The sequence below is a fragment of the Nocardia sp. NPDC127606 genome, from assembly GCF_042671725.1.
GTDB lineage: Bacteria > Actinomycetota > Actinomycetes > Mycobacteriales > Mycobacteriaceae > Nocardia.
This window is the reverse complement of sequence record NZ_JBHXWQ010000004.1, coordinates 285039-342709: the sequence shown is the minus strand read 5'-3', so window position 1 is coordinate 342709 and position 57671 is coordinate 285039. Positions and strand designations below refer to the sequence as shown.

At 67.9% G+C, this 57671-nt stretch carries 48 protein-coding genes and 1 pseudogene (1 of these 49 only partly in view); 24 read left to right on the top strand and 25 right to left on the bottom strand.

Annotated elements, in window-relative coordinates; translation table 11 throughout:
- Positions 1–2242 carry the 5' portion of a lysylphosphatidylglycerol synthase domain-containing protein gene (locus tag ACFVJ5_RS21230; protein WP_379222396.1) on the bottom strand. The gene continues 131 nt to the left of window position 1, outside the view, so the window shows 2242 of its 2373 coding nt (coding positions 1–2242); the start codon lies at positions 2240–2242; its stop codon lies off the left edge, out of view.
- Positions 2243–2404: 162 nt separating this feature from the next.
- Here ACFVJ5_RS21230 and ACFVJ5_RS21225 point away from each other — a divergent pair, with 162 nt between their 5' ends.
- On the top strand, positions 2405–3331 hold the full coding sequence (locus ACFVJ5_RS21225) for an NAD-dependent epimerase/dehydratase family protein (protein ID WP_379222394.1): 927 nt from the start codon (positions 2405–2407) through the stop codon (positions 3329–3331).
- 15 nt (positions 3332–3346) lie between these two features.
- Here ACFVJ5_RS21225 and ACFVJ5_RS21220 read toward each other — a convergent pair whose 3' ends face one another.
- The 4 genes from ACFVJ5_RS21220 to ACFVJ5_RS21205 all read right to left on the bottom strand — a co-directional run bounded on the left by ACFVJ5_RS21220 (position 3347) and on the right by ACFVJ5_RS21205 (position 5933).
- Positions 3347–4288 carry an MBL fold metallo-hydrolase gene (locus ACFVJ5_RS21220; RefSeq protein WP_379222392.1) on the bottom strand — a complete coding sequence of 314 codons (942 nt, stop codon included), beginning with the start codon at positions 4286–4288 and terminating at the stop codon, positions 3347–3349.
- Positions 4289–4379: 91 nt separating this feature from the next.
- Positions 4380–4766: an RNA-binding S4 domain-containing protein gene (locus ACFVJ5_RS21215; RefSeq protein ID WP_378989287.1), complete on the bottom strand. Its 387-nt coding sequence runs from the start codon at positions 4764–4766 to the stop codon at positions 4380–4382.
- Between the two features lie 3 nt (positions 4767–4769).
- Complete coding sequence (locus ACFVJ5_RS21210; RefSeq protein WP_379222685.1) at positions 4770–5330, bottom strand: C40 family peptidase; 561 nt, start codon at positions 5328–5330, stop codon at positions 4770–4772.
- 330 nt (positions 5331–5660) lie between these two features.
- Entirely contained in the window at positions 5661–5933 is a 273-nt protein-coding gene (locus ACFVJ5_RS21205) for a hypothetical protein (RefSeq protein ID WP_378634819.1), read from the bottom strand.
- A gap of 107 nt (positions 5934–6040) precedes the next feature.
- On the opposite strand from ACFVJ5_RS21205, the gene ACFVJ5_RS21200 reads away from it, so the two are divergent.
- The 3 genes from ACFVJ5_RS21200 to ACFVJ5_RS21190 all read left to right on the top strand — a co-directional run bounded on the left by ACFVJ5_RS21200 (position 6041) and on the right by ACFVJ5_RS21190 (position 8917).
- A complete protein-coding gene (locus ACFVJ5_RS21200) occupies positions 6041–7222 on the top strand; it encodes an AAA family ATPase (RefSeq protein WP_379222390.1) in 1182 nt (393 codons plus the stop codon).
- A 263-nt stretch (positions 7223–7485) separates the two neighbouring features.
- Positions 7486–8436, top strand: coding sequence for an alpha/beta fold hydrolase (locus ACFVJ5_RS21195; RefSeq protein WP_379222388.1), 951 nt, complete (start codon positions 7486–7488; stop codon positions 8434–8436).
- Between the two features lie 190 nt (positions 8437–8626).
- Positions 8627–8917 (top strand): hypothetical protein, encoded by a 291-nt coding sequence (locus ACFVJ5_RS21190; protein WP_056824003.1) that lies wholly within the window; start codon positions 8627–8629, stop codon positions 8915–8917.
- Positions 8918–9034: 117 nt separating this feature from the next.
- On the opposite strand, the gene ACFVJ5_RS21185 is transcribed toward ACFVJ5_RS21190, so the two are convergent.
- Positions 9035–10213, bottom strand: coding sequence for an acetyl-CoA acetyltransferase (locus tag ACFVJ5_RS21185; RefSeq protein ID WP_379222386.1), 1179 nt, complete (start codon positions 10211–10213; stop codon positions 9035–9037).
- 247 nt (positions 10214–10460) lie between these two features.
- Here ACFVJ5_RS21185 and ACFVJ5_RS21180 point away from each other — a divergent pair, with 247 nt between their 5' ends.
- The 3 genes from ACFVJ5_RS21180 to ACFVJ5_RS21170 are packed head-to-tail and all read left to right on the top strand — an operon-like array spanning position 10461 to position 14002.
- Positions 10461–11300, top strand: a complete 840-nt coding sequence (locus ACFVJ5_RS21180) for a hypothetical protein (protein WP_378634809.1) — start codon at positions 10461–10463, stop codon at positions 11298–11300.
- Between the two features lie 30 nt (positions 11301–11330).
- Entirely contained in the window at positions 11331–13253 is a 1923-nt protein-coding gene (locus ACFVJ5_RS21175; protein ID WP_379222384.1) for a fumarate reductase/succinate dehydrogenase flavoprotein subunit, read from the top strand.
- A gap of 2 nt (positions 13254–13255) precedes the next feature.
- A complete protein-coding gene (locus tag ACFVJ5_RS21170) occupies positions 13256–14002 on the top strand; it encodes a succinate dehydrogenase/fumarate reductase iron-sulfur subunit (protein ID WP_378634804.1) in 747 nt (248 codons plus the stop codon).
- Positions 14003–14323: 321 nt separating this feature from the next.
- Here the strand turns inward: ACFVJ5_RS21170 and ACFVJ5_RS21165 are convergent, their stop codons facing one another.
- From ACFVJ5_RS21165 to ACFVJ5_RS21155, 3 genes are read right to left on the bottom strand one after another with little or no spacing between them, the layout of a single operon-like run.
- On the bottom strand, positions 14324–14533 hold the full coding sequence (locus ACFVJ5_RS21165) for a DUF397 domain-containing protein (protein ID WP_379222382.1): 210 nt from the start codon (positions 14531–14533) through the stop codon (positions 14324–14326).
- Positions 14530–14730 carry a DUF397 domain-containing protein gene (locus ACFVJ5_RS21160; protein WP_378634799.1) on the bottom strand — a complete coding sequence of 67 codons (201 nt, stop codon included), beginning with the start codon at positions 14728–14730 and terminating at the stop codon, positions 14530–14532. Before ACFVJ5_RS21160 ends, ACFVJ5_RS21165 begins: the two co-directional genes overlap by 4 nt.
- Positions 14727–15641, bottom strand: a complete 915-nt coding sequence (locus ACFVJ5_RS21155; RefSeq protein ID WP_379222380.1) for a helix-turn-helix domain-containing protein — start codon at positions 15639–15641, stop codon at positions 14727–14729. Before ACFVJ5_RS21155 ends, ACFVJ5_RS21160 begins: the two co-directional genes overlap by 4 nt.
- A 179-nt stretch (positions 15642–15820) precedes the next feature.
- On the opposite strand from ACFVJ5_RS21155, the gene ACFVJ5_RS21150 reads away from it, so the two are divergent.
- The gene (locus ACFVJ5_RS21150; protein ID WP_101465132.1) at positions 15821–16027 is read left to right on the top strand and encodes a hypothetical protein; all 207 of its coding nucleotides are present in this window, start codon (positions 15821–15823) and stop codon (positions 16025–16027) included.
- Here ACFVJ5_RS21150 and ACFVJ5_RS21145 read toward each other — a convergent pair.
- Complete coding sequence (locus tag ACFVJ5_RS21145; protein ID WP_379222378.1) at positions 16024–16971, bottom strand: DNA-3-methyladenine glycosylase family protein; 948 nt, start codon at positions 16969–16971, stop codon at positions 16024–16026. The genes ACFVJ5_RS21150 and ACFVJ5_RS21145 overlap by 4 nt on opposite strands.
- A 27-nt stretch (positions 16972–16998) precedes the next feature.
- A complete protein-coding gene (locus tag ACFVJ5_RS21140) occupies positions 16999–19812 on the bottom strand; it encodes an FAD-binding and (Fe-S)-binding domain-containing protein (protein ID WP_379222376.1) in 2814 nt (937 codons plus the stop codon).
- A gap of 158 nt (positions 19813–19970) precedes the next feature.
- Between ACFVJ5_RS21140 and ACFVJ5_RS21135 the strand changes: the two genes are divergently transcribed.
- Positions 19971–21854, top strand: coding sequence for an ABC transporter ATP-binding protein (locus ACFVJ5_RS21135; RefSeq protein WP_379222374.1), 1884 nt, complete (start codon positions 19971–19973; stop codon positions 21852–21854).
- A gap of 65 nt (positions 21855–21919) precedes the next feature.
- Here the strand turns inward: ACFVJ5_RS21135 and ACFVJ5_RS21130 are convergent, their stop codons facing one another.
- Complete coding sequence (locus ACFVJ5_RS21130) at positions 21920–22633, bottom strand: GntR family transcriptional regulator (protein ID WP_379222372.1); 714 nt, start codon at positions 22631–22633, stop codon at positions 21920–21922.
- A gap of 286 nt (positions 22634–22919) precedes the next feature.
- Here ACFVJ5_RS21130 and ACFVJ5_RS21125 point away from each other — a divergent pair, with 286 nt between their 5' ends.
- From ACFVJ5_RS21125 to ACFVJ5_RS21095, 7 genes are read left to right on the top strand one after another with little or no spacing between them, the layout of a single operon-like run.
- Positions 22920–23840, top strand: coding sequence for an ABC transporter permease (locus ACFVJ5_RS21125; RefSeq protein WP_379222371.1), 921 nt, complete (start codon positions 22920–22922; stop codon positions 23838–23840).
- Positions 23837–24709 carry an ABC transporter permease gene (locus ACFVJ5_RS21120; RefSeq protein ID WP_379222370.1) on the top strand — a complete coding sequence of 291 codons (873 nt, stop codon included), beginning with the start codon at positions 23837–23839 and terminating at the stop codon, positions 24707–24709. Before ACFVJ5_RS21125 ends, ACFVJ5_RS21120 begins: the two co-directional genes overlap by 4 nt.
- On the top strand, positions 24706–25704 hold the full coding sequence (locus ACFVJ5_RS21115; RefSeq protein ID WP_379222369.1) for an ABC transporter ATP-binding protein: 999 nt from the start codon (positions 24706–24708) through the stop codon (positions 25702–25704). Before ACFVJ5_RS21120 ends, ACFVJ5_RS21115 begins: the two co-directional genes overlap by 4 nt.
- On the top strand, positions 25701–26693 hold the full coding sequence (locus ACFVJ5_RS21110) for an ABC transporter ATP-binding protein (RefSeq protein ID WP_379222367.1): 993 nt from the start codon (positions 25701–25703) through the stop codon (positions 26691–26693). The genes ACFVJ5_RS21115 and ACFVJ5_RS21110 overlap by 4 nt, the downstream gene beginning before the upstream one ends.
- A 7-nt stretch (positions 26694–26700) precedes the next feature.
- Positions 26701–28230, top strand: coding sequence for an ABC transporter substrate-binding protein (locus tag ACFVJ5_RS21105; RefSeq protein WP_379222365.1), 1530 nt, complete (start codon positions 26701–26703; stop codon positions 28228–28230).
- Between the two features lie 4 nt (positions 28231–28234).
- Positions 28235–29488, top strand: a complete 1254-nt coding sequence (locus tag ACFVJ5_RS21100) for an amidohydrolase family protein (RefSeq protein ID WP_379222363.1) — start codon at positions 28235–28237, stop codon at positions 29486–29488.
- Position 29489: 1 nt separating this feature from the next.
- Positions 29490–30992 carry a chlorohydrolase family protein gene (locus ACFVJ5_RS21095; protein ID WP_379222362.1) on the top strand — a complete coding sequence of 501 codons (1503 nt, stop codon included), beginning with the start codon at positions 29490–29492 and terminating at the stop codon, positions 30990–30992.
- A gap of 29 nt (positions 30993–31021) precedes the next feature.
- Here ACFVJ5_RS21095 and ACFVJ5_RS21090 read toward each other — a convergent pair whose 3' ends face one another.
- The 3 genes from ACFVJ5_RS21090 to ACFVJ5_RS21080 form a co-directional block, all read right to left on the bottom strand.
- Complete coding sequence (locus ACFVJ5_RS21090) at positions 31022–32464, bottom strand: amidase (RefSeq protein ID WP_379222360.1); 1443 nt, start codon at positions 32462–32464, stop codon at positions 31022–31024.
- 58 nt (positions 32465–32522) lie between these two features.
- On the bottom strand, positions 32523–33503 hold the full coding sequence (locus ACFVJ5_RS21085; protein ID WP_379222683.1) for an acryloyl-CoA reductase: 981 nt from the start codon (positions 33501–33503) through the stop codon (positions 32523–32525).
- Between the two features lie 171 nt (positions 33504–33674).
- A complete protein-coding gene (locus ACFVJ5_RS21080; protein WP_379222358.1) occupies positions 33675–34742 on the bottom strand; it encodes a DNA polymerase IV in 1068 nt (355 codons plus the stop codon).
- Between the two features lie 72 nt (positions 34743–34814).
- Between ACFVJ5_RS21080 and ACFVJ5_RS21075 the strand changes: the two genes are divergently transcribed.
- Both ACFVJ5_RS21075 and ACFVJ5_RS21070 read left to right on the top strand, forming a co-directional pair.
- Positions 34815–35378 (top strand): TetR/AcrR family transcriptional regulator, encoded by a 564-nt coding sequence (locus tag ACFVJ5_RS21075; protein WP_379222356.1) that lies wholly within the window; start codon positions 34815–34817, stop codon positions 35376–35378.
- 41 nt (positions 35379–35419) lie between these two features.
- Positions 35420–35827: pseudogene (locus ACFVJ5_RS21070) on the top strand (PaaI family thioesterase); the annotation flags it as partial.
- A 232-nt stretch (positions 35828–36059) separates the two neighbouring features.
- On the opposite strand, the gene lon reads toward ACFVJ5_RS21070, so the two are convergent.
- Complete coding sequence (gene lon / locus ACFVJ5_RS21065; RefSeq protein WP_379222354.1) at positions 36060–38546, bottom strand: endopeptidase La; 2487 nt, start codon at positions 38544–38546, stop codon at positions 36060–36062.
- A gap of 188 nt (positions 38547–38734) precedes the next feature.
- Here lon and ACFVJ5_RS21060 point away from each other — a divergent pair, with 188 nt between their 5' ends.
- The 3 genes from ACFVJ5_RS21060 (at position 38735) to ACFVJ5_RS21050 (ending at position 41402) form a co-directional block, all read left to right on the top strand.
- Positions 38735–39142, top strand: coding sequence for a YciI family protein (locus ACFVJ5_RS21060; protein WP_379222352.1), 408 nt, complete (start codon positions 38735–38737; stop codon positions 39140–39142).
- Complete coding sequence (locus ACFVJ5_RS21055) at positions 39139–40281, top strand: RNA polymerase sigma factor (RefSeq protein WP_379222351.1); 1143 nt, start codon at positions 39139–39141, stop codon at positions 40279–40281. The genes ACFVJ5_RS21060 and ACFVJ5_RS21055 overlap by 4 nt, the downstream gene beginning before the upstream one ends.
- A gap of 233 nt (positions 40282–40514) precedes the next feature.
- On the top strand, positions 40515–41402 hold the full coding sequence (locus tag ACFVJ5_RS21050; RefSeq protein WP_379222349.1) for a DUF3800 domain-containing protein: 888 nt from the start codon (positions 40515–40517) through the stop codon (positions 41400–41402).
- Positions 41403–41498: 96 nt separating this feature from the next.
- On the opposite strand, the gene ACFVJ5_RS21045 is transcribed toward ACFVJ5_RS21050, so the two are convergent.
- The 3 genes from ACFVJ5_RS21045 to ACFVJ5_RS21035 are packed head-to-tail and all read right to left on the bottom strand — an operon-like array spanning position 41499 to position 43549.
- Entirely contained in the window at positions 41499–42572 is a 1074-nt protein-coding gene (locus tag ACFVJ5_RS21045; RefSeq protein WP_379222347.1) for a DUF3068 domain-containing protein, read from the bottom strand.
- On the bottom strand, positions 42569–42739 hold the full coding sequence (locus ACFVJ5_RS21040; protein ID WP_082844323.1) for a DUF2613 domain-containing protein: 171 nt from the start codon (positions 42737–42739) through the stop codon (positions 42569–42571). Before ACFVJ5_RS21040 ends, ACFVJ5_RS21045 begins: the two co-directional genes overlap by 4 nt.
- Positions 42740–42769: 30 nt before the next feature.
- The gene (locus ACFVJ5_RS21035; protein WP_378634746.1) at positions 42770–43549 is read right to left on the bottom strand and encodes a hypothetical protein; all 780 of its coding nucleotides are present in this window, start codon (positions 43547–43549) and stop codon (positions 42770–42772) included.
- Positions 43550–43632: 83 nt separating this feature from the next.
- Here ACFVJ5_RS21035 and ACFVJ5_RS21030 point away from each other — a divergent pair, with 83 nt between their 5' ends.
- Positions 43633–44250: a TetR/AcrR family transcriptional regulator gene (locus ACFVJ5_RS21030; protein WP_379222345.1), complete on the top strand. Its 618-nt coding sequence runs from the start codon at positions 43633–43635 to the stop codon at positions 44248–44250.
- Positions 44251–44567: 317 nt separating this feature from the next.
- Here the strand turns inward: ACFVJ5_RS21030 and ACFVJ5_RS21025 are convergent, their stop codons facing one another.
- The 4 genes from ACFVJ5_RS21025 to ACFVJ5_RS21010 form a co-directional block, all read right to left on the bottom strand.
- The gene (locus ACFVJ5_RS21025) at positions 44568–46217 is read right to left on the bottom strand and encodes a serine/threonine-protein kinase (RefSeq protein ID WP_379222343.1); all 1650 of its coding nucleotides are present in this window, start codon (positions 46215–46217) and stop codon (positions 44568–44570) included.
- A gap of 30 nt (positions 46218–46247) precedes the next feature.
- A complete protein-coding gene (locus ACFVJ5_RS21020) occupies positions 46248–49079 on the bottom strand; it encodes a hypothetical protein (protein ID WP_379222341.1) in 2832 nt (943 codons plus the stop codon).
- Entirely contained in the window at positions 49079–50902 is a 1824-nt protein-coding gene (locus ACFVJ5_RS21015) for an HSP90 family protein (RefSeq protein WP_379222339.1), read from the bottom strand. The genes ACFVJ5_RS21020 and ACFVJ5_RS21015 overlap by 1 nt, the downstream gene beginning before the upstream one ends.
- Positions 50903–50991: 89 nt before the next feature.
- Entirely contained in the window at positions 50992–53787 is a 2796-nt protein-coding gene (locus tag ACFVJ5_RS21010) for an ATP-binding protein (protein WP_379222338.1), read from the bottom strand.
- 122 nt (positions 53788–53909) lie between these two features.
- On the opposite strand from ACFVJ5_RS21010, the gene ACFVJ5_RS21005 reads away from it, so the two are divergent.
- On the top strand, positions 53910–54245 hold the full coding sequence (locus ACFVJ5_RS21005) for a hypothetical protein (RefSeq protein WP_379222336.1): 336 nt from the start codon (positions 53910–53912) through the stop codon (positions 54243–54245).
- Between the two features lie 106 nt (positions 54246–54351).
- Here ACFVJ5_RS21005 and ACFVJ5_RS21000 read toward each other — a convergent pair whose 3' ends face one another.
- Both ACFVJ5_RS21000 and ACFVJ5_RS20995 read right to left on the bottom strand, forming a co-directional pair.
- A complete protein-coding gene (locus ACFVJ5_RS21000; RefSeq protein WP_379222334.1) occupies positions 54352–55209 on the bottom strand; it encodes a hypothetical protein in 858 nt (285 codons plus the stop codon).
- 43 nt (positions 55210–55252) lie between these two features.
- Complete coding sequence (locus tag ACFVJ5_RS20995; protein ID WP_379222332.1) at positions 55253–56128, bottom strand: 3-hydroxyacyl-CoA dehydrogenase family protein; 876 nt, start codon at positions 56126–56128, stop codon at positions 55253–55255.
- A 168-nt stretch (positions 56129–56296) separates the two neighbouring features.
- Here ACFVJ5_RS20995 and ACFVJ5_RS20990 point away from each other — a divergent pair, with 168 nt between their 5' ends.
- Complete coding sequence (locus ACFVJ5_RS20990) at positions 56297–57652, top strand: hypothetical protein (RefSeq protein ID WP_378653593.1); 1356 nt, start codon at positions 56297–56299, stop codon at positions 57650–57652.
- Positions 57653–57671: the final 19 nt, after the last annotated feature.

Sequence of the window (57671 nt, the reverse complement as noted above, 5' to 3'; positions counted from 1 at the left end):
GACCACCGATCAGCGCCGCCTCGACCGCGCCGACGCCACCGGGTGTCGGCGCGGCCGAGGCCAGGGTGCCACCGATCATGGTGACGATGGTGACGGCCACGAAATCCGTGCCGCCGCCGAAGGCTTCGACGCTCGTCCACAGGGCCAGCGCCTGGCCGAGCGTGATCGCGCCGCAGCCGCCGACGATGACCACGAATCGCTTCGGGTCCTTGGCGAGGTCGGCGAGTTCCCCCAGCACTTCCGTGACCTGCGGACGCACCGAGTGATTGACCCAGCGCCGCAGCGTCGGCACGAACATGAACGCGCCGATCAGCCCCACGCCGACGCCCGCGATCAGATACAGCACGGTCGCGTCGGGCACGATGTGGGCCAGGTTGGTCGAGGTGCCCGCCACCACGCTGAACACCACGAGCAGCACCAGGTGGGTGAGCACCTGCATCGACTGCTGCATCGCCACCGCGGCGGTCGCGCGCAGGGTCGTCATGCCCGCCTTCTGCAGGAACCGCACGCTCAGCGCCAACCCGCCGACACCGGCGGGGGTGGTCGTCGCCACGAAGGTGTTGGCCAGCTGCTCCACGAGCAGATAACGCATCTTGATCAGGCCGTCCGCGCAGGCGCCGAGCGCGGCGGCGGCGCCGACGTAGGTCAACCCCGAGACGGCCAGACCCGCGAGCGCCCACCACCAGTTGAGCGTACGCAGCTGACTGAAGAACGTCGGCACCTGGCTGAAGAACGGATATGCCACATAGACCAACGCGACCAGCAGGACGAGCTGGATGAGCTGGTTGCGCGAGAAGCGGGTGATCTGTTCGGACTGGATGCGATCGTGGCCCGTCTGCCTTCGCACTTCCTCGCGGGCGGTGGCCATCACCTTGGTCCACTGCGGCACCGACTTTCGGATGCCGATCGACATGGCCGATTTCGTCAGGCGCCGGGCCGCGTAGGCGACTTTGTCCTCGCCGAGTGCCTCGATCGCCGCCGAGACCGCCTCGTGTTTGCCGTAGAGCGAGGTGGTGGTCACCAGCAGCTGGGCGATGTCGGTCTGGCGTTGTGCCTCGGCCGAACCGAATTCGGCGGCGGCGAAACCGCCGAACAGGGTGTCGCCCTGGCTGACTCGCACGAGGTCGGGTTGCAGATCGCCGAGGCTGATCTGGTTGTCGTGCAGGCGAAGCAGCGAACGCCACACCCCGGGCAGCACCTGCGCCGACAGGGTCGCGATCGGCGTACCGCGAGGCATGGTGTGCGCGTACAGCATCCAGCCGCGACTCAGTCCCGCCACCACGACCTGATGACTGTCGGCCATCCCGAGGTCACCGATCGCGATGCCGAGCAGCGCCCGATGTTCCACCGCTCGGTGCATCGATCCGTGCAGCGGTGCGGTCTCGCTGGAGCGGAAGGTGATCCAGCGCCACACCTGCCGGATCGCGCCGAAGCTGCGCTGGTTCTTGCCGTACAGCTCGACGATGATCTCGTCTTCGGGCCCGTCGACCTCGGTGGCGAGCAGCAACGGTCCGCGACCGGCCGGCCGGTCGACCCGGAAGGCCTGCACGGTGTATCCCCGGCCGGCGAGCACCCGAACCGCGGCGTCGAGGGGCACCTCGAGTGCGGGCGTGCCGACCAGCCAGACGATCACCGCGCCGACCAGCCAGCCCACCACCAGACCGAGCATCGCCCGCGCGGGCACCACCGAGCTGACGACCAGGTGGATCGGCGCGAACATCAACAGCAGAAACCACATCCAGCGCCGCGGCCGCACCGGCAGCCACGGGCTCGACACGGTGAGCATGGCCGCGAGCATCGCGATCCAGCGTGGATCGTCGAGGAATTGGGAAAGGAAGGTGTCGAAGCGGTCCGGGACCGGCATGTGCCATTTCGGCGTGGAGATGCCCGCGCCGGTGATCGACAGGGCGAGCGCCGCGAGCAGGCCCGCCGCCCCGTACCCGAACAGCAGCTTCCACTGCCTGCGCAGCACGAGTTCGATGAAGATGGCGAACGGCAGTGCCAGGATGAGCATTCCGTAGATCAGGTAGACCATGGTCGCCTGGTCCTGGCTGAGGAAGTCCACGATCTTGGCGACCGAGCGTTCCAGCGCCAGCCACTCGGGCCGGGTGATCAGCGAGCCCGCGATCACCACGGCAACGCCTATCCCCGCCAGCACCACCCGGACGATGTCACTGGTACGCCGGATCAGCGGTTGCAGGAGTTTCCCCGTGACCGGGATCTCCCGACCGTCGACTCGCATGAGCCGCACGATACACACCGACACGCCGCGGACCCGCCGTGACATCGCGCAACCAGCACGGTCGTTCCCGCGTGCCGTGAAGCCGATCACAGGCCGTCACAAACACTGGCGTTACCCCGTCCAGGAAGTAGGGAAACACCCACTCAGCCGGAAGGAACGATCATGCAGGTTCTGCTCGCGGGCGCCACCGGCGCCATCGGCCGCCCTCTGATCCGCGCGTTGACCGCGAACGGGCATACGGTGTCGGCGCTCGTCCGAAATCCGGGTGCGTACCCGCTGGTGCGCGAGCTCGGCGCCACACCGGTCACCACCGATGTGCTCGACCGTGACGGCCTGTTGCGCGCCGTCGAGGGCCTGCGCGCCGATGCCGTCATCCATCAGGCCACCGCCCTGCGCGATGCGAAGGTGCAGCGCCGGATTCCGGCCGACGATCCGACCGGGCTGCTGCGCACGGTCGGCACCGCGAACCTGCTCGATGCCGCCGCGGTGGTGGGCGCCGGTCGGTTCGTCGCCCAGTCGCTGATCCTCGGCTACGGGTACCACGACCACGGTGACCGGCTGATCACCGAGCGCGATCAGTTCGGGGTGTGCGACGGTGGGGTGGCCGACGAGGTGGTCCGCGCGTGCGTGGCCGGCGAGAGTCAGGTCTTCGACGCGCCCGGTGTCGACGCGATCGCGTTGCGATACGGGCTCTTCTACGGTCCCGGTGCGTTCAGTGATCTGTTCGCGGACACGATGCGCAAGCACCGCCCGGTGGGCCCGCTCGGTTCCGGCGGGGTCAACACCTGGGTCCATGTCCACGACGCGGCCGCCGCGACTGTCGCCGCACTCGAGCGCGGCACACCCGGTCGCGCCTACAACATCGCCGATGACCATCCGATCACCTGGCGGGAGTTCTTCGCGGAGGTCTCCCGGACTCAGCGGACCCCACGCCCGATCCGGCTGCCCGCCTGGATGATCCGGTTGGCCGTCCCCTATATCGGCGCGCTCATGTCCGACACCTCGATGCGGATCTCGAGTCGGCTCGCCCATGATGAATTGGGTTGGCGTCCGAGGTACGCCGATGTCGCCGCCGGTCTCGCGGGCTGACCTTCCGGTCGGCGATCAGCGTGCGGTTCGGGCGGTGACGGCGGCGCGGTCGTGGCCGGGGATCACTTCGATCTCGGCGGGAAGCGCGTGCAGACGGTGGATGGTCTCGAACGCCCGGTTGCGGTCGGCGTCGAGGAGTTCACCGAGGAGCGGCGCCTTTTCGCGCAGGCGGTCGATCTGCAGGGTGCTCCAGACCGCGTCGCCCGCGAGCAGGACGCGGGAGCCGTCGTCGACCGCGAGCAGGATGCCGACGCTGCCGGGGGTGTGCCCCGCCAGGTCGACGATCAGCACGGATCCGTCGCCGAACAGGTCGTGACTGCGGGCGAAGGTCAGCACCGGCGGGCCGTCGAGTTCGTAGAGGTCGAACGCGCGACCGCGCAGGGGCCCGCGGGCGACGCCGAGCGGGGCGTGCGAACCGGTCATGGCCCAGCTGTATTCGGCGGTCGGTACCCGGATCGGGACCAGCCCGGGTAGTTCGTACAGCCCGGCGACGTGGTCCCAGTGCAGATGTGTCGGCAGCACGAAGTCGATGTCGTTGCCGGTGAGGTCGTGGGCGGCCAGTACCTCGCTCAGTCCGCGTACCGGGCTGTCGGGGCCGACCAGCAGCGGCACCGGGAAGGGCAGCTCGGGCAGCACCCGCTGGTGTACGCCCGCGCAGATCGCCGGGTCGACCAGGAAGGTGGCTTCCGGGTGACGGATCAGGAACGTCGACATGGTCAGCTGCGTCGACCGCAGGGTCCGCACGCCCTCGGCGACGATCGTCGTCGGCGCGGACAGCTCCGCCTGCGTGAGCGCGGTCAGGCCGACGGTGGTGTGCGCGGGGGGAACAGGAGCGCACTCCAGCCCGTCGAGAAAGGCGGTATCGGCGCCGCGCGGCCAGAGCAGCCGCGGCCCCGTGGTGGCGACAGCGATACAGCAGGCGAGAACAGTCGATAACATCGTCGTGCGCTCACCCATACGTGCCACCGTAGGCGATCGCCCACACCGCGACCACCAGACCCGGTCGAGCCGCCGCTGTTCATCGCCAACGCCCGATTACATCCAGCGCCTAGTCGGTGCGACCCATGAGCCGATCTGTTTCGCGCCGTTCACGTTTCGTAGGCCGGCCGGCACCACGCTCACGCTGGGGCAGCGTGGCGAGGACTTCCTTCGGGGGCGGCGGGGGGCTGCGATCGATCAGGCACTGGGCGGCGACGGGCGGGCCGACTCGCTTGTGGATGATCCGCTCGACCACGACGATGCGCTCGAGGCCCGCGTGGCGGATCCTGATCTCGTCACCGGGGCGGACGGTCAGCGCCGGTTTCGCGGTAACCCCGTTAACGCGCACATGCCCGGCGCGACAGGCTTCTGCCGCGGCCGAGCGTGTTTTGAACAGGCGCACCGACCAGGTCCACGCGTCGACGCGGGCCTGGCTATCGGAGTGCTGGGGGGTCACCCCTTAGACGATACGGCGAGCCGTGACGACGTCGTCTGCGCTGAGGTGGGTGTAGGACACCGGGGTGCCCGACTGCACGGCGTTGAGGAGCTGACCGTTGCCCGCGTAGATACCGACGTGGCCACCACCGTTGGTGATGACGATGTCACCGGCCTGCAGGTTGTCGAACGACACGGGAGCGCCGACGTGCGACTGCTCGAAGCTGGTGCGCGGCAGTTCGACACCGGCCTGGCGGTATGCCCACTGCACGAGGCCGGAGCAGTCGAAGCTCTGCGGGCCTGCGGCACCCCAGTTGTACTGGGCGCCCAGCTTGCCACGGGCGGCGTCGAGGGCGATGTTGCCCGCCGTCTGCTGCTGCTGGAACGGGTTGTCGAAGTTCACGCTCGGGAGCTGCGGTGCGGCCTGGCCCTGAGGGGCGACCATCGCCTGCAGCTGCTTCTCGACCTGCTGTGCCGGCTGCTCGAGCTCTGGCGGCAGATCGAAGTTACCGAGACCGGGAATGTTGATCGTGGCGGCCTGCGAAATCGCGGGCATCGCACCGGTTGTAGCGGCCACCGCGCCCATGACGAGGGCACCCTTGACGGAATTCGGCAGTCGAGAATCCCGCTGCAAGCTGTGTTTACCCACCGAGACGAGTCTCCGATCTTGCTACTCTCCCGCCGCTCGGTCGCGAATCGCTTGGCGACTACGACTTTTCGGCGGTGACCCAGTGGCGCCGCTTCTCTGACGAACCGACAGACTCCACTAAGTCACGAGAAGATTACGGCCTGTGATGAGCGCTGTCCAGCGAAGCACGCAAGTTGTTTTCCTACGACCGGAAAAGCCCAGAACACGGGCTACGGCACCGGCGTGTCGGCGCGGGTAACGATTTCATCGTCCGCGCCGCGCGACGCGTTACCCAGTGCGCCGCTCCCGCAAGGCGCGCTCGAGTTCGTCGATGCGCGTTCGGGCGTCGGCCAGGTCGACCTCGAGCCTGCCGAGCATGATCATCATCGGTCCGAGCGCCAGGTGGGCGAGCGACTCCGGCGGTAGTTCGCCGTAGCCCCCCTCCAGCGTCGCCTCGAGCGTCGCCAATAGGTTGCGGCGTACCGCGTCGGCCAGGTGCGCTTCCGGCGGCAGCGGCCATGCGGCGACCATTTCGGCGGCGGACACAGGTTGCTCGGACATCACCCTCCCTCTCGGACCACGGACAGTCTCGTGTTCGCTAGCAGTATCTAGGACACAGCCCAGAGTTACCGAGATTCTCCCGTGCACACGCGCTACGGTTATCCGGCATGGACCCCGTGCGCAATCCGTATGCACCCGGCGCCGGCCAGCGTCCGCCCGAATTGGCCGGGCGCGACAAACAACTCGCGGCGTTCGACATCGTGCTCGAGCGCATCGCCCGCGGTCGGCCCGAACGCAGCGTGATGCTCACCGGCCTGCGCGGCGTCGGGAAGACCGTGCTGCTCAACCAGCTTCGCTCGGCCGCCGTCTCGCGCGGCTGGGGCACCGGCAAGATCGAAGCGAGACCCGACCAGGATCTGCGCAGACCGCTGTCCTCGGCGCTGCACATGGCGGTGCGCGCGATCGCGATGTCGGCCCGCAATGCCGAACAGGTCGACGATTTCCTCGGCATTCTCAAGGCCTTCGCGTTGCGCGCCACCGCGGACAAGGGCATGCGCGAACGGTGGCAGCCCGGTATCGACGTGCCCGCGGTGACCGGCCGCGCCGACTCGGGCGATATCGAGATCGATCTGATCGAACTGTTCAAAGAGGCCGCGGCCCTTGCCTCCGATATCGGCGTCGGCATTGCCATCTTCATCGACGAGATGCAAGACCTCGGCCCCGCCGACGTGTCCGCGATCTGCGGCGCCTGCCACGAACTGAGTCAGGACGGCGCCCCGCTGATCGTCGTCGGCGCGGGCCTACCGCACCTGCCCGCGGTGCTCTCGGCCTCGAAAAGCTACTCGGAGCGACTGTTCAGCTACCACCGCATCGATCGGCTCGACCGCGAATCGGCCGACCTCGCGCTCATCGCGCCCGCCGAACGCGAAGAGGTGAAGTTCACCGAAACCGCGCTAGATTCGCTCTACCAAAGAGCTGACGGCTACCCGTATTTCGTGCAGGCCTACGGCAAGGCCGCATGGGACCAGGCGCCCGAGAGCCCGATCACCGCCGAAGACGTCGCGGTGGCTTCCCCCGCCGCCGAGGAGGAACTCGCGGTCGGCTTCTTCGGCTCCCGCTACGAACGCGCGACCCCCGCCGAACGCGAGTACATGCGCGCGATGGCCGACCTGGCGGGCGACGACGCCCCGGTCGCCACCTCGGCGGTGGCCGCCGAGCTCGGCCGCAAACCCGCCTCGGTGTCCCCCGCGCGGGACGGCCTGATCAAGAAGGGCCTCATCTACTCGGCCGAACGCGGCACCATCGGTTTCACCGTCCCCCACTTCGGCCGCTACCTCCGGAGCGTATGAGAATCTTCGGACTTCTAGGGCATCACCTAGAGAGTTGAAGAAAGTTCTGTCGAACTACCACTCGATAGCCATCTATCGATTTCTAGTCCAAGTGCTAGATATCCGAAGATTGTCCTGGGTAACGGTATGAGCCCGCCCGGGATCGGTTGCGCATCGGGTGCATAACGCGAGGGTTGACCGGCTAACACGCTGGAAACCTTCTCCGAAACACCAGCAGGACCCGCCGCTGAAGGTGCGTCCCGCCGGAGGCGGAGGAGGCTCCAATGTCGAAGACCTTCCCTATCACCGACACCGACGGTCGTCGCTGTACCGTCGTCGCCGATGACGGTGTGCCGATCGCGGTCCGCAGCTTCGGCGCCACGGACGCGGCCCTGACCGTGGTTTTCGTGCACGGCCACTGCCTGCACACCGAATCCTGGTCGTTCCTGCGCGAACATCTGCTGCGACAGTGGGACGCCGACGCCCGCATGGTCTTCTACGACCACCGCGGCCACGGCGAATCCGGGCACGCCCATCACGCCACCTACACGATCGACCAGCTCGCCACCGATCTCGACGCGGTGCTGCGCGCGGTCGCACCGACCGGGCCCGTGGTGCTCGTCGGTCATTCGATGGGCGCGATGGTGGTGCTCGCCTACGCCCGCCTCTATCCCGCGGCCATCGGTCACCGGGTCGCCGGGATCGGCCTGATCGCCGGCGCCGCGGGCGGCATCACCGAGGTCGGCCTCGGCAGGCTGCTCAACCGGCACGCCGTGGCCTCGCTGCAGCGCGCCGTCGTGCACGCGCCGCGGGTGATGCAGGCGTCGAAGCGCTTGTCCCGCTGGGTCTTCGCGCCCCTGATCCGCGAGGCGAGCACGGGTACCCGCCGGGTGAATCCGCGCGTCACGGCCATCGCCACCGCGATGCTCAACGAGACCGCGCTGCTGACCATGTCCGGCTTCCTGAGCTCACTGCTCGACTTCGACGAGGCCCACACCCTGTCCCACTTCGGCGATCTGCCCGCCCTCGTCCTGTCGGGTTCGGCCGACCTCATGGTGCCGTTCGCGCACTCGGTGGTGCTGGCCTCACAGCTGGCGGGCGCCGAGCTGGTGCGGATCGAGGGCGCGGGTCACAGCGTCATCCTCGAACACGCGGAGGAGGTCGCCCACTCGATCATCGCGCTGGTCGAGCGAGCGAGCATCGGCGTCCGCGCGCGCTACGCCGTCGCCGGGTGACGCCACAGTTACCGGATGGCAATCCTGTGATCCCCGACAACACCGGGCGTAAACCGAAAAGATCCGTTATTGTGGTGGAGATCACGTTGTGTGGTGAGTCACACGGCTCGGTGCAGTGCGGCCCGAGGCTTCTCGGGCGTGCCCGTGATCCGGCGAGTCGGTATGCCCGCCATATACACAGGAGGTAACGATGACACGCAGCGATATCGCGGAACTGCGCTACGCGGTCGGCCAACTCCGGCAATCGATAGGCGCACTGCGCTCCAACTACGGCGACGCGGCCACCATCCGTCGTCTGGAGAACGACCTCGAGCGGCTCGTCATCGACGCCGAGGACTTCGAGCAGGCACCACCGCCGGAACTCGCCGTCCCCCGCAGGTCGGAGCCGATCTACGTCCCCGACAGCAAGTCCGACGAAGCAGCATGGATGGGCGCCCAGGACGAAGGCCTCGGCTTCCACTCCCGCCCCAGAACGAAGTAAGACCTGATCACCGGCGCGACGGCCCTGCCATCAGGGTCGTCGCGCCGACCTTTGATATTGGAGCGCTGGCGCGCTCGAGCGGGGCCCCTGAGGCCTTTGGGGAGAGACATATCAGGGCTACCCGGCGCGGTGTCGACCGAGTCTGCGTGTGCGGGAGCCGTGGAAGCGGGCGCCTCGTGGGATCTCGGCCGGTTCGTCGATTTCGGCGGATTCGAACAGGGCGGCGATGCCGTGGTCGTGGCCGAGGGCGATGGCCTCCAGGCCGTAGCGGCCGCCGGTACGGCCGAGTTCGTGCAGCATCGTGGTCATGATTCGCAGGCCCGTGGCGCCGACCGGGTGCCCGAGTGCGATATCGGAGCCGTTCACGTTGAGCCGGTCGAGTGGGTCGAGTTCCCACTCGGTGGCCAGCGCGAGCACCTCCACCGCGTAGCCCTCGTTGATTTCGAGCAGATCGATCTCGTCCAGCGAGCACCCGGTGCGCCCGAGCAGCTTCGACACCGCGGGCGCCGCCCCGAGTCCGGGACCCGCGTTGTCACACCCGGCCGCGGCCCAGCCGGCGAGAAACGCCATCGGCGTCAGCCCGAGCTCGCCCAGCCGATCCTCGGCCACGACCAGGCACGCCGACGCCCCGAGCCGATGCGAACTCATGTTCCCGACCGTCACCACGCCCTCGGGCAGCAGCGGGCGCAAACCGGCCAGGGTGTGGGTCGACAGGTCATCACGCACACCCTCGTCCCGGGTGATCTGGTGATCTCCGTACCCGGCGGCCACCCCGACGACCTCGGCCGCGAACGCACCCTGCCGCCAGGCGCGGGCAGCCTTGCGATGACTGGCCACCGCGAACTCGTCGGCGGCATTGCGGTCGATCCCGTAGTAGTGCGCCAACCGCTCGGCATTGTGCAATCCCGCGGTCCCGCCGGGCAGCCCGGCCGGTGTCGCCGCGCATTCCACCCCGCCCGCGACCACCACGTCGGCGGCGCCGGTCTGCACCATCATCGCCGCGGTGATCACCGCCTGCAGACCGCTGCCGCCGTGTTTGTCGGTCACGAAACCGGGTACTGCGAAAGGTAATCCGGCACCGCGAGCGGCGAGCGAGCCCACCGCGGGTTTGTCGGAGAGGCCGCCATCGATACAGGCCATGGCCACATCGTCGATGCGTAGCGGGTCGATGCCCGAGCGTTCGATCACGGCGGACAACACCGTGGTCGCCAGCCACTCGGCGGGCATACCCGACAGCGCGCCACCCTCGACGCCACTGGGCGTGCGGACGGGCGCCACGATCGCGGCTCTTCTCATTACGCGTCACGCTCCTCTCCCCGGTGCGGGGAATACCTGTCACAGGGCACCACAGGTTTGTTGCACGGGCATGACGGGTCGTCACGGACGTCACGGCTGTGATCGAGATCACCGGCATGTGTGACAACCGAGTGGGTGAGACCCACCGCGAGCGGCGCGAACACAGGCGTATGGTGCTCCACATCACAATCCATCGCGGTGGGTAATGATCACTGCCGCAGACCCGAAGATCAGCGAGGCATCCACCGTGAGTGCCGCACCGACCGCCTCCCCCGCTTCACACTCCGCGGGCACCGGCGTCTTCAGCAGAACGCGTGCCCGCATTTCCGCGCGCACCCTCCGCACCGACCGCTGGTGGCTACCACCGCTGTTCACCGCGCTCGGGCTCGCCGCGTTCGTCATCTACGCGACGATCAGATCCTTTGTGCGAACGGCCTACTGGGTCCCCGAGTTCCACTATCTGACGCCGTTCTACTCGCCGTGTCTGAGCGACTCGTGCGCCCCGGGATCGGCGCACTTCGGCACCCCGTTCCCCGAGCTGCCGATGTGGATCCCGCTGGGTTTCGTGGTGCTGCCGTTCCTGCTCGGCTTCCGGCTCACCTGCTACTACTACCGCAAGGCCTACTACCGCTCGGTGTGGTTCTCCCCGCCGGCCTGCGCGGTGGCCGAGCCGCACGCGCGCTACACCGGTGAGTCGCGGTTGCCGTTGATCATCCAGAACGCGCACCGCTACTTCTTCTACGTGGCGCTGGTGGTCTCGCTGGTCAACACCTACGACGCGATCACCGCGTTCCACGGCAGCAGTGGCGGTTTCGGCTTCGGCCTCGGCAATATCGTGCTGCTGGTCAATGTGATCCTGCTGTGGGCCTACACCCTGTCGTGTCATTCGTGCAGGCACATCGCGGGCGGGCGGCTCAAGAACTTCTCCGCCCATCCGGTGCGGTACTGGTACTGGACCCAGATCTCCAAGCTCAACACCCGCCACATGGCGCTGGCCTGGACCACCCTCGGCACCCTCGTGCTCACCGACTTCTACGTGATGTTGGTTGCGAGCCACACCATTTCGGACCTGCGGTTCGTCAACTGAGCTGCGACAACGCGAGGAGCTTGTATTTCAATGCCAGACGTGGAACGGCACGACTACGACGTCGTGGTGATCGGGGCGGGCGGCGCGGGTCTGCGAGCCGTGATCGAAGCACGCGAACAAGGGCTTTCGGTGGCGGTGGTGTGTAAGTCGTTGTTCGGCAAGGCACACACCGTGATGGCCGAGGGCGGCTGCGCGGCCTCGATGGGCAATGCCAACGAGAAGGACAACTGGCAGACGCACTTCAAGGACACCATGCGCGGCGGCAAGTTCCTCAACAACTGGCGCATGGCCGAACTGCATGCCCAGGAGGCCGCCGACCGGGTGTGGGAGCTGGAAACCTATGGTGCGCTGTTCGATCGGACGCCCGACGGCCGGATCAGCCAGCGCAACTTCGGCGGCCACACCTATCCCCGCCTCGCCCATGTCGGCGACCGGACGGGCCTGGAGCTGATCCGCACGATGCAGCAGAAGATCGTCTCGTTGCAGCAGGAGGACTACGCGGCGACAGGCGACTACGAAGCCAGGATCAAGGTCTTCGCCGAGTGCACGATCACCGAATTGCTCACCGACGCGGGCGCTGTCGCGGGCGCGTTCGGCTACTGGCGCGAATCCGGCGGCTTCGTGCTGTTCAAGGCGCCGGCCATCGTGTTGGCCACCGGCGGAATCGGCAAGTCCTACAAGGTGACGTCGAACTCCTGGGAGTACACCGGCGACGGCCACGCGCTGGCGCTGCGTTCCGGCGCGACGCTGATCAATATGGAGTTCCTCCAGTTCCACCCCACCGGCATGGTCTGGCCGCCCAGCGTGAAGGGCATCCTCGTCACCGAGGGCGTGCGCGGCGACGGCGGCGTGCTGAAGAACTCCGACGGCAAGCGGTTCATGTTCGACTACATCCCGCCGGTCTTCAAGGGCCAGTACGCCGAAACCGAGGAAGAAGCCGATCAGTGGTTGCGCGACAACGATTCCGCGCGCCGTACTCCCGATCTACTCCCCCGCGACGAGGTCGCGCGGGCGATCAACGAGGAGGTGAAGGCGGGTCGGGGCACCGAGCACGGCGGCGTCTATCTCGACATCGCCTCTCGCATGCCCGCCGACGAGATCGTGCGCAGGCTGCCCTCGATGCACCATCAGTTCAAGGAACTGGCCGATGTCGACATCACGGCCGAGCCGATGGAAGTCGGCCCCACCTGCCACTACGTGATGGGCGGGATCGAGGTGAACCCCGATTCCGGTGCGGCGGTCGTCCCCGGATTGTTCGCTGCCGGTGAGTGTTCCGGTGGCATGCACGGTTCGAACCGGCTCGGCGGCAACTCGCTGTCGGACCTGCTGGTGTTCGGCCGCCGGGCCGGGCTCGGCGCGTCGGCCTACGTGCAGCAGCTCACCGACAAGCCGACACCCTCCGAAACCGCTATCGACGAAGCCGCGAAAACCGCGCTGGCGCCGTTCGATTCGCCCGCGAACGGTCCCGGCGAGAACCCGTACACCCTGCACGCCGAACTCCAGCAGACGATGAACGACCTGGTCGGCATCATCCGCAAGGAACACGAGGTCCGCGCGGCGATCGACAAACTCGCCGAGCTGCGTGCCCGCTACGCCAACGTGGCGGTGCAGGGCAAACGGCCGTTCAACCCCGGCTGGCACCTGGCGCTGGACCTGGCCAACATGCTGATCGTGAGCGAATGTGTCGCGCAGGCAGCGCTGTTGCGCACCGAGAGCCGCGGTGGCCACACCCGCGACGATCACCCCGGCATGAATCCGGACTGGCGCAACACACTGCTGGTCTGCGCCGTCGATCCGGCTTCGGACGCGCAGATCCCCGACGTCACCGTCACCCCGGCCGATCAGACGCCGATGCGCGATGACCTGCTCGCCCTGTTCGAACTGAGCGAGCTCGAAAAGTACTACACCGAGCAAGAATTGGCTGCGCACCCGGCAGCCGAGGGAAAGGCGTAACCATGGGATACGACGCCCGGTTCCGGGTCTGGCGCGGCGACATCGACGGCGGGAGCCTCGAGGACTACACGGTGGCGGTGAACGAGGGCGAAGTGGTGCTCGACATCATCCACCGGCTCCAGGCCACCCAGACCCCCGACCTCGCTGTCCGCTGGAATTGCAAAGCGGGCAAGTGTGGTTCGTGTTCGGCGGAGGTGAACGGGCGCCCGCGCCTGCTGTGTATGACGCGGATGTCGACGTTCACCCCGGACGAGGTCATCACCGTCACCCCGATGCGGACGTTCCCGATCATCAAGGATCTGGTCACCGATGTCTCGTTCAATTACGAGAAGGCAAGGGAGATACCGTCATTCGCGCCGCCGCCCGGTCTCGCTCCGGGCGAGTACCGGATGAAGCAGGTCGACGTGGAGCGCTCACAGGAGTTCCGCAAGTGCATCGAGTGCTTCCTGTGTCAGGACACCTGCCACGTGGTGCGTGATCACGAGGAGAACAAGACCTCCTTCGCGGGTCCGCGCTATCTGATGCGTATCACGGAGTTGGAGATGCACCCGCTCGACACCCGTGACCGACGCGAAATGGCCCAGGAGGAAGCAGGTTTGGGCTATTGCAATATCACCAAGTGCTGCACCGATGTGTGCCCCGAGCACATCAAGATCACCGACAACGCGTTGATTCCATTGAAAGAACGGGTCGTGGATAGGCGATATGACCCGATTGTCTGGCTCGGCAATAAATTGTTCCGGCGATAGGAACTGTTGTCGCTGCGGGGTGCGGAACCCCGCAGCGACGGCTGCCTACAAGACAGCGACAGTCCCTACAGCGACTAATCCGACCAGTAATCCGATGAACAGCGCCGACAGTAAAGAGCTGGTGAGTACGTAGATTCCGATCGCCGATACCGCGAACAGCAGTATCACGATCAGGCGTTCCACACCGTCCTCAGGCGCTAGCCTCCGGTACCGGGGTGGCATTTTCTTCAACCCTCGGTCCATATACCCGGGTTACCCGACCCGACGCCGCATCAAACCTCGGTCTATGCCGAATATCTATCGTTCTGTGATCTGGCGTGATCAAGGACGATCGAACTCGCCGTCGTGTACGCCCGCGGTGAAGGCGGTCCATTCACTCGGGGTGAAGATCAGCACCGGACCGTCGGGATTCTTGCTGTCGCGCAGCGCGACGTACCCGTCTGCCAGCATGGCGACCTCCACGCTGCCGTCATCGGCGCCCGCACGCAGCCAGGTGGCACCGGAGGTGTCGATGTCGCGCTTGGTGTTCACGCGAACGCGCCGGTGTCGATGCCGCGGGTGAAGGCATCCCAGCTCGCGCCGTCGAAAACCAGGGCGGGACCGGCGGGATTCTTGCTGTCGCGCACCCCGACGTGCCCGCCGAACAGGAAAGCAACTTCGACGCAATCCTTGCCCGCACCACTGCGGGTGCTCTTGAACCAGTGTGCGTCGACGAGATCGAAACTCATGCCACATACTCCTTCGCGACCTGCCGCAGCAGGTGTCTACTCGGTTGGATGTCCAGCGCATGACGCTGGAGGCATTCGTGAGCCCGGTCGTACCTTCGAACATCCGCGCGTCGTTCCAGGTAGAGGTCACCGGTAAAGCCTTCGGCGTACACCACTGGTGGTTCGACCGGTTGCCCCTTGCTGTCGGTGCCGAACTCGAGAACCGTGAAAGGTCCGGTAGAGACTCCGAGTGGAACACCGGCGGCAAACGGCAGGATGCGCAATGCCACATTACTTCGGGTACTCGCGTCGGCGAGGTGTCGCAACTGCGCAGCCATCACCTTTGCATCACCGACGATGCTACGCAATACCGATTCGTGCAGAACCACGTCGATCTCGGCGGGCGAATGCTTGCGGGTGATCAATGCCTGGCGTTGCAGCCGCAGTGCGACCCGCCGATCGAGCTCGTCGACCGAATCCTGGGGGAACCCCAGATGATTCAGCGCGCGTGCGTATTCCGCGGTCTGCAGCAGACCGGGAACCAGCTCGGACTGGTAGGCGCGCAACCGATGTGCCGATGCCTCCAAACCCACATAGATATCGAAGTTTTCGGGAATCAAATCGCCGTAGGCGTGCCACCAGCTCTTGACGGCGGCCTGCTGCGCGAGACCGGCGAAGCCTTCGGCGAGATCGTCGGGAATGCCGTAGATCCGGCACAGCTCGTGGATGTCGATGGTGCGGATGCGATCGGCCTGACCCTTCTCCAGTCGCTGGAGGGTGCTGGCTCCCCACTCCATCAGCCGTGCCGCCTCGGCGATGGTGAGCCCGGCCTGGGTGCGCCAGTCACGCAGGTAGCGACCGAGTTGGCGGCGCGGCAGCGTCGAGGAGACGCCTGCCTGCCCCTCTGTTCCGTTCGATGCGTTCGCTGCCACAGCCCCACTCCTTCTGTGTCGCATACCCGTCACACCGCCATGCCCCGCTGCGGTGGATTTCGTCCAGTCTGGGGAATCCTGCACTCCCCCTTGGATGTCGTGCTGGGAATTCGCGGTAAATCCCATCTTTCGCGCGTGTACTCACCGTTAGCCGGGGGTTTGCGTGCTGTGCTGTTTTCATGCAATTGAGCGAAGTGAACATGCGCGTCGCCACAGCACTGCTGAGTTGCTCCATCGATCCGGGCCCGATGGAGCCCGAACAAGCCCACGCCGCAATGCAACTACACCTCGACTGCACAGTCGAAGAGTGCCGGGTGCGCAGACGGGCGCGCAACACCCTGGTCGAAGCGGGCCGCTGCGTGCTGGACGCGCGCGCGACACGCTAGTGATGGCGATGGTCGGTGATCGGGTCGCGCGGGCCGAACTTCGGTTTGCGCGCCTGCCCGCTGAGCCCCAGCAGTCGCACCGCACGGTAGCGGTGGGGTTGTAGCGGTCGCAGGTATTCGATCATCGCGTCGTCGTCGATCGGGTGACCGAGCAGACTCCAGCCGACGACGGCGGCGAGGTGGTAGTCGCCGACCGAGAGGGCATCGGCGTCGCCGAACGCGCGTTGCGCGGTCTCGGCCACCGTCCACACGCCGATACCGGGCAGGCTGCGCAGACGTCGCGCGGCCTCGGCCGGGTCGAGGGTGGCGGTGCGTTCGATCGAGTCGGCGACTCTGGCGGCGCGCACGATGGTCTGCGCGCGCTGCGGCCCGACATTGGCCCGGTGGTACTTCCACGACGGGATCAATCGCCAGGTCTCGGCGTCCGGCGCCACCATCAGGCCGGTCGGCGCCGGGCCGGGGGCCTTGGTCCCGAACTCGCGGACCAGGGTGCGCCAGGCGGCGAACGACGACTTCGTGTGCACCTTCTGTTCGAGGACGGCCGGGATCAGCGACTCCATCACCAGGCCGGTCTTCAGCATGCGCAGACCAGGGACCGTGCGGTGGGCTTCGATCAGCTTGGGGTGTGCGGGGGCGAAGTCGTCGAGGTCTTCCTCGAGACACAGCATGCGGTCGAGGCCGGCCAGGAATTCCTCGGCTCCCGGCCCCCAGGCGCGGGCGGCGGCGCCGTCACGGCCGTCCTGGGTCAGCCGGTAGGTGACCACGCCGGACGGCATTCGCGAGGCGTGCCAGTGGCTGCCGTCCGGGCCGACGTGGTGGCAGGGATCGCCGCCGCCGCGGCGCAGGGGCGACACGGTGATGCCGACGTCGAACGGCCTGCTCGACCGGACGGTCCTGGACAGACCGGCCGAGGCCAGGTCCGGGTCCAGGGTCTGGTCACGCATCCGACCATTGTGCGCCTGTGATCGGCGTCAACCGGCAGCCGGTCCGCTCGGACAATCGAGCAGGTACCTGGCCAGATGCACGCCGGCAGTATGGGCGAGTTGGTCGGCCTGGGTTCGGCAGGAGAAGCCGTCGGCCAGGAAGACGGCGTTCGGCGGGGCGTTTCGCAGCGCTGGGAGCAGGGCGTTCTCGGCGACCGCGACCGAGATGTCGTAGTGGCCGCGTTGCATGCCGAAGTTGCCCGCCAGGCCGCAGCAGCCCGCCAGTTCCTCGACGGTGACGCCCATCGCGGCGAGGATTCGGCGTTCGGCCTCGAAGCCGCCTACCGCGTGCTGGTGGCAGTGCGGTTGGACGATCACGGTGTCGTGCGGTCGACGGGGTGGTTGCCACCCGGGGTGCTCCAGCAGGAACTCGGCGAGGGTGCGGACCGAGGCGGCGACCCGTTTCGCTCGTGGATCGGCGGGGAGCAGTTCGGGGAGGTCGGCACGCAGGGTGGCGGTGCAGGACGGTTCGAGACCGACGATCAGGCCACCCGCGGCTACGTGGGCGGCCAGTGCGTCCACGGTGGCGCGCAGCCGGGCGCGAGCGCCGTCCAGTTGGCCGGTGCTGATCCAGGTGAGGCCACAGCACACCCGGTCGCTGGGAATGCGCACGCGATAGCCGAGTCGTTCGATCAGTTGTGCTGCGGCTGCCGCGTTTTCCGGGTCGAAGGTGTCGGTGAAGGTGTCGATCCACAGCATGACTTCGGTAGCCGAAGTCATGCTGGTACCTGTGCGGTCGTTGCTGCCCGACGATCGGCGAAACGACGTCGGGGCGAGTCGCGGCGCCGCTCGCCTCGGGTCGATGCCGGCCAGGCGCATGCCCGCTCGACGCAGGCGCGGACGGGCCGCGAGGGCGTTGGCGAGGCGTGGGAAGCGCTGGGCGATGGCGAGCCAGCGCGGGAGCCGGCCGAGGACATAGTGATCCATCGGCCGTAAGCGTCCGCGGTAGCGCCGATACAGTGCCTCGGATTTGTACGTGGCCATGTCGACGCCCGCGGGGCAGTCGGAGGCGCAGGCCTTGCACGAGAGGCAGAGGTCGAGGGATTCCTCGACTGCCGGTGCATCCCAGCCGAGTTCGCCGCGGACGACTTCCTGGAGCACTCTGGCCCGGGCCCGGGTGGTGTCCTTCTCGTCGGCGGTGGCCAGGTACGAGGGACACATGAAGCCGCCGGAACCGCGAGTATCCGCGCGGCACTTGCCGATTCCTACACATCTGTGCACAGCTGTGGATAAATCGCCGAGGTCTGTGGACAGGGCGAAACCTCGCGAGGGGACCGGCGCGAGACCGGCTACCCGCAGGTCGGCGTCGACGGGGCTCGGGGCGACGAGGACGCCGGGGTTGAGGATGTCGCCGGGGTCGAACAGGGACTTGAAGCCCGCGAAGGCCGCGCGAGCGGCCGGTGAGTACATCACTTCGAGCAGTTCGGATCTGGCGCGGCCGTCGCCGTGTTCGCCCGAGAGCGATCCACCGTGGCGCACAACGAGTTCGGCGGCGTCGAAGAGGAAGGTGCGAAAACGCCGGGGTGCGTCGGTGATCGGGAAGTCGAGGCGGACGTGGATGCAGCCGTCGCCGATGTGTCCGTACAGCAAACCGCCCACGTCGTACCCGGCGGTGAGCGTGGCGAATTCGCGCAGGTACGCCCCGAGGTTCGCCGGCGGGACGGCGGCGTCCTCCCACCCGGGCCACGCGGGTTTCCCGTCGGGGGTTCGTCCGGCCAGACCGGCGCCGTCGGCGCGAATGCGCCAGAGCGCCGCTGTGGCCATCGGATCGGTGACGATCCGGTGATCATCGGCGTGGCTCGCCGCGCACAGTCGCCGGGCCGCGGCCAGTGCCTCGGCCACGCTCGCTCCCGCCGTTTCGACGAACAGCCAGCCGCGACCTCGCGGCAACTCCGGCACCGTCCCCCGATGCGCGCGGACCACGTCGACCAGTCCGGCATCGATGCCTTCGACCGCGACCGGCGCGCAGCTGGTCACCGCGGCGATATCGTCCGCCGCCGAGGCGATATCGGGGTATCCGAGCACCGTGAGCACGGTCGCGGCGGGCATCAGTGTGAGCGCGACCTCCGCTTCCAGGAGCAGTCCACAGGTGCCTTCGGAACCGACGAACGCCTTCGCCGCCGACGAACCACGTTCCGGCAGCAGGTGTTCCAGACCGTAACCGGATGCCTGACGATCGAACCGTCCCAGTTCGGTGCGCAGCACCGCCAGATTCGCGGTGGTGAACTTCGCCAGGCCGGGCACCGCCGCCAGGTCGGAACCGAGCGTCCGCCGTTCCCCGGTGCCGTCGAGAATGCGCAGCTCACGCACCGTATCGGAGGTGCGACCCCAGGCCAGCGCATGTGGTCCGCACGCGTTGTTGCCGATCATCCCGCCCAGGGTGCAACGGTCCTGCGTCGACGGATCGGGCCCGAACCGCAACCCGTGCGGCCGCAGCCGCCGTTGCAGATCCGACAGCACCAGCCCCGGCTGCACTGTCGCTGTTCGCGCCTCGACGTCGACCGCGCGCACGGCGTTCATCTGCCTGCTGAAGTCCAGCACGATGCCGGGTCCGATGGCATTGCCCGCGACCGAGGTACCCGCGCCGCGAGCGGTGACCGACAGCCCGTTCTCCCGGGCGAAGTTCACGGTGGCGGCGACGTCGTCCTCGCCACGGGGAAACACGACCATGGCGGGCCGGACGCGGTAGTTGGAGGCGTCGGCGGAGTACTCGACGCGTCTGCGCACCGACGCGTCGACCGGGCAGCCGGTCCGCGTACGCAGTGCGTCGGCCAGCTTTTCCGAGCTCCGGTCGTCGTCCACCCGACCAGCCTATTCCGGTCACCGGGCGGTGATCGGCCGCCGGTTTCGCTGTGCGCTGAACCCGGTGCGCGCGGAAAGTATTTGCGGTCAACCTTTGTTGAGGTTTTAGTGTCGGTGGGCAGGAGTTCAATGGGTGGGGAGCCTCGAGGAGAGTGGCAGTGAGTATCGAATCAGTGGCCTACAGCCAGATGTACCGGCGCGTGAACGCGCCGGAAGAACAGCGCCCGTTCAGCATGGTGACAGCACGGCGAATCCTGCGGTTCGCGGAGCACCATCGCCGCCGGATCGGCGGGTTCCTGCTGCTCAGCGTGGTGGCCGCGGTACTCGGTGTGGCTACACCGGTGCTGGCGGGGCACGTGGTGAACGGGATCGTCGAGGGTTCGGCGCCGCGCACGGTGATGCTGCTCGCGCTCGCCATCGCGGGTCTGGCCGTCCTCGACGCGGGGCTCGGCATCGCGATCCGCTGGCTGTCGGCACGGATCGGTGAGGGTCTGATCCTCGATCTGCGCACCGCCGTGTTCGATCACGTGCAGAAGATGCCCGTCGCGTTCTTCACCCGGACCCGCACCGGCGCGCTGGTGAGCCGACTGAACAGCGATGTGATCGGCGCGCAGCGCGCGTTCAGCGACACCCTCTCCGGCGTGATCACCAACCTCGTCACCCTGGTGCTCACGCTCGCCGTGATGCTCAGCATCTCCTGGCAGATCACCCTGCTCGCCCTTGTCCTTCTCCCGGTCTTCGTGATCCCCGCCCGGCGCGCCGGCAACAAACTCGCCGCCATGCAGCGCGAGGCGGCCCAGCTCAATGCCGCCATGAGCACCCAGATGACCGAGCGTTTCTCCGCGCCGGGCGCCACCCTGGTGAAACTGTTCGGCAGGCCGAAGCAGGAATCGTCGGAGTTCGCGCAGCGCGCCACCCGCGTGCGCGACATCGGCGTACGCACCGCCATGCTGCAGACCACCTTCGTCACCTCGCTCACCCTGGTCTCCGCGCTCGCCCTCGCCCTGGTCTACGGCCTCGGCGGCTGGTACGCGCTGACGGGCAGCCTCGACGCGGGCTCGGTGGTCGCGCTCTCGCTGCTGCTCACCCGCCTCTACACCCCGCTCACCGCCCTGGCGAGCGCCCGCCTGGAGATCATGTCGGCGCTGGTGAGTTTCGAGCGTGTCTTCGAGGTGCTCGACCTGAAGCCGCTGATCGAGGACGCCCCGCACGCCACCCCGGTGCCCGACGGCCCGGTGGCGGTGGAACTGGACGCGGTGAACTTCGGTTACCCCTCGGCCGACAAGGTCTCGCTCGCCTCGCTGGAAGACGTCGCGACGCTGGACAGGCGTGGCGGCGTCGAGGTGCTGCACCAGGTGTCGCTACGCGCCGAACCCGGACAGCTCATCGCGCTGGTCGGCTCCTCCGGCGCGGGCAAATCGACTATCGCCCAGCTGGTTTCGCGTCTCTACGACGTCGACTCCGGCGCGGTCCGGCTCAACGGGACCGACGTGCGCGACCTGACCACCGAATCCATCCAGCGCACCGTCGGGCTGGTCACCCAGGACGGGCACCTCTTCCACGACACCATCCGCGCGAACCTCCTGCTGGCCCGACCGGAAGCCACCGAGGACGAACTGTGGGACGCCCTCGGTCGCGCCCGCCTCGGCGACCTGGTCGATTCTCTTTCCGACGGCCTGGACACCGTGGTCGGCGAACGCGGTTACCGCCTCTCCGGCGGTGAACGCCAACGCCTCACCATCGCCCGCCTGCTTCTCAAGCAGCCGAAGGTCGTCATCCTCGACGAGGCGACCGCGTCCCTCGACTCCACCTCGGAGGCCGCGGTTCAGGAGGCCCTCACCGAAGCGCTGACCGGCCGCACCGCCCTGGTCATCGCCCACCGCCTGTCCACCATCCGCGCCGCCGACCAGATCCTGGTGCTCGAGGACGGCCGCATCATCGAACGCGGCACCCACGCCACCCTCCTCAACGCCGACGGCCGGTACGCCGAGCTCTACCGAACCCAGTTCGCCGACGACCCGGTAGCCCCGGCCACCGTCTGAGCGAAAGGCCTGTTCAGCCCAGCTCCCCACGACCGGCCGACGCAGGTCCGGCCGTGGGGGCTGGGCTAGCGGTCGGCGCCAGGACCGTTTCCCTGGTCGGCGTGCCGTAGCGCGGTGACGATCGTCAGGGTGGGGGTGCGACCTGCTTCGGTGTGGCTGAGCATGGCGTACTCGGCCAGGCGTTCGTCGCCCGAGGAGATCGCGTCGATGAGGTGCTGGTGTTCGTCGCGCTGTTCCTCGGTGTTGCGTTCGGTGGTGAGGAAGAACAGCCAGGCCATCCGGGCGAGGATGGTGCGCATCAGCTGGGTGAGCAGCGAGTTGCCGGACAGTTCCACGATGGCGCCGTGCAGCTTCGCGTTCGTCTCGGCGATGCGGAGCGGATCACGAGAATCGGTGGCCTCCTGCGCTTCTCGCAACGCGGCCCGCAGTGGCGAGCTGTCGTGACCCTGCCTGATCCGGGCAGCGGCGAGGCGCGCCGCCAGCGGTTCCAAGCCGATGCGGACATCGAAGAGTTCTTCCACCGCGGTGGTATCCCAGGACCGAACGACCGCACTGCGTCGCGGCAGCGCGCTGACGATGCCGTCGAATTCGAGTAATGCCAGGGCTTCGCGCACCGGGAGGCGGGAGGTGCCGAGCATGGCGGCCAGGCGCGCCTCCGGCAGTTTCTCGCCTTCGCGGTACTCCCCCGTGATGATCGCGCGGCGCAGATCGTCGTATATCCGTCTCGTCTGCGACGTGTCGTCGACGACTTCTACCGGCGGACGTAGGTTTCGGGCCACCCGAACAGTCTACGAAGCCGCGACGGTGGTGACGGCCGGCGATCGCGCAGTCTAGCGGCGGACCCACCGAATTCAATCCGGTAGACCAAATATATCTTTGCGCACCTCAGACGACCTGCGCCCAAGCTTGCGCAATGGGTCGAGTACCGGGCTTGACGCGCGTATTACTGCCGGTTGGCACCATCGAATCATTCACGGACCCGAAACTTTCGGAACACAATGGGGATACACGGGAATCCAATTCTGTATACCGAATGACATTCTCGGCCCACAGAGAGGATCAGTGTTGGCCGTCTATCTGATCCGCCGCCTCGCCCAGGCGGTGATCACCGTGTTCGCCGTCATCTCGCTGGCGTTCCTGCTCGGCAGATCGACCGGCAGTCCCGTGGCCTCCCTCCTGCCGGAAACGGCGAGCGAGGCCGACATCGCGGCGCTGGAAGCCGAACTCGGCTTCGACAAACCGCCGCTGACCCAGTACTTCGACTACGTGACGGGCGTGCTGTCCGGCGATTTCGGTGACTCGTACCAGCAGACCGGCACCTCGTCGATGACGCTGGTCCTGCAACGCCTGCCCGCTTCGCTCCAACTCGGTGTCGCGGGCTTCGCGATCGGTCTCGCACTCGCCTTCGCCGTGGTGCTCGCCATCCACCTCAGCGGCCGCTGGTCGCTGCGCGCAGTGGCGCTCGGTGTCGGCGCGGCGCGACTGGCGGTGCCGGACTTCCTGTTCGGGCTGCTGCTGGTCCTGGTGTTCTCGGTGACGCTGGGCTGGTTGCCCTCGCTCGCCGGCGCCGATCCGCTCGCGATCATCATGCCCGCCCTCACCATCGCCACCGCGCAGTTCGTCGTCTACTCACGGCTGCTGGACAACTCGCTGGTCGCCGAGAGCTCCCAGGACTATGTGCGCACCGCGTACGCACGCGGCGAGCGCAGGTCCTCGGTGCTACTGCGCGATGTGCTGCCGAACGCGCTGCTGCCGGTGCTCACCATCTCCGGAATCACGCTCGGCACGCTGCTCGGGGGGCTGGTGATCGTCGAAAACGTCTTCGCCTGGCCCGGTTTGGGCACGTTGATGCTCGATGCGGTGTTCAACCGGGACTTTCCGGTGGTCCAGTCCGGCCTGGTGGTGATCGCGACCATCTTCGTGATCGTCAACTTCGGGATCGACGTCCTCTACGGCGTCATCGATCCGAGAGCGAGAGTCCGATGATCCGTCCCCGCGACTACGCCACGATCGCGGGCGTCGCGATGATCCTCGCGGTCGTGCTGTTCTCCCTGCTGTATCCCCTCTTCCCCGGCTACGACCCCTACGGGCAGGAACTCGCGGCCGCGTTCTCCGCGCCGTTCAGCACCGGGAACTACCCGCTCGGCACCGATTCGCTCGGTCGCGACCTGGCGAGCAGGCTGGCGCTGGCCGGGCGGATCACGCTCGGGCTGGTTCTGGTGATCGTGCTGGTCAACGCGGTGATCGGCATGACGATCGGCACGATGTCCGGCTACTTCCGCGGTGTCACCGACAGCGTGCTGATGGGTGTCGCCGATGTGCAGCTCGCGGTCCCGATGACGCTGGTGATCATGGCGGTGTCGGCGATTCGCGGGCCGAGTACCGCGCTGATGGCGACGATCCTCGGCGTCACCTTCTGGGTCGGCTATGCCAGGGTGGCGCGCTCGGTCGCGCTCGGGCTGTCCGGTCGCGATTTCGTGATCGCGCCGAAGCTGCTCGGCGCGCGCTCGGGCTGGGTGATGCGCAAGCACATCGTCGGGCACGTCACGGTCCCCGTGCTGATTCTGGCGACCGCCGATCTCGGCAATGTGCTGATCATGATCTCGTCGTTCGACTATCTCGGCCTCGGCGTGCAACCACCCACTCCCAGTTGGGGATTGATGATCACCGACGGGCAGAAGTACCTGCGCCAGGCCCCCTATCTGACGATCGTTCCCGCGGTGGCGCTGCTGCTGGTGATCGGCGGAACCCTGCTGGCCAGTCGGCGATTCACCGATGAAGGCCAGGGGTTGCGCCGAGTTCGGCGGGCACCACGCGCCCGTCGCGGTGCTCTCACGAAAGAGGTTGTGGCATGAGCGCATTGCTGGAGATCACCGATCTCACCGTCGGCTACGAGACGGCCGCGGGCGAACGCGTGGTGCTCGTCGACGGGGTGAGTCTGCGCCTCGAAGAGGGCGAAGTCCTCTGTCTCGTCGGCGAATCCGGGTCGGGCAAGTCGGTGACGATGCTCGCGGCCCTGGGCCTGCTCCCCCCGGCACTGACGATCTTCTCGGGCAGCGTGCGTTTCCGCGGCGACGAACTCGTCGGCGCCGACGACGAAACCCTGCGGCGGCTGCGCGGTGCCGAACTCGGCATGGTCTTCCAGGACCCGATGACCACCCTCAATCCGGTGCGCCGGGTCGGCACGCAGATCGGTCGCGCGCTGGCGGTGCACCAGCGGCTCGATGCCAAGAAGCGCAAGCAGCGGGTAGTCGAACTCCTTACCTCCGTGGGTATTCCACAACCGGCTGAACGGGCGCGCGCCTATCCCCACCAGTGGTCGGGCGGTATGCGCCAGCGCGCGGTGATCGCCATGGCGATGGCCAACGATCCGGCGGTGCTCATCGCCGACGAGCCGACCACCGCGCTCGACGTGACCATCCAGGCCCAGCTCATGGAGGTGCTGGCACAGGCACGCGCCCGCAGCGGTGCGGCGATGGTGCTGATCACCCATGATCTCGGGTTGGTCGCCCAGTACGCCGATCGGGTGGCGATCATGTACGCGGGCCGGGTGGTCGAGACCGGGACGGTGTGGCAGATCTTCGACGACGCCGCCCACCCGTACACCCGTGGCCTGCAGGGCAGTTTGCTCGGGCAGGCGGGCGCGGGCCGCGCCTATGCCATCCCGGGCTCGCCACCGTCACCGACGAAACGCCCGGCCGGGTGCGGCTTCGCCCCGCGCTGTGAGTTCGCGGGCAAGAACGGCGAATGCGACACAGCCCCACCACCTCTCGTCGCCCTCGGCGACGGGCGCGCGCTCGCCTGCCCGCCCGCGCTCGCTGCCCCTCTCCGAGAGGACATTTCGGCATGACCATGATCGATACCGCAGAGGAAGTGATCAGGGTCGACAGCCTCGAGGTGAGTTTCACCAGTAGGCGCGGTCTCATCGGCAAACGCAGACTGCGTGCCCTCGACGGTGTGAGCTTCGGCGTCGTACGCGGTGAAACCTTCGGTCTGGTCGGCGAATCCGGCGGCGGAAAGTCCACGCTGGTGCGCACGATCTTCGGCATCAACACCCCGACCGCGGGTTCGGTGCGCATCCTCGGCCACGACCTGGCCGCCCTGCGACCGGCCGCGCGCAGGGCGCTGCGCAACCGGGTGCAGCTGGTGTTCCAGGACCCGTACTCCTCCCTCGACCCGCGGATGAGCGCGCACGACATCATCGCCGAGCCGCTCCGGATCGCGGGCGGCTACTCCCGCGACCGCGTGCTCGAACTGCTCGAACAGGTCGGCCTCGGGCCGGACGCGCTCGATCGGCGCCCGGCCGAGTTCTCCGGCGGGCAGCGGCAACGGCTCGGGATCGCCAGGGCGCTCGCGCCGAGGCCGGAGGTGCTGGTGCTCGACGAACCGGTGTCCGCGCTCGACGCCTCGGTGCAGGCCCAGGTGATCAACCTGCTCCAAGACCTGCAAGAACAACTCGGCCTGTCGTATCTGTTCATCGCCCACGATCTCTCGGTCGTGCGGCACCTGTCGGACCGGGTCGCGGTGATGCATCTGGGCAAGCTCGTCGAGATCGGCGCCACCGAGGACGTGTTCACCAGCCCCCGGCATCCGTATACGCGCGCGCTGATCGCCTCGGCTCCCGTTCCCGACCCCCATCAACGCCACCGCGACACCTCGACGCTGATCCGCGGCGAGCTCCCCGATGCCGCGAATCCGCCGAGCGGCTGCACCTTCCGCACCCGCTGCCCACTGGCCACCGACGAATGCGCCACGCGCATACCGGAACTCGAGCCGCTCGGGCCCGCCGGGCATGTCGCGGCGTGCCTGCACCCACTTCCCCGCTCCACGAAAGATTAGGAAACCCATGAGACCGATCACCCGCAGTGTGGCTACCGGACTCGCGATCCTCGCGTTCTCCACCGTCACCCTGAGTGCCTGCGCACCCGCGGGCACCGACACCGCGTCGACGAAGACCCTCGTGGTCGGCGCGGTCACCGAACCGACGGATGTGCCCGACCCGATCAGCGACGGTTCGCTGGCAGGCTACAACTACTACTTCGCGACCTTCGACCAGCTCGCCCGGTTCGACGCGGAAGGCGTGATCGGCCCGAAGCTCGCGACCTCGTGGGAGCACAACGCCGATTTCACCCAGTGGACGTTCACGATTCGGGAGGACGCGAAGTTCCACAACGGCGAGCCGGTGAAAGCCTCCGATGTCGCGTTCACCTACAACCAGATCAAGGCGACGCCCAACGGCGATCCGGCCACCTATATGGAGATGTTCACCTCCGCCGCCGCCGGCCCCGGCAATACCGTGGTGTTCAGCCTCAACGCGCCCTTCTCCGCGTGGCCGACCATCACCACCGGCGTCTCGATCGTGCCCGAAAGTGTCTACCGCGCGCTGGGTTCCGCGGGATTCGCGGCCGCACCGGTCGGCTCGGGCCCGTTCGTGTTCGACCACTACACGCGCGGAGTCGAATACGTCGTCAAGCGCAATCCGAACTATTGGGGCGACAAGGCCGCACTGGAGACCGTGACCTTCAAGACGGTGGCCGACGCCGACGCCCGGCTCAACGGCGTCCAGTCCGGCAGTCTCGATGTGGCGTTGATCGCCCCCAACCAGGTTGCCGCCGTGGATGATTCGAAGAGTGTGCACATCGAGTCGCGGGTCTCCAACGGCGTCACCTTCCTCGGCATGAACGCCACAGCCGGTCCGCTGGCCGACCAGCGGGTACGCGAGGCGATCGCGCTGTCGATCGACCGGGACGCCATCGTCAAGAGTCTGCTCGCGGGCCGCGCGACGGTGGACAACCAGCTGGTCGCCAAGAACGTCGGCGGCTATGACCCGAAATACCCTGCCCCGGTGCGCGATACGGCCAAGGCCAAGCAGCTGCTGGCCGCGGCGGGCTACAACGGTACGCCGATCCCGTTCCAGTACGCGACGAACGGGCGCATCCCGCTGAGCTCGGAGATCGCCCAGTCGATCCAGGCCGACCTGGCCGAGGTAGGCATCACCATCACCCTGCACGGCACCGACCAGAGCAGCCATTCCCAGATGATCTACACGAAGAAGGCCGCCACCGGCATCTACCTCAACACCTACGCGCCGTCCACCATGGACGGCGACGCCCCGATCGCCTCGATGTTCGGCGGACAGTGGAACGACTACGCGATGCTGCCGCAAACCCAAGCCTTGGTCGCCAAGACCAGGACCGTCGCCGGGCAGGCCAGGATCGATGTCTACCGAGAGCTGTTCACCCTCAACGATTCCAAGGCACTGCTGCTCGGCCTCTACACCCCCGATGCCAGCTACGCGGTGGACCCGGCGCTGAACTGGAAGCCGCGGGCGGACGGGATGATCACCGTCGACGCCGCGACCTTCGGCAAGGACTGAGCGCGTGGGTGATTCGCTGTTGATCACCGATGTTCGCCCCTGGGGCGGCCCGCCGGTGGACCTGCTGATCGAGGACGGCACGGTGGCCGCGGTATCCGCGGCCACCGGTTCGCCGGTGCCCGCCGGCGAACTCGTCGACGGCGCGGGCCGGTTGATCCTGCCCGCACTGTCGGATGTGCACCTGCATCTCGACTCGAGCAGGCTCGGGCTGCCGTTCCGAGCCCAGACCGGGATGCCGGGACGGTGGGGCCGGATCATGAACGATCGCGAGCACTGGCGGTCGGCGGAACGTTCCGTGGCCGACCGCGCCTCGTTCACCCTCGCGGTGGCAGTGGCCAACGGGGCCACCAGGATTCGCAGTCACGCCCAGGTAGACGCCGATTCCGGGCTCACGAAGCTCGAAGGCGAACTCGCGGCGCGGGAACGCTACGCCGACGTGTGCGATGTGGAGATCGTGGCGTTCCCGCAGGTCGGAATCCTGCTCGAACCCGGTGTCGTCGACCTCATGGACGCGGCGCTGTCGGCCGGGGCCGATCTGGTCGGCGGGATGGATCCGTGCGAACTCGACCGCGATCCGGTGCGACATCTCGACGCGGTGTTCGGGCTGGCCGAGAAGCATCAGGTCGGCGTCGACATCCACCTGCACGAAGCGGGCGAGCTGGGGCTGTTCACCCTGTCGCTGATCATCGAACGGGTGCGGGCGCTCGGGATGACCGGTCTGGCGACCATCTCCCATGCCCGGTGCCTGGCCGGTGGGCTGCCCGGTGTGCCTGCGGCGATCGAGCAGCTGGCGGAGTTCGACATCGCCCTCACCCACGCGGCGGGCGCGCAGGGCTGGGCGTTGCCGTTGCTCGACCTGGCCGCGGCCGGCGTGCGGGTCGGGGTCGGGATGGACGGTCAGCGGGACTACTGGTCGCCCTACGGCAACGGCGACATGCTCGACCGCGCTTGGCAACTCGCGTTCGTCAACGGGTTCGGATCCGACGAGCACGTGGAACACGCTCTCGCCGTGGCCAGTTGGGGTGGAGCGAGCGTGATCGACCGCAGCCTGCGCCCGCTCGACCGGAGCGACCCACATCCGGGGTTCACGGTCGGTGACCCCGCCGAGTTCTTCCTTGTCGACGCGGCCTGCCCGACCTCGGCCGTGATGGACCGACCCGCCGATCGCACCGTAATCCACCGGGGCCGTGTCGTTTCCGTCGATACGGCACTGGACGGATTCGAGATTCCCGGTCGTTGGGGCAGGGGGAGGAGCTGAGGTGCGGCGCAGTGTTCGGGCACGCCATGTGCTCGCGTCTGGGCTCAGCGGCGGGCCCGTGATGCTCGCCGATGCCGAAGTGGTGGTGGAAAATTCGCGGATCGTAGCCGTCGGGCCGCGCGGTGCGGAGACCGTCGACGAGGCGATCGAGCTCGGCGATGCGGTGCTGATGCCCGGACTCATCGACCTCGACGCGCTCACCGACATCGACCACACGATCCTGGATTCGTGGCAGTCGCGCGAGCTCGGCCTCGGTCTGCAATGGTCGCGCGACTACGCCACGCATCGGCGGCGCGCGGTGTTCGACGCCGAGGAGCGGGCGTTCATCCGTGAGTACGGGTTCGTCCAATTGCTGCTGCACGGGGTGACGACGGCGATGCCGATCGCGTCGGAGGTGCACAGCGATTGGGCCGAGACCTACTCCGACGCCGTGGCGATGGCCGAGTCCGCGCGGCGGCTCGGCCTGCGGGTCTACCTCGGGCCCGCGTACCGATCCGGGGTCAACGTGGTCGACGACGACGGCTCGCGGTCCATCTACTGGAACGACGAACTCGGGCTCGACGGGTTCGCGGGTGCGGCGCGGTTCCTGGAGTGGGCCTCGGCGCAGGACACCGATCTGATCCACGGGACGCTGCTGCCGTGCCGGATCGAGACGCTGTCCGAGGATCTGCTGCACCGGACCTCCGCGCTCGCCGCTACGACCGGCGTGCTGGTCCGGCTGCACGCGCTCCAAGGGCTGCACGAACGGGCGTTCGTGATCGAGCGGTTCGGTAAGTCACCGCTGGCCGTGCTCGAACAGACCGGTCTCCTCGGGCCGAATCTGCTGATCCCCCACGGGATCTACATCGACTCGAACCCGCACGTGGACGCCGATACCGATGACGATCTCGGCACCCTCGCGGCGTCGGGAGCGTCGATCGTGCACTGCCCGCTCACCTCGGCCAGACACGGATCGGCGCTCGACAGCTTCGATCGGTACCGGGCGGCGGGCGTGCGCATCGCCCTCGGCACCGACTCGTTCCCGCCGGATCTGGTGCGCGGCATCGACATCGGCGTCACCCTGGCCAAGGTGCTGGCGTCGCGGCTCGACGCGGCCACCTACGGCGACTATGTGTCGGCAGCGACCCTCGGCGGTGCCGCAGCGCTGCACCGCCCGGACCTGGGCAAGCTCGCGGTGGGGGCGACCGCCGACCTGGTCGCCTTCCGCCTCGACGACCCGCGCGACGGCGTCCTCGACGATCCGATCCGCACCCTGTGCATGAACAGCACCGGGCGCGCGGCGGATTTCTCCATGGTCGCCGGCCGAATCACCCTGCGTGACGGGGTAATTCCCGGTGTCGACCTGCATGCCATGACCCGGCGAGCGCAGTCACTGTTCGACCGGATGCGTGCGGCCTACACCGAGCGCGACTACCTACGCCGCCCCACCGGCGAACTGTTCCCGGCGTCTTTTCCGGCCGAGCCGTCGATACCGCGTGGCGATGACACAGCCGCGAGCACGTGAACGCCGACCCCGTCAGCCGGGGGGAGTGGTCAACCCCGCGGCCGGACCCAGCCGCCGAACGCCTTCTCGAGAGTGAAGGCCGCGGCGATCGAGAGGTGATCGCGGTTGTGCCCCGCGACCACCTGGACCCCGAGTGGCAAACCGTGGGTGCCGCGGCCCAGCGGCACCTGGGTGACGGGGAGCCCGGCGAGGCTGAACGCCGCGACCGTGTTCGTGCGCCACAGGCGGCCGGTGGTGTGGCCGTGACGGGGCGCGACCGTGCTCAGGGTCGGATGCAGGAGCAATCCGTCACCGATGATTTCGGTGACCTCGGCGGCCGTGCGGTGTGCGGCGGCCGTGATGCGCCGGGCCACCCGGCCGGGTAGCCGGGCCGCGATCAGCTCGCCGAGCGCGAGGAGGCGGGTAGCGAGGGTGTGGTCGCCGTGCAGGGCGGTGAGTTGTCCCGGCGCGAGGATGTCGGCACCCTCGCCGCGCATGATCTCGGCGAAGCTGATCCCGGTCTCCTCGGCCAGCACGATCGTGGCGAAGAGCCCGATCGTCCGCAGCGAGCGCATCGGTACCCGGGCGACCTCGGCGCCCGCCTCGGTGAGCGCGGCGGCGGCGCGGTCACGCGCAGCCAGCACCTCACGGCCGAAACCGGGGGCGAAGGCTTCGTCGAGCAGCACGACGCGCACGCCACGCATCGACGTCGTCGCCGGATCGCCGAGGGTGGCCGCGCGGACCAGGGGATCGGTCCCGTCGGGGCCCGCCATGATCCGCAGCAGCGGCATGAGGTCGGCCGCACGGCGGGCGATGACCCCGTTGGAACACAGGGCGGCCACGCCGAACGGCGGTGGCCACGCGCCGGTGGTCGGGAGCAGGCCGGTCGACGGGCGGTGTCCGAAGACGCCGTTGCAGAAGGCGGGAACTCGGATCGAGCCGAGGGTATCGGTGGCCAGGCCGAGCGGGGAGCCGCCGCTGCCGACGGCGGCGCCCTCACCGCCCGATGACCCGCCCGCCGTCCGTGTCCGGTCGTGCACGTTGCCGGTTCGCCCGTAGACCCGGTTCGTCGACTCGAGCCACATGCACCCCTCGGCGGTGTTGGTCAGCCCGAGCACGATCGCACCCGCGTCCAGAACTCTTTGCACCACAGTGGCATTCGCGGTGGGCCGCAGGTGTCGACGAGCCACGACACCCGCCGTGTTGGGCAAGCCCGCGACCGCCAAGGATTCCTTGACGGTAATCGGGACGCCGAACAGCGGTGGCAGGTCCGCCGGCCCGGTCGCGAGGTGGGCGTCGGCGGCGTCGGCCTGTGCCCGCGCGGTGTCGTAGCAGTCCACCACCACGGCGTTCGTGGCAGGCGCGAAACGTTCCAGCACAGCGATGTGGGCATCGATCACCGCGCGGACGCTGACCTCGCGGGCACGAATGGACGCGGCCAGCGCGATCGCGGACTCGTCAGTGATCGTGGTGCCGTCGGGGCGGAGCATCATGATCGTTACAGTATTACATTATCCGTAACGTCGTCGTGTCGATGAGCTTCTCGACGGCTCAGAACTCGTTGGCCACGCCGATCACCGTGCGCCCGGAGTGGGTGCCGTCCTTGATCGACTGCAGGACGGTGCCGACCTCGGTGATCGGCGTGAAGGACTCGATCGTCGACAGATGCTGGGGGCGAAGCTGTTTACCCAGTGCGGTCCACAGGGCGCGGCGCTTCTCGATCGGGAGCTGGACCGAGTCGATACCGAGCAGGCTGACGCCGCGCAGGATGAACGGAAGCACGGTGGTGGGAAGCTCGGCGCCGCCGGTGAGGCCGCTGGCCGCTACCGCGCCGCCGTAACCGATGGCGCTGAGGACGTGCGCCAGCGAGGCGCCGCCTACGCTGTCGACCGCGGACGCCCAGTTGGCCTTGTTGAGCGGGCGCGGCTTGGCATCGGGGTCGAGGGGGAGCCGGCCGATGACCTCGTTGGCGCCCAGCTCGGCGAGCAGGTCGTTCGCGTCGGTCTTGCCGGTGGAAGCGATCACCTCGAAGCCGAGGCCGGAGAGGATGTCGATGGCCACGGTGCCGACACCGCCGGTCGCGCCGGTGACCAGGACGGCGCCGTCGTCGGGGATCAGGCCGTGGTCGAGCAGGGCCTGCACGCTCATGGCGGCGGTGAAGCCCGCGGTACCGATGGTGGCGGCGTCGCGGGTGTCGAGGCCGTCGAGCTTCACCACCCATTCGGCAGGCACCCTGGTGTACTCGGCGAAGCCGCCGTTGCGGGAAACACCCAGGTCGTAGCCATGGGCGATGACCTGGTCGCCGGGGGCGAAGTCATCGGTCTCCGAGGCGATCACCTCACCGGTGAGGTCGATGCCCGGCACGATCGGATAGTTGCGCACCACCCCACCGCGCGGCGTGATCGCCAGCAGATCTTTGTAATTCGCGCTCGAGTAATGAACCTTGATCGTCACCTCGCCGCTACCGAGGAAGTCGTCTCCCACCGTTTCACGGGCGAGAACGATCCCACCATCGGATTCACGGGCCACCATCGCAGAGAACACAGATCCGCCTCTCCGGGTAATTTGGCCAGACTTATCGTCGCTACCGGTAGCGACGCGGCCGCCGGATCGGCCGAACTCGTGTTGGCCCGTCCCCGGTGAGTTACCCATGTACTCACCGAACATAGTTGATCCGACACTGCCGTGACCGACACAGCTGGATCAGGGCGGAAGGAGCTCCAGGCGGACGCCGAGGAGGCGGATCGGGCGGTCCAGGTCGAAGCGGTCGATGATCGCCAGGGCGGTGTCGGCGATGGTGGTGATGTCGTCGGTGGGGGTGGGGAGTTTTTGCTGTTTGCTGCGGGTATAGAAGGTTTTCGTGCGGACGGTGACCGAGACCCGGGTGCTGATGCGGTGGTGTTCGCGCATCTCCTCCGCGACCTCGGTGGCGATGCGGGCGACCTCGCGGCGGATTTCGCCGGGATCGGTGAGGTCGTGCGGGAAGGTCTCGGATTTGCTGCGGCCCAATGGGATTCGTGGGGTGGTGGAGAGTTCGGTGTCGCCTTTGCCGTGGCCGAGGACCCACAGGTAGGGGCCGGTGCTCGGGCCGAACTCGGCGGCCAGGCGGGTGCGATCGGCGGACATGAGGTCGGCGACCGTGGTGATGTCGAGGTCGGCCATGCGCTGGGCGATGCGGGCACCGACACCCCAGAGCGCGTCGGTGGGGCGGTGGCCCATGAGTTCGGTCCAGTTGGCGGCGGTGAGCTCGAAGATGCCGGTGGCGGCGCCGGGGTCGTGCTCGGGTTCGGCGGAGGTCTTGCCGGTGGACTTGGCGAAACCGGTGGCGAGCTTAGCGGTGAGCTTGTTGTCGCCGATGCCGACCGCGCACGTGAGGCCGAGTTCGATGATGGCGGTACGAATGTCGGCGGCCAGCTGCCACGGATCGCCGTCGGTGGCGACGAACGCCTCGTCCATTCCCCACACCTCGACCGCGCCTGCCACCCGGCCCAGCGTCGCCATGATCTCTTCGGAGGCCACCTCGTAGGCGGCCATGTCGACCGGCAGGAAAACACCCTCCGGACACTTGCGCTGCGCCATTCTCAACGCCATCCCCGCACGCACCCCATAGGCCCTCGCGGGATAAGAAGCACAGGTCACGACCTTGCGGGGCTGTGCAGGATCACCCTCGCCGCCGACGATCACCGGCTGACCGCGCAGCTCAGGGCGACGCCGGAATTCCACCGCCGCCTGGAACTGGTCGAGATCCACATGCAGGAGCCACCGGGGCACAGTTCCGTCTTACCGCATCGCACCGACATATCGGCTCTTGCCGCGTCGGCCGGACCGAACTAAATTCTGTATATGGAGATGCGAGATCGGTTGTTGCTCGCCGCGGAGCGCCAGTTCGCCGAACACGGCGTCCTCGATGCCACGCTGAGCGATATCCGCGCCGCCGCCGATGCCAGCGTCGGCGCGCTGTACCACCACTTTCCGGACAAGTCCGACCTCTACCGGCAGGTCTGGGTGGCCGCGCTCACCGACTACCAGCAACACTTCTGGAATGCCGTCGCCGACAGTCCCGACGCGCGCACCGGCGTCGAGGCCGGGGTGCGTGCGCACCTGCGCTGGGTGCACGAACATCAATATCGCGCAACGGTTCTCACCGGTTCGCGGCCGCCCGGCGTCCGGGAGAGCGAGCGCAATGTGGAGTTCCTCACGGCCGTGCGGCGGTGGTGGCGCACGCACGCGGGATACGGCGCGGTGCGCGACCTGGAACTCGATCTCGTCTACGCGTTGTGGCTGGGTGCGGCACAGGAATACTCACGCCAGTGGCTTGGTGGCAATATCCGTACCGCGCCAACCGATGTCGCCCCCGAGCTCGCCGCCGCCGCGTGGGCGACACTGCGGGCCGACGGCACCGAATAGTCACCATGCAGGGCCACGCAACTCGAAGAACGGAACACCCGATGCCGACCGAAGCTTCCACCCTCGACCTCGACCTGGCGCGCCAGGTACTAGCCGCGCAGCCGTTCGCCCGTCTGGTCGGCACCGAACTCACCGAATTCGGTGATGGCGCAGCCACTCTCATCATCGACATCCAGCCCGAACACGGCCAGCAGTTCGGCTTCGTGCACGGCGGGGTGCTCGCCTACGCCGCCGACAACGCCCTCACCTTCGCCGCGGGCACTGTCCTGGGCCCCAACGTCCTCACCGGCGGCTTCACCATCACCTACCTGCGTCCCGCCCAGGGCGAGCGCCTGCGCGTGCACGCGACCGTCCTCGGCGCCACCCGCCGCCAGGCCGTCACCCACTGCGACGTCTACGCCGAGACCGAGGGCGAGGAACCCGTCCTCTGCGCGGTCGCCCAGGGCACCACCCGCCGCGTCGAGAAGGACCTCGCCCCCGCCACCGAGGAAGACGCGGACGGTTTCGACGACGACGACCTTGACGACGACCTCGACGACCTCGACGACCAGGACAACTACGACACCGACCAACTGGCCGTGGTCACCGTCGCAGGCCCGGTGCTGCCGCCGACCGTCAGCCGCTAGGCCGGACACGGCAACGGGCCGTACACAGCTGTGCACGGCCCGTTGACGGCTGAGATCAGGCGCTGACGGCGAAGGTCTTGCCGTCAGCGGCGGGTTCGGCGATCGGCTCGATCGCGTAGGCCAGGATGTCTGCCACGTCGGCGACGGGGCGGACGTTCAGGGCGGCCAGCACTTCCGCCGGGACTTCGTCCAGGTCCGGTTCGTTGCGGGCCGGGATGAAGACGGTCTTCAGGCCGGCTCGCTGGGCGGCGAGCAGCTTCTGCTTCACGCCGCCGATCGGCAGGACGCTGCCGTTGAGGGTGACCTCGCCGGTCATCCCGACATCGCCGCGGACCGGGCGACCGAGGGCCAGCGATACCAGGGCGGTGACCATGGTGACGCCTGCCGAAGGGCCGTCCTTGGGGACCGCACCCGCGGGGAAGTGGATGTGGATGTTGCGATCGAGGACCTTCGGCTCGATACCGATTTCCTCCAGGTGTGAGCGGACATAGGTGAGGGCGATCTGGGCGGATTCCTTCATCACGTCGCCCAGCTGGCCGGTGAGCGTGAGGGAACGTTCGCCCTCGGCGCCGTTGGCCTCGATGTAGAGGACATCGCCGCCCGCACCGGTCACCGCGAGGCCCGTCGCCACACCGGGGACGGAGGTGCGCTCCATCGAGTCCGGGGTGAAGCGGGGACGGCCGAGGTAGTCGGTGAGGTTGTCGAGGTCGACCACCAGGCTCGTCACCTGACCGACCGGCTGCGGACCGGCGGCGATGTCGATGACATTGTTGTAGCCGAGTTCGGGGTCGTACCCGAGCACCGCGCCCTCGCCCAGCGCGCCCTTGTCGACGAGCGGGGCGTCCACGGCAGCGTCGCCGACGCTCGCGGCGTCGCCCGTCACCAGGCGAGTTGCCGCCTTGCGCAGGGCTTTTGCCACCAGACGCTCCATCTGACGCACACCCGCCTCGCGGGTGTAGTTCGCCGCGATCTCGCGCAGCGCCGCGTCGGTGATCGACACCTCTTCGGCCGTCAGGGCGTTGCGCTCCAGCTGGCGGGGCACCAGGAAGTCGCGCGCGATCGCCACCTTGTCGGCCTCGGTGTAGCCGTCGACGGTGATGAGCTCCATGCGGTCCAGCAGGGGACCGGGGATGGTGTCCATGACGTTGGCGGTCGCGATGAACAGGACATTCGACAGGTCGAGGTCCAGGTCCAGGTAGTGGTCGCGGAAGGTGTGGTTCTGCGCGGGGTCGAGGACCTCGAGCAGGGCCGCCGCCGGGTCACCACGGAAGTCGGAGCCGACCTTGTCGATCTCATCCAGCAGCACAACGGGATTCATCGAACCCGCCTCCTTCACCGCACGCACGATCCGGCCGGGCAGCGCGCCGACGTAGGTGCGGCGGTGGCCCCGGATCTCGGCCTCGTCGCGCACGCCGCCGAGGGCGACACGAACGAACTTGCGGCCCAGCGCCTTTGCGACCGACTCGCCCAGCGAGGTCTTACCGACACCGGGGGGACCCACCAGCACGAGCACCGCGCCGGATCCGCGTCCACCCACGACCTCGAGACCGCGCGCGGCCCGCCGCGTTCGCACCGCCAGGTACTCGACCATGCGGTCCTTCACCTCGTCGAGGCCGTGGTGATCGGCGTCGAGCACCGCACGAGCGGCCGAAACATCGGTGCTGTCCTCGGTTTTCACCGTCCAGGGCAGATCGAGCACGGTGTCGAGCCAGGTGCGGATCCAGCCGGATTCCGGGCTCTGGTCGCTGGCGCGCTCCAAGCGGCCGACCTCGCGCAGCGCCTCGGCGCGCACGTTCTCGGGCAGGTCGGCGTTCTCCACGCGGGTGCGGTAGTCGTCGGCACCGTCGGGTTCGTCCTCGCCGAGCTCCTTGCGGATGGCGTTGAGCTGCTGACGCAGCAGGAACTCGCGCTGACTCTTCTCCATGCCGTCGCGGACGTCTTCGGAGATCTTGTCGGTGACCTCGACCTCGGCGATGTGGTCCTTGATCCAGTCGATCTGCTTGGTCAGCCGCACCGCGACATCGGGGGTCTCGAGCAGTTCGCGCTTCTGGTCATCGGACAGGTACGGCGCGTAGCCCGCGGTGTCGGCGATGGCCTCGACATCGTCGAGCTGGTTGACGATGTCGATGATCTGCCAGGCCTCACGCCGCTGCAGCACGGCGACGACCAGCTTCTTGTACTCGGCGGCGAGCTCGGTGGTCCGCTCGTCGGGCTCGACCGCCTCGACGAGTTCGGCCTCCACCCACAGCGCGGCGCCCGGCCCGGTGACTCCGTGCCCGATCCGGGCGCGGCGCTCGGCCTTCAATACGGCCGCGGGCGCGCCACCGCGCATCCGGCCGACCTGTTCGATGGTGGCGACGACGCCGTAGGACGCGTAACCCTCGTCGAGGCGCGGCGCGACCAGCACCGAACCGGTTTTGGCCGCCTGGGCGGCGTCGATGGCGGCCTGCGCGGATTCGTCCAATTCGATGGGCACGACCATGCCCGGCAGCACGATCGGATCGGTCAGGAACAGCACCGGCAGGTTCTGAGCTGAAGTCATGTCGACCCTTCCAAAGTTGAGCTTTGCTGACTCAACATGGCCCCCCGGCGGTTTGTTCCTGCAGGTGGCGCCGTTCACTCACGGCGAAAATAATCGGCGGAAATTCTTGTGCGGTGGATGTCGAGAACGCGTGGGCGGCTCCGTCCCAGGGGTACAACCCACGGAGAACACGAACCGAGGAGAACATCATGGCCAAGTACCTGCTGCTCAAGCACTACCGTGGCGCTCCCGCGTCCGTCAACGACGTGCCGATGGATCAGTGGACGCCCGAGGAGGTGACCGCGCACGTGCGGTACATGGAGGATTTCGCGGCGCGGCTGCAATCGAGGGGCGAGTACGTCGACAGTCAGGCGCTCACCACGCAGGGCACGTTCGTCCGCTCCGACGGCGAGGGGCGCCCGCCGGTCACCGACGGGCCGTTCGCGGAGACCAAGGACCTGATCGCCGGCTGGATGATCATCGACGTCGAAACCTACGACCGGGCGCTCGAACTGGCCGGGGAGCTGTCCGCGGCGCCGGGCGCAGGTGGGAAGCCGGTGCAGGAGTGGCTCGAACTGCGGCCGTTCTACACGGAATTGCCCACGGTGACCGAATGAACGAAGCGCTGGTACGCGAACTCGTCCCCGCGGTGATCGGGATCCTCGTCCGCCGCGGGGCCGAGTTCGCCGCGGCCGAGGACGCGGTACAGGAGGCGCTGATCCGGGCGCTGGAAACCTGGCCCGACGATCCACCACGCGATCCGAAAGGCTGGCTCGTCGCCGTCGCCTGGCGCAAGTTCATCGATGCGACACGGGCCGAAACATCCAGGCGAGGCCGGGAATTCGCGGTCGATGCCGAGCCCGAAGCCGGACCGGTGCCCGCCACGGACGACACGCTGTGGCTGTATTTCCTGTGCGCGCACCCTTCTCTGTCGCCCGGCTCGGCCGTCGCGTTGACCTTGCGGGCGGTCGGCGGCCTGACGACCCGGCAGATCGCGACGGCCTACCTGGTTCCGGAATCGACTATGGCGCAACGGATCAGCCGGGCGAAGAAGTGGATCACGGGCTTACCGCTCGACCGTCCCAGCGATCCGACAACAGTGCTGCGGGTGCTCTACCTCGTCTTCAACGAGGGCTACAGCGGCGACATCGACCTGGCCGCCGAAGCCATCCGCCTCACCCGCCAGCTCGCCGCCTCGACCGGCGAACCCGAGGTCTCGGGGCTGCTCGCGCTGATGCTGCTGCACCACGCCCGCCGTGCGTCGCGCACCGAGGGCGGGCGCTTGATTCCACTCGCCGAACAGGACCGATCCCGGTGGGACACACACCTTGTCGCCGAGGGCGTGACGATCCTGCAAACCGCACTGGCCCGTGACCGCCTGGGCGAATACCAGGCCCAAGCCGCGATCGCGGCCCTGCACGCGGACGCCCCGAGTACCGCCGAAACGGACTGGATACAGATCGTGGAGTGGTACGACGAACTCCTCATCTTCACCGACAGCCCCGTAGTGCGGCTGAACCGCGCAGTCGCCGTAGGCGAGGCCGATGGACCCCAGGCCGGACTGGCCGCGCTGACCGGTCTCGATCCAGACCTGCCGCGCCACACCGCAGTTCGCGCCTACCTGCTGGAACGCGCGGGCGACCTCGAGCAAGCCGCCACCCTGTACGCCGAAGCGTCCCGCGCGGCCACGAACATTCCCGAACGCGACCATCTAGCCCTCGAAGCAGCCCGGGTACGCCTGCTGCTGACTTCCTGAGATCAACCACCGTCGGGAACAACGGCGCTGGGCGAAGCGAACCGAGGCTGGACAACCTACGCTCCGGCGCCGCGCTGGACACACGCAGGATGCCGGTGACTTGCGTTTTTCGCTGCCAAGGGAGAGCATTGACAACGCATAAGCAATCGTCGCACGCGGTGCGGCAGGTCCTAAGGCCACTCTTTCGGGAGTGGCCTTAGTTGTTTCGATCGAACCGGGGGGTTGTTCGCGATGTGCTGTGCTATCTCGACGAGTCAGGCGATGAACAGGCTCTTCGAACACCGACCGACCCGCCGGTGCTGGTTATTGCCGGCATCGTCGTCGATCATCAGCAGCTCCGTGGGCTGGTTTATGACTTCCTTCAGTTGAAGAAGAAGTTCTATCCCGCGTTGAGCGAGTCGGGGATCCAACTGAGCGAATTGATCACCTACGAGATCAAGGGCCGCGATCTACGCAAGAACATCCGCTCAGGCGGCCGGAATCGCCGCCGTGCGGTCTTCTCGCTGATCGCAGACACACTGAGCATCCTGGAACAGCACAACGCCAAGATCGTTGGCGAAATCCACGTCAAAGGGGACGAGCCACTACGTCGTTGGATCTATGCCGAGATCGTTGCAGGCATCGCCGGACAGTTCGAGGCACAACTTCGTGCGGCGCAGACGATCGGAACCATGATTCTGGACGCCAGAACCAAAGCGAAAAATGTGCCTGCCGTGCATCGACTGACGACACAGCGATTCAAAAGCGGCGGCAACCCGTACCCACGTCTTGTGGAAAGTCCCGTCTTCGGGCACTCGGACGCGCACGTCGCGCTGCAGATTGCCGACATCGTGGCATCCGCCCTGCTGTTCCCTATGGCGTGCTACGCATATTCCCAATGCCTGCTCGACAACGTTCACCTCAACGAACAGTATGGGGAGCTTCGTGAACGATTCGCGACGAAGATGCGGCTGCTGGAGCACCGATACACGAGCGCCAACGGTGCGCACGCCGGTGGGATCGTCGTGCGAGACCATCTGAACAACCAGTCCACTCTGCACCTGTACTGCGAACGTCCGTTCGACCACGAACGACGCGATGCACGGCGGGTGCTCCCTCCCGCTATTGACGTAGCGCCATAGATTTCGACCGCACAGCAGTCCGAACCGCCCGCCCGGAAAACAGCTCGGCCTCCCCCGGGTTGAGGACCGGGGGAGGCCGAGTTGTGGACAGGTGGCTTACAGGTTCGAGGAACGAATCCGCTCGGTCGGGGGATCGAACGGACGGCCCGAGGTGGAGCCCGAGCTCAGGAATCCGAGGACCGCGCCGCCGATGAGGAAGATGGCGGCGAGGATGCCCAGGATGATCGGCAGGGTCTTGCCGTACAGGTCGAGCTTGTCGAGGCTCTCCTGGGTGACGGCCATCTGAGCTTCGATGGTCTCTTCGTCGAAGACGAGGTGCGACTTCAGGATGTTGACGTCCACCTGTCCGGCGCTACGGCCGTAGTACATGTGGAGGTTCTCGCCACCCTTGAGGACCGCGCCGGTCCTCGGCTCCACCCACACGTCGCGGGTGTTGGTGTAGAAGCGCGTCATCGTGACCGGCTCGGTGCCCTCGAGGCCCCACTTGGCGGCGGGCAGGGCGAGCTGGTGGGACGGGTGCTTGACGACATCCCACATGTTCGTCACCGGGATGGTCTGCCGGAAGTGGTAGACCGGCACGCCGTTGATCTCCGACTCCTCGATGAAATCGATGTCGTAGGTGGCGCGGGCGTTGAGGTCGAAGTACGGGTACGACTTCTTCTCGGTGCCGATCGGAAAGCGGTACTGCAGGCCGCGGCGCTGCGACTCGGTGGGGATCGCTGCGCCCGACTTGGGGTCGGCGGCGACGGCGATCGAACCGTTGGGCGAGGCGTCGATCGGCGCGCCGGTGACGCGGTCGATGGTGACTCGGTCGACCGAGGCGGTGAGCAGGCCGTCCTTGGGGTCCTGGTCGTCGCGACGCAGGGTCTGGCCGGCCTGGACGGTCATCTCGTCGGCGTCCGAGGGCTCTTCGACCGTCAGGAAGCGCTGTGAAACGAGCGGCACATTGGTGTTCACCTTGGCAGCGCCCTCGGTCGCGGTGAGCGACTTCGCGTCCAGCACGAGGCTTTCCTCGCCGGGCACGCTCTTGGCGACCGTGGTGATGCGCAGGTCGAGCGGGGTCTTGGCGACCTTGCCGACCGTGTAGGTGGGAATCATGACGGCGGCCGCGAGCAGCAGCGCGCCGAGACCGACGAGGATGCAGGCGATGAGCCTGCGTACGTTGCTCATCGCGAGCCGTACTGCACGTTGCCGAGCAGCGACGAGCCCGGGTCACCGGACTCCTCGGGCGCCGGGATCGAATTCTGTTGCGCGCCCGCGGTGATGCCGAGTACGGCAATCACCCCGATGACCGCGCCGGCCAGGCCGCTGACCAGGCCGGGGACGACAAACTTCATAGATCGAACTCCAATTGCGTGGTGCGAGACTCAGCCGACGGAGAAGAAACCGAGGGTCGGGGCGAACGAGCAGGTGCGGTCACCGTCGGCGGTGGCCGTGGTGAGCGAGCCGGTGATCACTGCCGCGACCCGGCCGGGACCGGTGTCGGCGATAGCGGTGAGAGTGGCCGGGCCGTCGGCGTTGATGCCGGCCTCGGTGGTGAGCGGCTGGGTACCGGTGCGACGGTTGTCGAGGTTGACCCACTGCACCGTCATCGGCGGATTCTGCACGACCGTGGCGGTCTTCGTGCCGAGCGCGGTGAAGACGAAGCCGGTCTGACCCGCGGCCGGTCCGGGCGGCGGCAGCGTCGCCGGGCCGGGGACGGCCAGCGCGGTGCCGACGGAATCCGACGTCGGGCCGATGCAGCCCTTGCCGATGGTCGGGTAGAGGAACTGCGCGATGCGCGGACCGTCCGAAGGCGGCAATTCGGGACCGCCGCCGCCACTGCCGTCGAGGAAGGTGATGACCTTTTCGAGGGTGGCCTTGACCTGCGCCGGGATGCCGGGCGTGGCCAGCAGCACGCGTGCCTGGGCCAGAATCGCGGCCTGTCCGCCGTCGGCGATGGGGCCGGGGGCGGAGATCGCGCCTACGATCGTCGGAGCCAGCGCGGCGAGCGTCTCGGAGGGGACGTTCTCGGCGATGGCGGGGACGCTGGGCTGTGTCGCGGCGGACTGCGGGGCAGCCATCGTGGGCGTGGGTGCCACGAGTGCCGCACCCGCCGCTAGTACGAGGGCGGACAATGCGGTCCGCGATGCTCGGGTGCTCAGCACTGGTCGGCCGTCCTTTGTTCGGTGGATAGATGAAGCGACCCGGAAAGGTCAGTGTTATCCCGGGTTTCAGATACTTTGGAGAGGTGACTACAGCGGACAGGCGGTATGGGGGTCGTACGGTCGTCGCGCGTAAAGCCGAACGGCGACTGCGATTCCTGGAAGCAGCGACGCAAATCTTCGCGGAACGTGGATACGCCACGTGCTCGCTCGCCGAGGTGTGCGCGGCGGCCGGGCTGTCCAAGCGGCAGTTCTACGAGGAGTTCGAAACCCGCGAAGACGTGCTGGTAGCGGCCTACGACCGGATCCAGGACGACGCGGCGGCCGCGGTCGGCACCGCGCTGGTCGCGCTCGGCTCGACCGATCCGCAGCTCGCGTTGCGAGCCGGCTTCGGCGCGTACCTGGAGTCGCTGGGCTCCGACCCGTATCGCGCGCAGGTGGCGCTGATCGAGGTGGTCGGGGTGAGCGATCGGATGGAGACCCATCGCCGCACCCGCAGGCACGCCTGGTCGGCACTGATCGAGGGGGCGTTGTCGCGGGTGGGGGTGCGCCTGCGCGGCGATGCCGAGCTGACCACCGCGCTGATCACGGGCGCGGTCACCGGCGTGGCGCACGAGTGGCTGCTGCGCGAGTCGCGTCCGCCCGTCGACGAGCTGGTCGATCTGCTCACCGGCGCGGCCCTGGCGCTGGTCACGTTCGACTGACATCCGGGCAGCCGTCGGGACGGTGGCAACTTCGCTCACCTGCCGCCCGCTCAATCGACTCCCTTTCCAGACATTGTGAGACCGACTGGCTTCACAGTGTGGGCGAGAGTTTGACATATTAGTGACCCAGATCGCAACGGCGGAGTTTGCGAGACCGACGTTACCTGCGGGTATGGACTGACGGAGTTTCCCGCTGACGGGGTGACACGGCGTTTCACGTAGAGGTTTGCTACTGGACGAACGACCGGGTATACCCGCGCCGAGGGCATCACGGGCTATCCCGTAGCAACCTGTTCCAGTTCGGTCGGAGTACATCGTCAGCCTTTGCGTAGGGAGCCGGCGATGGTGCCGCCGAGGACACCCGGAGTTCGATAGGCCAGCGTGCCGTCGGGTTGCAGAGTGACCGTCGAGGTGGCGCCGTCGTCGAAGCATCCGCTCCCGGCGGTGAGCCTGGCCCGGAAGGTGAGGCGGCGCGCGGTGGCCTCGGTGAGGGTTTCCGCACGGTCGCAGCGGTCGCGGGAGAGGGCGCCGGTGTTGGCCGAGGTCGCGAGTTCCTGACCGACCGTGCCGGGGGCGATGGTGAGTTCGATGTCGAACTGGACCGGGCCGTCGGCGGCGCGGCCCTTCCAGGTGCCGACGAACTCGGCCGGGACGGCGGCCGTGCCCGATCCGGTGCCGGTCGAGCTGGGTGCGGTCTCGGTCGAGCTCGAAGCGACCGAGGTCGAGGCGGCGGTCGTGCTCGATCCGACGCTGCCGGTGGACTCGGCATTCAGTTGGGTGCCGATCAGATAGGCACCGACCGCGACCGCCACCGCGACCGTCGCGGACGCGGCGATCAGCAGAGTTCGGGTTCGTCGCGACGGGGTGGCGCGTGCTGGTGCGGACAGTGGGCGACCGGTGAACGTATCGGCGGACTTGTGCGCGACCACAAGGGGCTGTGGGGTGAATTCGCCGGCCATCACCGCGGAATGCGCTCCCGGGTGGGTAGCGGTCGGCAGGTTCGGCACCGAAGTGCCTGTCGACCAGCCTGGTGCGGAGGTCGCGGTGGCATCGGGATGCGATGCGCCGGGTGGGTCGGCAGGGCCGAAATCCAGGTCGAGTAGCCGGACGGCGCTGGTACTGATGTGTGCGACTACTTGTGGCGGCAGCCAACCGGTTCGTTCGACAGCGCCGATGTGGGCCAGTTCCGAAAGGACTTGTTCCGGTGTCGGTCTGGCGGCGGGATCTTTGGCCAAACAGGACGAGACGAGCGGTCGCAGGGCGGCAGGGAGGGCCTCGAGCCGGGGTTCCTCGTACACGATGCGCCAGAGCATCTGCATCACCTCGGCGGTGCCGAAGGGGCCGTGGCCCGCGGCGGCGAAGGTGACGACGCCGCCGAGCGCGAAGACATCGCAGGCGGGACCGAGGGTTTCGCCGCTCACCTGTTCGGGACACATGAAACCCGGTGAACCCAGGAACTTTCCGGTCGTCGTGAGCGCGGAATCCGCGATCACCCTGGCAATGCCGAAATCGATCACCTTGGGTCCGTCGATCGCGAGCATCACGTTCGACGGCTTCAGGTCGCGATGCACGATGCCCGCCGCGTGCACCGCTACGAGCGCTTCGGCGAGCCCATGCGCCAACGCCCCCAGTGCGGGCTCGGCGAACGGCCCGAACTGGGTTACCGCGTCCGTCAACGAGATCCCGGCGACATAGCCGGTGGCCAGCCACGGCGCCCGCGCGTCGACATCGGCGTCGAGCACCGGCGCGGTGAAGGCGCCGCCGACGCGCTGAGCCGCCGCGACCTCACGACGGAACCTCGCACGAAACTCCGCATCGATCAGATCCGGGCGGATCACCTTCACGGCGACCGTGCGCCCGCCCGGATTCCGGCCCAGATACACCTTGCCCATGCCACCGGCGCCCAGAACGCCCAGCAGTCGGTAGTCGCCGATCCGCCGAGGATCGTTCGGGTCGAGCGGTTGCATCGCGGGTGATTCCTTCGGATCAGGTGAGCATCAGGCGAGCTGGGCTCGGGTGTCGGCCAGTAGTTCCGACAGCATCGGCTTGGCGGCGTGGTCGTCGGCCAATTCCGCGACGGCCTCGGCGAGGATCTTCTCGGCTTCGGTGGGGCGGTTCAGCTCGATCAGGAGTACAGCGCGCTCGTAGTCGGAGCGGGTGGCCTGGTCGCCCGCGTCGATGGCGCGGAAACCCGCGGCGGCGGCCTCGGCGCGTGGGAGGGCGTCGGCGGGGCGTTGCGCGCGGCGCAGGATCCGGGCGGCGTTGTGATTGTGCCGGGCGGTGTGCCAGGTGAGCAGTTCGGTGGCCGGGTGGGCGACGGCGAGCTTCGCGATCGCGTCGTCGGAGGCTGTGATGGCCGTGATCGCGGCGGCGGAGTCGCCGGTCCAGTGCAGTGACAGCGCGGCGCTGTAGCGGCAGTAGGCGACGCGCACCGGATCGCCGAACCTCTCGGCGACCTCGGCGGCCAGCACGTAGCGCTCGGCGGCCTCGGCATCGCGATCGAGCACGTCGAGCAGATCGGCGGTCTCGACGAGGGCATAGGATTCGCCGCCGAGATTGCCGGTGGCACGGTCGAATTCGATGATCTCATCGAGGACGGTGAGTGCCGGTTCGTCCTCATCCAGCCGGCGATGCAGATCGACCAGCAGGAAGCGGCAGGTCCTGGCCTGCTCGACGGCCCCGGCGCGCTCCAGCCCGGCGATGGCCTCTTCGGCCTGGTCGGCGGCGTCAAGCAGCTGGCCGACGGCGCGGTAGGCGACGGCCAGATCCCACTGCGCGTACGGCACCTGCGAACTACCTGCCGCGATGCCGATCGCGATGGCGGTCAACAGCTCACTGACCGCCTCTTCATCCCGGTTCAGGTGGATGAGCAGGGCACCGCGCCGAGCGTGCACGATGAGGCGCACACTGCCGGGCAGGTCGGCGTCGACCAGCCGCGCCGCCTCATCGATCATCTCCAGCGCCGCGACCGAATCGCCCGCGTCGAGGTGAATTCCGGAAAGGTACTGGGCCGCATCGGCTACCCGCCACGCCTGACCGGCCCGGCGATAGGCCGCTACCGCCTCCTGCCCGGCCGCCGCGGCGTCGGCGAGTTCAGCGTTGTTCTGGTGCAGATACATTCGGTGCCGGGCGACATCACCGAGCAGGATGTCGTCGCCCGCATCGGCGGCGTCGGCGGCGGCACGGTCGAGCAACGCCGGCAGCTCGGCGGCATCGTTGTCGGACAGCTCGCCCCGATCGAACAGTGCGAACATGCCGCCGGAAAGCCGGAGCGTCGCAGCCGCTCTCGTGTGCGGTTCGGGCGAATTCGCCAGATGCGACAGGGAATCCCGCAGCAGCCCCACAGCTTCCGTCACGTCGCCGTGCCTACTGAGGAGCAGGCCGAGGCGACCCAGATCGGACTGGCGGCGATCTTCCTCGCCTGTCGCGGCGAAATACTCCGCCGCTCGGCGTAACAGCGATTCGGCGTGGTCGTGGTCGGTCGTCTGCAAGGCCGCGCCGGCCAGCACGGAAGCGCGTCGCCCGGCCGGGCCGGGATCGGCCGGCTCCGGCTCGGCCGCCAGCCGCTGTGCCAGGGCCCGCAGTTCGGCGAGAGCGTGCCGCGTGGTCGCCTGTTCGGCGCGTTCGATCAGTTCGATGGTGGTGAGCTCGGGGATCTCGACGGCCGCTGCCGCCGGACCCTGCTCGACCGGCACCCGGTGCGCGGCGGCCGCGGACAGCGGTAGGTAGTCGACGATCGGCTCGCTCGCCAGTTTCTGGTGGACCGACGCCGTCTGGTGATCGGTGCCGTTGCGGTGGTCGAAGCGGGCGGCGATGGCCAGTGCTTCGTCGGTGAGCTCCACTTGCAGTGCGCGCGCGGTGGATTCGGCGGCGGGGCGATCGGCGGCGGCCGGACGGCGGAGCAACGTATCACCGTTGCCCGCATCGACGAGCGTGCGCAGCAGCAGCGCCGCGCAGGTCAGGAAGGCCAGCGCGTCCTTCGGGCTCGGTGCGCGATCGAGCCAGGAGAAGTGACGGTCGAGCAGTTCCAGACCGCGCACCTGATTGCCCGACAGCGCGCAGAACTCGAGGTGGTCGCCGATCGCGGCGAGGTCCTGCGGCTTGGTGCGCAGGAGGCGGTAGGAGCGGCGGTGCGCGCTGCGCGCCTCGTCGAGTTGGCCGGTGCGCAGGTAGGGCAGCAGCAGTTCGGTCAGGATGAGCTGCGGTTGCTCAGAACAGCCGAGTTCACCGGCGAGCACCGGGGCGGCCAGCTCGACGGCTTCGATATCGCGGCCCTGGCTCGCCAGCCAGGCGACGCGGTTGGTGGGGTCACAGCCTTCGCAATCGGAGTTCTCGTCACGCGGTGTGGTGCACCATCTTTCGTACCACCGCGCGGCAGCGTCGCGGTCGCCGATGTGGACCGCCACCCGATGCCTGCGGCCGTACACCGCGTTCAGGCTCTGCCCCTCGACCCGGTAGCGCCGTTCCATCTGATCGAGGGCGGCCAGCGCCCGATCCATCGGCACCTCGGGGAATTTCGTCATCGCGCCCACCGCGGTCTTGAACTTCCACCGCAGCGACGGCGCCACCCACGACTCGTGGGCGCCGGGGTCGCGATCGTATTCGGCCAGGCAACGGGCGAACGGGACGAACAATTTGGCCGGGCTCATCCCGTGGCCGTACGCGTCGACCATCGCCATGCGAACGTGGAATGCGAGCTCAGTGTGCGACCCCGCCTCCGCGTGCCGCAGCACCTGTTCCAGCAGTGCGTCTTTGGCGTCGCCGTAGGGCATGTCGTAGGCCTGGAACAGCAGCCGTTGCAGGTCGTCGGGGGTGTTGACGTCGGACATCAGAGCTCTCCCCGGGGATCGTGAACCGCCCAGTCGAGCAACCCGACGAATGATTTGTTCAGCAACGCGGTGTCGACCGGCCGCATCGGATGCTGGCCCAGCAGCAGTGCCTGACTGTAGAGCGCCTCGACCGCCGTGGTGACCAAACGGGCATCGGCGAGCCCGGTGATGCGGCGTACCAGCGGATTCCGGTAGTTGAGCACCAGCTGTGGACGGTCACCGGCCTGGTCGGTATCGAAGGCGCCCAGAACATCGGCCCACAGTTCGTCGGCGACCTCGCGGGTGGCGCGCAATTCGGCGCGATGCTGGGCATCGCGGTCGAGCAGATACAGCGCGGCCAGCGACGGCGGATCGAAAGTGCGCAGTACCACTTCACATTCGAGGCGGTCGAGCACACGCTGGGCGGTGGTCAGGAAGGGGCGAAGCGCCAGCTCGGTCGCCGGATCGACGAGGTCGAAATGGGTGGCCAGTTCGGCGGGATCCAAACGGCGCACGCGAATTTCGGGATCGATCGCGGGCAAGCGCTCGAGAATGTCGGTGATATAGGAGTAGCCGCCGTTCACCAGGCCGATGCCCGCGGCGCTCGCCACCGCGGCCAGCTGCCGGAATTCCTCCACCGACGGGGTGTAGCGGACCTCGCCGAAGCGGCGGCGGAATTCGGCGAGCGGGATCTGGCCCGCGTTGGTCTCCACCGGCAACCAGCGGTCGACCAGGCGCAACATGTCGTCGTCGTGCAGGGCGAGGGCCTTCACGCCGAGATCGTGAATGCGCAGGAACCGGTGCAGCGCGGACGGATCGGAGGTGGACAGTTCCACCAGCCAATCCCTGATCCGGCCGCCGAGCGCTTCCCTCGTACTCTCCAGCAGGTCGTCCTCGTAGAGGGCTTCGCGACTCGCGGTGGGGCGCAGCTCGGTGGTGTCGACCACGCAGCGGACGAAGAAGGCCCAATCGGGCAACAGACCGGTGACACTCTCCGCCAGCAGCATTCGCTTCAGATACACGCGGTGTCCGGCCTTGGCCGCCGGGTTGACCGGCTGCGGGAGCACGAAAGCCACACCGGTGACACCGGATTCGGCGCACGCGAGATCGAAGGTGGCGAACGGCGTGAAGCCGAAGGTGTCCTCGGCATACGCGGCGAGCGCGTTCGTCCGGTCCGAAGGGGTGGGGTGGGTTGCGCGCCACGGGACTTCGGGCTCGGTGATCGGCTCACCGTCGACGGTGACCTCGAACGGCAGCAGGCTACCGAACAGCCGCGCCAGCTCGATGACGGTCGTCGGAGTGAGCCACTGCTCGGCGCCGCGGCGGGGCGCGAGGATCACGGTGGTGCCGGGTTCGTCACGTTCCCGCGTGGCGGGCTCGACGCGGTAGCGGCCGTCGGCGAAACCGGTCCAGCGCACGGTAGGGCCGCCGCGCGCGGACCGGGTGAGAACCTCGGCCTCGTCCGCAACCAGGAAGCACGACAGCAGGCCGATGCCGAACTGGCCGAGGAACTCGTGCCGGGCGAAGCCGAGGTCGTCGCGCTTGCCACTGCGGCCGATCGTGGCGAGGAAGGTGTGCACCTCGGCCTCGGTCAGGCCGACTCCGCTGTCATGGACGCGGATGGTGCCGTCGCCGGTGCTCGCGGGCGTCTCGATCCTGACCTGCGCCCGAGCCTGTGGGTCGAGGGCGTGGCGGGCGGTGATGGCGTCGACCGCGTTCTGCAGCAACTCGCGGACATAGACCCGTGGACTGCCGTACAGGTGATGGCTGAGCAGGTCGACAATGCCCCGCAAGTCGACCTGGAATACCTGCTCCACCGGGTTCCCTCCCACAACGCTGACCATCTGCTGGGTCACTGTAACTGGATCTCCGGCGGCTGGCGCCGCAGTTCTCGGCGCTCGACTCGGCCGCGAACACGGCGGGCGGGTTCGGGTCAGCGGGAACCGCGGGTGAGCTCGGTGCGGTTGGTGACGGCGAGTTTGGCGAGGATGTTGCGGACGTGGGTTTCCACTGTGCGTTCGGAAAGGACCAGGTGGGTCGCGATTTCCCGGTTGGTCAGGCCGGTGGCGACCAGGTCGTGCACTTCGCGTTCGCGGCGGGTGAGCGGATCGGCGGTGCGGGTGGCCGTGGCGATGTCGGTGAGCAGGGCGTCGGCCGCGCGCAGGCGGTAGGGCATGTCGAGGCGGCGGAAGGCGGCGGCGGCCCGGTCGGCGGCTTCGCGGGCGGCGGTCAGGTCGCCGCGGGCGAGGAGGGTGCGGGCCAGGCCGAGGTGGCCGAGGGCGACGAAGGGGCGGGCGCCGATGTCGGTGTCCATCGCCAGGCCCTGGTGGTAGAGGTCGACGGCGGCATCGAGGTGGCCTGCGACGCGGGCGTTGTCGGCACGAATGCGCGCGATCGAGCCCACGCAGATGAGCGCGCCCGTGCCGTCGGCGGCGTAGTGGTGTTCGCGGCCGTGGAAAGCGCGGAACACGCGGTCGGCCGTCTCGGCGTCGTCGAGGAATTCGGCCACGATGCCCACCGAATACACAGTGCCGGACCAGCGCGGGCCGATCTCGAGGGTGTCGGGCAGCAGGCGGAACGGCGCGAACAAGGCCTTCGCCTCCTCGAGATCGCCTGCCATCGCGTGCAGCATCGGGGCGAACAGCTGGGCGATCGTGATCTTCGGGGCGAAGGCCAGCGAGGCCAGTGCCGCGGTGAGCTCGTCGCGGTCGATGTGACCGACGATCATGGCGTACATGCCACGGAAGGCATGGTGCAGGCCGGCGAGGGAGTAGTCGCCGATGTCCACCGCCAGTTCGTGGGCGGCGGCGTCGAAGACGCGGGCGGCGGGGAAGTCGCCGACCAGGGCCGCGCGGGTGGCCCGCAGGCGCAACAGGTGCCAGCGGGCGATCGGGAGGCGGCGGCGGTCGGCGAGGAGTTCGATGTGGTCGAGGGCGTTGTCGAAGGCGAGCAGGTCGCCGCGTTGCAGGGCCGCGTCAGCTGTCCACACGTATCCCCAGAGTTGCGCCAGCGGCTGCTCGGCGTCGGCCGCGATCTCGATTGCCCTGGCCGCGAGCGCCATTCGCTCGTCCAGGAAATCCACGGCCGCGAGAGAAAGATGGCGGGCGTGGATGGCGTCGAGGACGACGTCGGGATCGGTGGACCGTGCGGCGGCGCGCATGGCCCGGTCGGAGAGTTCCCTGGCCCGCGCACCCGCGCCGCGGTCGGCGGCCGACAGGGCACGCTGCGCGAGGATGCGGGCAATCAGATCGGGATGCTTGTCGGGTTCGAGCAGGCGTAATGCCTTGCCGCAGAGCGTATCCAGTTGCGTCATCACGGTCGGGGTGGTGACGCCCTGGACCACCAGGCCGGCTTCCGCGAGCAGGTCGGGGCGGTCGGCTTGTTCGGCCGACGCGCCCGCTTCGACGCAGTGGTCGAGGCTCGTGGCCACCCAACCGGCGGCGAACTCGTCGCGCGCCAGCTCGATCAGCAGCTCGGCGCGCTCGGCATCGGAGGCGGTGACGCCCGCGGCATCGATTGCCCACTGCCCGAATCTGATCGCCTCGGCGTAGGCGGCACTCGCGCGCGCCGATCGTGCGGCCCGACGGGACCAATGGCGACCGGACGGGGAGTCCGCACAGCCACTCGCCTGCCGCCAGTGGGTCGCGATCGCCCCTGCCACCGCCGAATCCGGACCACCTCGCGCACTCAATACCTCGGCCGCCGCGCGGTGACAGGCGGCTCGCCGCGAGGGGGTGAGGTCGGCGTACACGGCATCGCGCACCAACGCGTGGGTGAAACCCGTTGTGTCGTCGGCGAAACGACGGACGATGCCGGCCGCGGTTGCCGCATCGAGCGCTTTCGCCACCGGATCGGAAACCGGAACGGGCTCCGACGGCAGCACCGATCCGCAGACCTGCGCCAGCAATGCGGTATCGATGCGTTCACCGAGCACGCTCGCCGCACCGAGAATCTCGATGTCGGTGGGGTCGATGCGGTCGAGCTGGGCGAGGATCAGGCGGCGGATTCCGGGGACCGAGAGCAGGGGGTCGTCGCCTGCGCCCGTATCGGAATCGATGACCAGGCGGACCAGCAGGGGAGTACCGCCGGTGCGTTCGTGCACGCGGTGCGCGAGATCCGGGGTGAGGCCGCGCTGTTCGAGCCAGTAGCGAACCTCGTGTTCGGAAAGCCCTGGTACCGGCAGGGATTGGAAGTGCGGCAGCCGCAGCCAGTCGGGCTGGTCGGCGAGCAGGGTTTCGCCCATCGGTTCGCGGGCGGTGCCGACGATGAGCACCTTGGTACGCGGCGTTTCGGTCGCCACGTGAGTGAGCAGTGCCAGCGACGTGGGATCGGACCAGTGCAGATCCTCCAGCACCAGCAGCAATCCCGACGGCGCGGCGGCCGCGACGAGGACATCGGCGACCTCGGTGAACATCCGGAAGCGCTGGGCGGCGGGCCCGCCACCGGGTTCGGTGACGGTGTCGAGCGCGACGGCCAGTTCGGGCAGCTCCCGCGCGACCCGACGCCACGGCCACAGCGGCGGCATCCCCGCGTCGTCGAGGGCATTGCCGCGGGCAACCCGCAATCCCGCCTCGGCGGCCAGCGTGACGACATGCTCGGCCAACCACGATTTTCCGATCCCCGCCGTGCCGCTGACCAGCACGAACCGGCCCGCACCCGAGGCCGCGGCCACCACGGCGGCGCGCAGGCGGGCGATCTCCTCATGCCGTCCGACGGCCGGAGTCTGCACCGCACCAGTATCTCGCGCGGGCCCGAGTTCAGTACTGCGAATACGTACCGGCACTGATCCGCGCGCCGCCGTTCGGCGCGACGCTTGATCTATCCGATTCCCCCAGCTCAGGAGAAGAAATCATGTACGCACATGTCATCTGGTTCGACCAGCCGCGCACGGCGACCGAACTCGCCGCCGTCGACTTCGCCAACGTCAACCGCATCGAGCCCGCCGTCGCAGGAGTGCCGGGGCTGCTCGACTTCTACGAACTGCGCCGCGCCGACGGCTCCGGCATGGTGATCGGCATCGCCGAGACCGAAGAAGCCCTGCACGCGGTACGCGAGGCGATCCTGGCCACCGAACTGCTGCCGGGGGAGGACCCCGCGCTGCTGCCCGGCCCCGACCGGGTGGAGATCTGCCCGGTGCTCACCCACCACGACCGGGCAGCCATCTACGCCAGGGCGGCAGCGTCATGAACCTGATCGTGCTGGGCAGCCGGATGCCGGTCGGCCGGTGTGTCGGTCTGGCCGTGCAAGCCGTCCTGCGGCCGGCGGTCCCCGCCCGCGAGCGGGAACCGCGGCGCTACAGGTCGGCCAGCGCGATACCGGTGAGCGGGCTGCCGATCCGGACCAGGTCGGTATCGGTACCGGTGCCGGTGTCGACCAGGCGGATCGTGCCGCCGAGATCGCTCACATAGAAGCGGGAATCGAAACCGGTGACGCCGATCGCCTCGCGGTAGCCGGTGGAGATGATCGTCGGGGTGCCGACCTCCGGCTGGACCTCGGCCTCGTACAGCGCGTTGCCGTGGGGGGCTGCACCGCGGTCGGTCCAGACGAGATCGCCGAGACCGTGGAGTTCGACATCGATCGGCTCGGGCAGGTTCTCCCAGAGCAGCTCGATATCGGTGCGGGCGGCCGGATCCGCGCCGGGTGGCAGATCCATCCGAGTGCGGAAGATCCGGCCCTCACCGCCCTTGGCCGCGCCCTTCTGGGTCCAGTAGAGCAGGCGGCGGTCCAGGTCGAGGCAGATGCCGACGCACCAGTTGCGCGGGAGGTAGGCGTCGGCATCGCCCTCGCCGGTCACCACGAGCGCGCGCAGGTCGTCACCGTTCAGATCACACGTGAGGACCTGCATGCCCTCGCGATCACACCAATACAGCCTGCCCCCTTCGAAATCGGCGGCGAGCTGTTTGCCGGTGGTGAAGGCGCCGATCGGGACGATCGTGGTGCGGTTGCCGCCGTCGAGGTCGACTCGTTCGATGGAACCGTTGCGGGAGAAGAACTCCGGTTCGACGCCCGCCTCGGGACGCGCGTCGGGGGTGCCCATGTTTGTCCAATAGATATGGCCACGCAATTTGTCGACGACAACACCGTCGGGAAATCGATCGAGGCCGTCGACCACGGTGCGCACGTGTTTGCCGTCGAGCGAAATGGCGTGCATCGCACCTGCTTTGAGGTCTAATGCCACTAGCTCGGTCACGGGCTCAGCCCTGCTTCGGCTTCGGGTAGTCGTCGTAGAAACCCTCACCCGTCTTCACTCCGAGTTTGCCCGCGTCGACATATTTCTTCAGCAACTCGACCGGACCCTTCGGCAGGTTCGGGTTCTCCTGCTCGTAGTGCTCCTCGATATCGAGCACCACATCCAGGCCCACCTGGTCCATCATCCGGAACGGACCCGCCTTGGTGCCGAAATTCCGCATGAACATCTCGTCGACATCGTGGGGGATCGACACACCTTCGTGAACCACCTCGAGCGACTCGCGCTTGATGGCGGCCCAGATGCGGTTGAAGATGAAGCCGGTCGACTCCTTGCGCACCAGGTACGGGTGCAGGCCGTACTCCGGGAAGGTCTTCAGGACGAAGTCGAGGACGTCCTGGGACGTGTGACCATCCGACATCACGTCGAGCACCGTCGACTGCGGCGGCATATAGAAGTGGGTGTTGAGCATCCGGTTGTTGGTCGTCAAACCCTCGGTGAACAACCGGCTCGCGTACGACGACGAGTTCGAGGCGACGATCGCATCGGCATCCGCGTCGGCGTCGAGCTGGGCGAAGACCTTCTTCTTCAGGTCGAGGATCTCCGGCACCGCCTCGACCACCAGCCACGCGCCCTTCACGCCGATGGCCTGATCGGGCACATACTCCGCGGTGCCCGGCTTGCCGTCGGGCACCGTGGCGGCCACCTCCGGCAGCTGTTTCTCCACGAAGGCCACAGCCGCGTTGCCGACCTCGCCGGCGGGATCGATGATGCGGACCTCGCCGCCCCTGGTGGCGAACATCAGGGCGATCCGTCTGCCCAACGTGCCACCACCGATCACCGCGACCGGACGCTCGAAATGATTCTTCGGAACATTGCTCACAGCGACTCCCTTTGCACAGGCGACGGGGAAGAACTCAGTGACGCAGACAACAGCCTTGTCAGCGTAGCGCCGACTTGCGTTGACACCCCGTCACGACCGGTCAGAATGTGATTGCCTTATCCTCACGTTCTTCACGTATTTCGCGCGTCAGCACTAGGGGGCTCCTCGATGACCACACTGGCCTCCGGACTCTTCATCGATTGGGAAGAGCTGACGGGGCAGTCGAAGTTCGTCGTGGAGCTGATCAGTTTTCCCATCTTCAGCGCGCTCGCCGGGTGGCTCACCAACTGGACCGGCGTGCTGATGCTGTTCTGGCCGCTGTACTTCAAGGGCTTCCGGGTGCCGATGCTGCACGTGCTGTACCCGTACCTACCGCGGCGCGTGCAGGTGCTGCCCACGTTCTCCGGCGACGGGCGCATGCTCGGTTTCCAGGGCTTCATCCCGGCACGCGCGGAGAAGATGGCGAGCATCTGCGTCGACTCGGCGCTGTTGCGGATCGGCAGCCCACGCGACTTCATCCATGAGCTCGACCTCGACGGGATCGGCGACTATCTCGCCGAACGGGCGCGCGATCAGGTGCAGCCGATCGTCGACGAGATCATGTACCGGGAGAACCCCGACCTGTGGCGCTCGCTGCCCAGACCCGTGAAACAAGCCATCTACCAGCGGGTCGACCGGCAGTTGCCCGCGCTGTGCCGGCGCGCGTTCGAGAGCCTGGGCGACAATATCGACCAGCTGCTCGACGTGAAGAACTTCGTGATCCGGTACCTGGAGAAGAACCCGGCCATCCTGAAGGACCTGACCACCACCATCGCCGCGCCCGAGCTCAAGTTCATGGCGCGGATCGGTCTGCTCGGCGCGCCCTTCGGCTTGATCCTGGCGCTCTACCTGCATGTGCACTCGAAGATCCCGTACTTCGGCGCGATCCCGGCCTGGGTGATCGTGCTGTTCGCGTCGGCCATGATCGGCGTGACGGTGAACGTGATCGCGATCAAGATGGTGTTCGAACCCGGCGATCCGCAGCCGCGCTACAAGTATCTGTGGCGTCAGGCGTTGCTGGCCAAGCGTCAGCCCCAGGCCGCCACCGACCTCGCCCACATCCTGGCCTACCAGGTGCTGACCGTGGAGAACCTGTCCGTCGAGCTCTTGGAAGGGCCGAACGGGGACAAGACTCGTCAGCTCATCGAGCGGGTGGTGTCGGAGGAGATCCACAAGCAGCTCGGTGCGACCGCGTTCATGGTGCGAGCCGCGCTCGGCAAGAAGCAGTTCGAGAATCTGGCGGTCTCGGGTGCGGGCGCCGGGCTGGTTTCGGCGCGCACGATGATCGAGGACGAACAGTTCGTGCTGGAACAGGCGAAGAAGATCGACGACTTCGCGGCGCGCAAGCTGCGGACATTGACGCCCGGCGAGTTCATGGAGATGTTCTACGCGTCGGTCGAACAGGACGCGTGGTTGCTGTATCTGCACGGTGGGGCGCTGGGCATCGGGGTCGGCGCGCTCCACCTGCTGACCTTCGGCTGGTAATAACAAGCACGCGTGCTTG

Excerpts from the sequence above, each read along its gene's own strand:
- ACFVJ5_RS21120 (WP_379222370.1), top strand. The coding sequence starts at position 23,837 with ATGATCCGTCCCCGCGACTACGCCACGATCGCGGGCGTCGCGATGATC.
- ACFVJ5_RS21060 (WP_379222352.1), top strand. The coding sequence starts at position 38,735 with ATGGCCAAGTACCTGCTGCTCAAGCACTACCGTGGCGCTCCCGCGTCC.
- ACFVJ5_RS21150 (WP_101465132.1), top strand. The coding sequence starts at position 15,821 with ATGCAATTGAGCGAAGTGAACATGCGCGTCGCCACAGCACTGCTGAGT.
- ACFVJ5_RS21225 (WP_379222394.1), top strand. The coding sequence starts at position 2,405 with ATGCAGGTTCTGCTCGCGGGCGCCACCGGCGCCATCGGCCGCCCTCTG.
- ACFVJ5_RS21175 (WP_379222384.1), top strand. The coding sequence starts at position 11,331 with ATGCCAGACGTGGAACGGCACGACTACGACGTCGTGGTGATCGGGGCG.
- ACFVJ5_RS21105 (WP_379222365.1), top strand. The coding sequence starts at position 26,701 with ATGAGACCGATCACCCGCAGTGTGGCTACCGGACTCGCGATCCTCGCG.
- ACFVJ5_RS21025 (WP_379222343.1), bottom strand. The coding sequence starts at position 46,217 with ATGCAACCGCTCGACCCGAACGATCCTCGGCGGATCGGCGACTACCGA.
- ACFVJ5_RS21000 (WP_379222334.1), bottom strand. The coding sequence starts at position 55,209 with ATGCACGCCATTTCGCTCGACGGCAAACACGTGCGCACCGTGGTCGAC.
- ACFVJ5_RS21200 (WP_379222390.1), top strand. The coding sequence starts at position 6,041 with ATGGACCCCGTGCGCAATCCGTATGCACCCGGCGCCGGCCAGCGTCCG.
- ACFVJ5_RS21160 (WP_378634799.1), bottom strand. The coding sequence starts at position 14,730 with ATGAGTTTCGATCTCGTCGACGCACACTGGTTCAAGAGCACCCGCAGT.
- ACFVJ5_RS21020 (WP_379222341.1), bottom strand. The coding sequence starts at position 49,079 with ATGTCCGACGTCAACACCCCCGACGACCTGCAACGGCTGCTGTTCCAG.
- ACFVJ5_RS21145 (WP_379222378.1), bottom strand. The coding sequence starts at position 16,971 with ATGCGTGACCAGACCCTGGACCCGGACCTGGCCTCGGCCGGTCTGTCC.
- ACFVJ5_RS21220 (WP_379222392.1), bottom strand. The coding sequence starts at position 4,288 with ATGGGTGAGCGCACGACGATGTTATCGACTGTTCTCGCCTGCTGTATC.
- ACFVJ5_RS21115 (WP_379222369.1), top strand. The coding sequence starts at position 24,706 with ATGAGCGCATTGCTGGAGATCACCGATCTCACCGTCGGCTACGAGACG.
- ACFVJ5_RS21015 (WP_379222339.1), bottom strand. The coding sequence starts at position 50,902 with ATGGTCAGCGTTGTGGGAGGGAACCCGGTGGAGCAGGTATTCCAGGTC.
- ACFVJ5_RS21045 (WP_379222347.1), bottom strand. The coding sequence starts at position 42,572 with ATGAGCAACGTACGCAGGCTCATCGCCTGCATCCTCGTCGGTCTCGGC.
- ACFVJ5_RS21075 (WP_379222356.1), top strand. The coding sequence starts at position 34,815 with ATGGAGATGCGAGATCGGTTGTTGCTCGCCGCGGAGCGCCAGTTCGCC.
- ACFVJ5_RS21190 (WP_056824003.1), top strand. The coding sequence starts at position 8,627 with ATGACACGCAGCGATATCGCGGAACTGCGCTACGCGGTCGGCCAACTC.
- ACFVJ5_RS21195 (WP_379222388.1), top strand. The coding sequence starts at position 7,486 with ATGTCGAAGACCTTCCCTATCACCGACACCGACGGTCGTCGCTGTACC.
- ACFVJ5_RS21170 (WP_378634804.1), top strand. The coding sequence starts at position 13,256 with ATGGGATACGACGCCCGGTTCCGGGTCTGGCGCGGCGACATCGACGGC.
- ACFVJ5_RS21005 (WP_379222336.1), top strand. The coding sequence starts at position 53,910 with ATGTACGCACATGTCATCTGGTTCGACCAGCCGCGCACGGCGACCGAA.
- ACFVJ5_RS21040 (WP_082844323.1), bottom strand. The coding sequence starts at position 42,739 with ATGAAGTTTGTCGTCCCCGGCCTGGTCAGCGGCCTGGCCGGCGCGGTC.
- lon (WP_379222354.1), bottom strand. The coding sequence starts at position 38,546 with ATGACTTCAGCTCAGAACCTGCCGGTGCTGTTCCTGACCGATCCGATC.
- ACFVJ5_RS21210 (WP_379222685.1), bottom strand. The coding sequence starts at position 5,330 with ATGGGCGCGGTGGCCGCTACAACCGGTGCGATGCCCGCGATTTCGCAG.
- ACFVJ5_RS21055 (WP_379222351.1), top strand. The coding sequence starts at position 39,139 with ATGAACGAAGCGCTGGTACGCGAACTCGTCCCCGCGGTGATCGGGATC.
- ACFVJ5_RS20990 (WP_378653593.1), top strand. The coding sequence starts at position 56,297 with ATGACCACACTGGCCTCCGGACTCTTCATCGATTGGGAAGAGCTGACG.
- ACFVJ5_RS21185 (WP_379222386.1), bottom strand. The coding sequence starts at position 10,213 with ATGAGAAGAGCCGCGATCGTGGCGCCCGTCCGCACGCCCAGTGGCGTC.
- ACFVJ5_RS21205 (WP_378634819.1), bottom strand. The coding sequence starts at position 5,933 with ATGTCCGAGCAACCTGTGTCCGCCGCCGAAATGGTCGCCGCATGGCCG.
- ACFVJ5_RS21085 (WP_379222683.1), bottom strand. The coding sequence starts at position 33,503 with ATGGTGGCCCGTGAATCCGATGGTGGGATCGTTCTCGCCCGTGAAACG.
- ACFVJ5_RS21090 (WP_379222360.1), bottom strand. The coding sequence starts at position 32,464 with ATGATGCTCCGCCCCGACGGCACCACGATCACTGACGAGTCCGCGATC.
- ACFVJ5_RS21110 (WP_379222367.1), top strand. The coding sequence starts at position 25,701 with ATGACCATGATCGATACCGCAGAGGAAGTGATCAGGGTCGACAGCCTC.